Here is a 57036-nt window from a genome sequence, read left to right on the forward strand (position 1 = left end):
ATCGCTTACGTGGTGGAGGCGCGTTTAAAACAGCCTGGCCGACAGATGATCCCGGGACGAGCCGGGCAGAGCGGCGGGAAATCCAGCAAGCCTTGGCTAAAAGAGGCTACGACATCGGTGAGATCGATGGTCTGATCGGCGCGAAAAGTCGAGAGGCAATTAGCGATTTTCAAGCTAAGAACGGCATGACAGTGACGGGCCGTGCAGGACAACAAGTCCTCAAAGCCCTGCGATAAAGAGGAATCGATGTTAGTCACGCTTGTCGGACTTGCCTTTCTTTTTGGATTGTTGCTCAGGCGGGTAGGTTTGCCGCCGATGGTGGGCTTTTTGCTGGCGGGTTTTGTTTTCAACCTGTCGGGTTTCGAGGCGCCGGAAGGCTTGAGCATGATTTCCCAGCTCGGTGTCACCCTGCTGTTGTTTTCGATTGGCTTAAAACTCGATTTTAAAAGTCTGGCGAATAATGAAATCTGGGGAGTATCGCTTGCCCATATCGCGTTTTCGACTTTGTTTTACGCCGTAGTATTGTGGCTGGGCAAGACCCTATTTCCCTCGCCCATCTTCGACATTTCTCCGCTGGTCATCTGGCTGCTGGCTTTTGCATTCTCGTTCTCAAGCACGGTGTATGCGGTCAAGGTCCTTGAGGACCGGGATGATATGCGGGCTTTTTACGGCAAGGTCGCGATCGGTATATTGGTAATGCAAGACATTTTCGCCGTCATTTTTTTAACGGTGAGCGAAGCAAAATATCCCTCGATTTGGGCGCTGTCCTTATTGTTGCTGCCCGTGATCAGAAAGATTTTGTTCAAGTTGCTGGATGCGGCCGGACACGGTGAGTTGCTGGTGCTCAGTGGCTTGTTTTTCGCCCTTGGAGCGGGTTTTGAGTATTTCGTCTCCATCGGAATTAAAGGGGATTTGGGCGCCCTCGTGTTTGGCGCCTTGTTGGCCAATCATCCCAAAGCCAGTGATTTATCGAAATCGCTCTTCAGCTTCAAAGAGCTGATGTTGGTGGGCTTTTTCCTGTCGATCGGCATGCAAGGTTTGCCCACTCCGGCCATCATGTTTGTCTCACTTCTGTTGTGCGGAGTCCTACTTTTTAAAACGTTTCTTTATTATGTGATTCTCGAGTGGTTTGGTCTGCGAGCGAGAACCTCTTTATTCGTTTCACTGAATCTGGGAACCTATTCGGAGTTTGCGCTGATCGTCGCTGCCCTGAGTGTTGCGAAAGGGTGGCTCCCGGTCGACTGGCTCATCATCATGGCAATTTGTGTCAGTTTCAGTTTTGCGCTTGCCTCCCCGTTTTCCTTGAGTTCCGAGCAAATCTACAAGCGTTATAAGAATTTCTGGAATTCCTTTCAAAAATCTGTACATCATCCCCGTGATCAGCTCATTCAGACGGGGGAGGCGAGAGTGTTGGTGATCGGAATGGGGCGAGTTGGATGTGGCGCCTATGACAAGCTGGGTTCACATTTCGATCACAAAATCATAGGAATCGAACACAATACCCAGCGAGTCAAGCAGCAGCGTGAAGAAGGTCGAAATGTGGTGTACGGGGATGCTACCGATACTGATTTCTGGAGCAAACTGAAGGCCGGGAGTACCCTCGAGCTGATTGTTTTAGCGATGCCCAATCACCGAAGCAATATTTATGCGGCACAACAAATTGCCAGTAGTGGACTGGTCAGCAAAGTCGTGGCAATCGCCAAATTTCCCAACGAGGTCGATGAATTGGCGGCCCTCGGCGTCCCGTCTTTCAATATCTATTCAGAGGCAGGTTCCAGTCTTGCGCGGCATGCACTGGATGCTCTGGAGGATTGATCCTGCTTTTTGGAGTTAAATGTAGTCCTATTGCGTATTTTTAAAACGCATCATTCGTCACCATTCTTTCTGCTGCATACATGACTTCACCTGTTCAATCTCAACCCAAGTCACTGGGCGAACTTTTCAATACTTTCAGCATGCTTGCGATCCAGGGTTTTGGAGGGGTCCTCGCATTTATCGAACGCGAACTAGTCGAAAAAAAGAAATGGATGACGCGGGCTGAGTTTGTTGAGGAGTGGGCAATTGCCCGAACGATGCCCGGACCTCCGGCGCTGAACCTTTGCATCATGGTGGGTGCCAAATATTTTGGCTGGCGGGGTGCGCTGGTTTCTCTCGCTGGAATGTTCATGTTTCCAACGATGATCATTTTGACGCTTGCGATCGCTTATGCGCACTTTGGAAACCAGCCTCAAGTCGTCGATGCGTTGCGCGGCATGGGTGCTGTCGCGGCCGGAATGATTGGTGCGACGGGTCTGAAGTTGTTATCCGCACTCAAGACCAACCCGTTGGGCGTGAAAATTTGTGGCGTACTCGTGATCCTGAGTTTTGTGGGTATCGCGATTTTGCAATGGCGTTTGTTATATGTGTTGATTGTGCTGGGCGGGATTGGTTATGTACTTGCTTTCCTCAAGCTTAAGGATCAAGCATGAACGAAACCTTGACGCTCGCCATGCTTTGGACCGACTGGTTCAATTTATTCAAGCATTTTGCTTCGATTTCGATCGCCTCTGTGGGTGGACCTTTGGTGCTGTTGCCAGAGATTCATCACTTCCTCGTGGAGCAGAAAAGCTGGCTGACAGACGCGCAGTTTAGTGCTTCGGTCGTGATCGCTCAGGCCTCACCCGGACCAAACGTGATGTTTGTCGCGTTGATGGGGTGGAACATCGGTTTGAATGCGGGTGGTTTTGGCTGGGCGGGTTTTTCCGCGGTGATCTGTATGTTGGGTATCTTGATGCCCAGTTCCATCCTGATTTTCGTCACCGCGCGTTGGGTGCAAAAACATCAACATTTGCGTGCTGTACGGGCTTTTAAACTGGGTCTAAGCCCTGTCGTCATCTCGATGATGGTTGCTGCTGGATGGTTGCTGGCTACAGCCAATACAGATGGGGTGCGGGACTGGCCGTTATGGCTGGTCGCGGCGATGAGTGCGGTGATCGTCTACCGCACCAAGGTGCACATGCTGTTGTTGCTTGCAATAGGTGCAGTGCTTGGCGCGAGTGGTTTGTTGGTAGTGGGTTAGTTTTAATTGACTTCGAGCAACTCGACATCAAAAACCAATGTGGCATTGGGTGGAATCACGCCACCTGCGCCGCGTGCGCCATAACCCATTTCGGGCGGGATGACCAAGGTGCGCTTGCCGCCGATTTTCATGCCTGCCACGCCTTCGTCCCAGCCGCGGATCACATGACCGGCACCAAGTGGAAAGTCGAACGGATCACCGCGATCGCGTGAACTGTCAAATTTCGCACCTTTATTTTCCGGTGCAGAGGCATCGTGCAGCCAACCGGTGTAATGCACAGTGACGTGCGCGCCTTTGGTGGCTTCGGTGCCGCTACCGACGGCGACTTCAATTTTCTCAAGTGTGCTCATATGATTCCTGTGAGGAGTTGATCAGGCCGTGCTTGGCAAGACCGGGGGTTTGGGTGTTTTGACACGCAAGCGATGCCAAAGCAATACGACAGTAAAAAGGGCAAACAGGCTATGCACGAGCCAGACGCCGATGCTGAAGGGCAGCTTACCCTTGATAATCCAGCCTTGCGAGATATTGATCAGATTCAGGTAAAGCATGGCGATCAAGCCGGCAATCAGCAGGTCTCCGGAGCGACCCATGCGTGGGTTGACGGCGCCGAGCGGAATGGCCATCAGGGCGAGATTCAAGGCAGCGAGCGGAACAGAAAGTCTCCACATGAGCTGACCGAGTGAACTGGGAACATTGTCTTTGACGAGAAGTTCGGTGGGCCGCGCGCGTCTGCTGGCGAGCGTTTGTTCTCGCGCATTTTCCAATGATTTTTCGCCGTCTTTACTTTCGATTCGAGCGCCGAAGCCGTCGAATTTGGAGAGACGCATCTCAGGCGAGCCTGGTTTGATGTCGTAGCGTTGACCAGGACCCAGGACAAGGAACTTGTCACCGTTGGGTTCGAAGACCGTCTCGGCCGATGAGGCCGTAATCAGCGTCAACCAGTCTGGATCCAGGATACGCATAAATACTTGACCGAGAGGACCATCTGGCTGACTCGATCCTTCGACGAAAAAGACGCGGGCGCCACCTTCTGTTTCCAGAAACTGACCGGGCGTGATCTTGGACAGATCGGAGCGCAATTCGAATCTTGCGCGATATTCGCCGATCTGGCGGTTGGCCCAGGGCGTACCAAAAAGTGTGAGCGATGCAATCAGAATGGCGACAGGTACGGCGACACGCAGAACCGGATTCATCCAGTTCAACAGTGAGAGTCCGCTTGAAAACCACACAACCATTTCAGACTCTCTGAAGTTGCGGGTGACTGTTGTCAGGACGCCGATAAAGATGGAGACGGCCAATATGATCGGCAGGGCAGCGATCGTGGTGAAGGCGGCTAACCCAATGACGACATCCGCACCGATACGACCTGCCGCAGCTTCGCCAAGCAAGCGCACCAGCACGACGCTGAGCCATACAACGATCAGCGTCGAGAGGACGACGCTGAAGTGGTTGGTGATTTCGGAGACGACTGAACGTTTGAATAGGGACATTGTGCGTGATGCCTCGGGGCATCGATGAAATGGTGCGGCGCAAACAACGCCATCACCATGAATTTAGCACAATGAGAATAGTCGAGCGTTAGGCGTTGGGCAGGCTGTTAATGAGTTGGATCATTCTTTTGCGCATTGCAGCATCAGGCAGTCGGCCCACGCCTCCCGCCATATTGTCCACCATATTAGACACGCGGCTGGTTGCAGGTGTAATGCAGGTCACTGCCGGGTGGCTCGCGACAAATTTCAAGAAAAATTGTGCCCAGGTCGTGGCATCAAACTCTTTGGCCCATTCTGGGACTGTCTGGCCTTTGACGCGGCTCCACAAGCGGGTGCGACCAAAAGGCGCATAGACCAGAACGCCGATGCCGCGTTCCTGTGCCAGGGGCAGAATGGTTTGTTCGGCGAACAGGTCATCGATGGCGTAGTTTGTGCCGATGAAATCCAATTTTTGGGTACGCATGGTGTCGATCATGCTTGCGTATTGATCACTAAAGGTGGTGGTGATGCCAAGGTAGCGAATCCTGCCTTTTTCCTTTGCCTCTCGCAAAATAGGAAGCTGAGTTTGAATGTCACCCATGTTGTGGATCTGGATGAGATCGATCACAGGTTTGCCAATACGTTTGAAGGAGGTTTCTAACTGCGCGCGTGCGGCTGCGGCGTCTGCAGCACCGCCACCTCTTGGCGCCACGTTGAGTTTTGTGGCCCAGAAAAGTTTTTGCGCGATACCAAGATTTTGTGCGATCTGACCTGCTACTTCTTCGGAGGCACCATAACTTGGGGCGGTATCAAAGACGGTTCCGCCGAGTTCAACCATTTTTGCCATCACATTTTTCAGGGCCTCGCGGTCTTCTGTGCGCGCGACTTGCGCGAAGGTTGCCGAGCTACCAAGGCCGATGATGGGCAGGCGCTGGCCACTTGAGGGGATGGCTCTCGTGAGGATGGGGCCGCTGTTGGCAAGCGCCTGCGCCCAAACGTTTGGCAACGCAGTGGTGGTGACGCCCGCAAGAGCGGTTTGAAGCCAGGTGCGACGGTTCATCATTCGAGTCTCCTGCATTGTGAGTTTTTAAAGTGAAGGTGTAGCGTTGGGATCCGTGCGTTTTGCCTGCGTGTAGCCTAGCCATAATCCCAGGCTCATCCAGATCACCGCCAGAGGCACGGCAAACCATGCCAGTCCAGCGAGTCCCATTCCCAGACGACCCAGCATGCCCTCGGTCTGAGAGCCGAGGGCGTCGCCTGTCCGGTATACAAAGGTATCGATAAACGCTTTTGCTTTGTAGCGTTCGGCGCGGGGGACGGTTGTGAAAAGGGTTTCGCGGGCGGGGCGCATGATGCCTCTCTGCACCGCGCGAAAAGATGCTTCAAAGGCAATCAGCGCTGCAAGTGAGCCCAGCAAAGCGAGACCGATGAAGCCAAAAGCGACGGTCAGTGGCAAGAGCGCCAGAGTGAAAGCGATGCCGAAGCGCTTGATCAAGTGGCTGGTTAGAAATGCCTGCAGTACAAAGGTCGCAGCTTGCGTGTAGAGGTCGATTTGGGCAAATGCCTGCGTGCGCGTATCTGTGTCCAGCGCCAGGGCCGCGACCATTTGTAGTCGTGTGAAATACAAGAGGGTGGCAACAATCGCCAAAATCAGTACGTAAACGGAAATGCCGAGCAAGTAGGGCGAGCGTATCACCGCGGAAAAACCTTCCCATGCGCTTCCACCAATGATGGCATGGTCTGCGTCCGGCTCTTCATTGTTGCGCTGTGGGTTTTCGTTTTTGATGTGTGTGAGCCACCATGCGCTGGCCACCGCACACATCAGAAATCCTGCCGCGATGAGAAGCAGCAGTGGTGTCCCATAAGGTTTGGCTAAAACACTTGCAAGCCAGGGTCCGAACATCGCTCCAAGTGTTCCGCCTAGGGAAATCGCGGCAAATAATCGCTGACTTTGCTCTTTTGAAAACCTGTCGCTCATCAAGGCCCAGAAGAGCATGGTGGCGAAAAGATTAAAAACACTGAACCAGACATAAAAGACTTGTCCGCTGACTGCGCCGATATGTGCAGGTGTCAGTGTCAGGAGTCCATAGAAAAAAAGCAGGCCAAGTGAAAAGAAGGAGTAGGTCGCCGTGATGAATACCAGTCTTCTGAAACGGCTGACGAGCAAACTAAAAAGCGGATTGACGAGTAACGTGACAAGCAAAGTCGCCATGAACAACCAGCGGATGGCTTCGATCCCACGCTGCATGCCAAGAGCCTCTCGGGCGGGTCGAACAACCATGAGTGCGCTGAGGATAAAGAAAAAAAACAGTCCCGCCACAAAAGTGGCGAGCAGTTCCTGACGCTTGATATTGGTGAAAGTTTGCAGCAAAGAGGTCATTGAACGCGGTCCCGAAGCCCGCATCCATCTTAACGACTTATGCGCAGTTTTGGGGTGTTTGAGGTGAGCGAGTCAATCAAGGATGAAAAACCGTAGACTAAAAATAGTTTGATCTCGAATGTGTTTCCATGGGAAAGATAAAATGACGTTCTATTGAAAGTTCATGTTCCTGTTTGACCAGTTTTTGAGAGAATCACAGTGCCTTTGCTCCCCACCGTTGACCGCGAAGAGGTCCACCAGCGTCAGATCGTCATGAAAGCCTATCGAAGGTCGGATGGTTTGTATGACATCGAGGGGCGGGTGGTCGACACAAAGACTGCGCCTTTCCTCTCACCACTTGCCCAGGCCGAACGTCAGCCTGGCGAGCCTGTCCACGACATCTGGGTGCGCTTGGTGATCGATGAATGGTTCGAAATCAAAGATGTGGCGGCAAGCTCTGACTCGACGCCTTTTGTGGTCTGTACCCAGGCGCCTCCCTCTTTGAAGGCGTTGATCGGCGCAAAGATTGGTGCAGGCTGGTCCAAAATCGTGAGGGAAAAACTCAAAGGAGCAGCGGGCTGTACCCACATGATGGAATTGCTGGGACCAATGGCGACCACCGCCTATCAGGCTTTGTGGCCGGTCACGAGCAAGCGTCCTCAGCCTGTTGATGTCAACGGTCGCCCCACCAAGATTGACAGTTGCTTTGCCTATGCAAGCCATACTGAAATCGTGGCACAGCTCTGGCCCGAACACTACACAGGACCAAAGATCACAAAGGAGTGATTCGAACCTGTTGGTAAAGTCTTTGCAGGTCTTTCGGCTCGCACAGATTGGTATGCGCGTTCATCACGGCTGCCGCCGCACTGGCCATGCCATATCCAAACGCGTGCTCTAGCGTGTCACCTTTGGCGAGTGCCCATAAAATCCCGGCCACAAAGTTATCGCCGGCGCCGACTGTGCTGACCACTTTGACTGGAATGGCAGGTGCCCGAAAGCTTTGTTCCGAAGTGACCAGCATGGCACCATCTTCTCCAAGGGACAGCGCCACGATCCGAGCCTGGCCGCGGCCGACGATTTCGCGGGCCGCCTGAAGCTGCTGACTTTCGGTTGTCAGTGACTGACCTAGGAGCTCTTCAAGTTCGCGCAGGCTGGGTTTAAACAGGTAGACGCCCACCGCGAGCGCGGCTTTGAGTGGGGCACCTGAGGTGTCAAGTACAAAATCTTGATTGTTCGCACTGGCGCGCAACGCGAGTTGGGCATAAAAGTCTTCTTTTACCCCCGGCGGCAAACTTCCGCTGGCCACGAGAAAGCGTGCCGTGGTGCCCAGTTCGACCATCGCATCGAGGCAAGCCTGTTGTTCCGATGGACTGAGAGTCGGTCCGGGCAATAAAAAACGAAAGTCTTGATTGCTTGTGGTCTCATGAACCGTAAAGCATTCGCGTGTCTCTTGTGCAATCGGAATCGCGTGTGAGACGACGCCTTCGTCTTGCAGCAGGTGCGTCAGAATCTGTCCAGTGTAGCCACCCGAAGGGTAGATCGCCGTTGTCGGCATTTCAAGTCGTCTGACGACTCTGGAAATATTGATCCCACCTCCACCCGCCTGAGTTTTCTCCTCGCTGCATCGCAGTTTGTGGGTGGCGACGACTTTGTCGACCGAGGTCGAAATGTCGAGGGCGGGATTCATGGTGAGGGTCACGATTTGCGTCATGGGAGCGGGCTCGTTTGCGGGATTCCCTTCGAATTATCGCTGAATCCCGTCACGCTATACTCGAAGGAGAAAATTAAAGGCATCCCGGGGTGCCTCGACTCGATGACGGAGATGAGTAATGCGTTCTTTGCTGTTTGTGCCCGCTGATAGCCCACGCAAGCTGGAAAAATCCTTGCAAAGCGGGTCGGATGTGCTGATTTTTGATTTGGAGGATGCAGTTTCTCCCTCCCGTAAACATGAGGGCCGCGAGGAGTTAGTCAAATTTTTGACTGAAGTCAAACGTTCAGGGCTCAAAACCCCCGAGCTCTATGTGCGTATCAATGCGCTGACAACCGGCATGACGCTCGCAGACTTGGCAGCCGTGATGCCCTGTCGCCCTGCCGGCGTGGTGCTGCCAAAGTCAACCGGTGCACGCGACCTCGCGCTCTTGTCCGCCTATCTCGAGGCTTTTGAACACTTGTATCCAGTGGAGTCTTCAGAGGCGCGCGGTTCAACCACATCGTCATCCGTTGCTTCGCAAACTTCAATCATTGCGATCGTGACCGAGACAGCTGATTCACTTGCCGGGCTCAATGAATATCGGGGCGCAACGCCCAGGCTCGCCGGCATGATGTGGGGGGCGGAGGATCTCTCCGGAGACATTGGCGCCTTGACCAACAAAGAAGAAGGCACGTCAGAATGGACATCGCCCTTCAATCTGGTGCGTTCACTTTGTCTGTTCGCGGCCTCTGCTGCAGGTGTCCCTGCGATCGACACGGTGCCTACGGATATTCACAACATCGAGGCGTTAAGGCGTGAGACACGTTTGGCCTATCGTGATGGTTTCTCGGCCAAGGCCGCGATTCATCCTGGTCAAGTGCCAGTGATCAATGAGGCAATGACACCTGATGCGGCGACGCAAGAATGGGCGACGCGTGTGATCGCAGCTTTTGCTGCCAGCGCAAGTGTCGGCGTGGCGACACTCGACGGAAAAATGCTGGATACGCCTCATCTGCGTCTCGCTAAAAAAATTATCGCGGCGGCTAAGCTCGCCTGAAGCATTAAGGAGCAAAACGAACATGGCTGGTCCGCTGGATGGTATTCGCGTCGTTGATATGACCTCGATTTTGATGGGGCCTTATGCCGCTCAGTTAATGGGTGACATGGGCGCCGACGTCATCAAGGTTGAATCTCCGCAGGGTGATATGGTGCGTGATGTCGGACCGATGTTGCATCCTCGTATGGGTTCGCTGTATTTGCATGTCAATCGCAGCAAGCGTGGCATGGTGTTGGATGTTAAAAAGCCCGAAGGCTTGGAAGCGATCAAAAAGCTGATCGCCACTGCGGATATTTTGCTCTACAACGTTCGGCCTCAAGCGATGGCGCGCCTGGGTCTGAGTTATGAAGTGGTGAGTGAAATCAATCCCCGTATTTTGTACGCCGGGACATTCGGATTTGGCCAAGATGGACCCTATGCCCACAAACCCGCTTTCGATGATTTGATTCAAGGCGCGATCGGTTTACCCTCGCTGATCAAGCAGGCGGGCGCGGATGTGCCGCGTTATGTGCCCTCGAATCTGGTGGATCGCACGGTTGGCTTGTATGCCACATCTTCCATTTGTGCCGCGCTCTACCATCGCGAGAAAACCGGTCGGGGTCAGCGGATAGATATCCCCATGTTCGAAACGATGATCAGTCATTTGTTGAGTGATCATATCGGCGGTAAAACTTTTGATCCACAATTTGGTCCACCCGGCTATCCACGTTTATTGGCCTCTGAGCGACGTCCTTACAAGACCTCAGACGGTTACGTGTGCGCTGTGATTTACAACGACAAACAATGGGCTTCCTTCTTCAGTGCCATCGGACGCTCTGAAATTTTTGAAAATGATCCGCGCTTCATCAGCTTGAGTGTCCGCACGCAGCACATCAATGATCTGCAAGGTTTGGTGGCCAAGATTTTTCTGGAACGCACCACGCAAGAGTGGCTCGATTTGCTGGAAAAGGCGGATATTCCCAGTATGCCTTTGCATGATCTCGAAACGATTTTCGAAGATCCACATCTCGAGGCGATCAAATTTTTTCAATGGGAAGAACATCCTTCCGAGGGCCGCATTCGACGTGTGGATGTGCCGACGACCTGGACCGACAGTCAGCCTCTGCCTGGCCGCCCCGCACCGATGCTGGGACAGCACAGCGAAGAAATTCTGCGTGAGTTAGGTTACAGCGATGAGTCCATCGCATCTTTCATCCGACAGGGTGTGACTCAAACGGCGGTGATGCCCAAGGTCGCATCATGACGGTAGATCGGGACGCCGCATGGCAACCCCTCAAAGGCGTGCGTATTGTTGATTTTTCCGTGCTGTTGCCCGGTCCTCTTTCGACAGTCTTGTTGGCGGATCTTGGCGCTGAAGTTGTCAAAATCGAAGCGCCGACTGGCGATCCGGCAAGACATCTTTTACCGGGCGTTTTCAACACGCTGAATCGAAATAAGCGTGGCGTCATGCTGGATCTGAAAGATCCTGCGAATATGCCGCGGGTCGCTGAACTGATGTGCTGGGCCGATGTAGTGGTCGAATCTTTTCGTCCGGGTGTCGCGCAACGCATTGGAATTGGTGTTGAAGTAGCGCGCAGCCATAATCCTCGAATCATTTACTGCTCAATGTCCGGTTTTGGTCAAGACGGCCCTTGGCGCGCCAAACCGGGGCATGATCTGACATACAGTGCGGCGGCGGGTGCAATGTCCCACCCGGGAAGCTGGGGTCAGCATCCTGCTCGCTCAAGTCTACCCGTCGGAGATCTGGTCGCAGGCATGATGGCTTCAAACGCGATACTGGCTGCTTTGCGCGAGAGAGATCTCACCGGACAGTCTGCGCATCTGGATCTCAGTATTTTCGAAGCGATGTTTTTTTGCGCAGCGACACGTCATGGGTTGGATCAAGAGGTGGATCTGACGAGTCACCTGTTTCCGGGTAATGACCTCTATCAGACTGCAGATGACAAAACACTTGCCCTGGGTTTGATGGAAGACCACTACTGGCAAGTGTTTTGCGATCGAGCCGCGGTCGTAGATGACAAGATGTTAGCTGTACGAGGTCTTGATGAGCATGCCCGGCGTGCTCGAGGCGATGCGCTCACAGCGACACTCAAGACATTGATTCGAGCTCGGACGCTTGAGCAGTGGTACGCGTTGCTGCGGGACAGTGACATCCCGTTTGAAGCATGTCTGACGCCCGCTCAAGCGGCCAGCTCGACGCATCTGCACGCGCGAGGGCGAGTCGTACAGCAAGCGGGTCAACAGTTTGTGCCCTTTCCAGTCACGGTCGATGGCCACCGCCGTCCCGCAGTGTCTCGCACCTGTCCGCATCTTGGGCAGGATACTGAGGCTTTTTTCAGTCAGATTCAAAGCGCCCAGCAATGCGCTGATTTAAAAGTATGAAGGAGTGACAATGGATTTTTCATTTTCGGAAGAGCAACAAACGATTCGCGAAGCGATCAGTAAGATTTGCGAACAATTCGATGATCAGTATTGGCTGGAAAAGGACCGCAATGGCGGCTTTCCAGTGGAATTGCATCAGGCGCTCGCGAAAGACGGTTGGTTGGGAATTTGTATCCCTGAGCAATACGGCGGCTCGGGTCTCGGGATCACCGAAGCCACCATCATGATGCAGGCGATCAGCGAATCGGGTGCGGGGATGACCGGTGCCTCGTCTGTGCATATGAATATTTTTGGTTTGAATCCTGTTGTGCAGTTTGCGACAGAGGAACAAAAAATGCGGATGTTGCCACCTCTGATCGAGGGACGCGAGCGTGCGTGTTTTGCGGTCACTGAGCCCAACACAGGACTCAATACGACGCAGCTGAAAGTCAAAGCGGAGCGTCAAGGTGACCATTATGTGCTGAGCGGAACCAAAGTGTGGATTTCGACGGCCCAGGTTGCCGAGAAAATGCTGATTTTGGCGCGGACGACGCCGCTTGAGGATTGTAAAAAGCACACGGATGGATTGAGCCTTTTTTATACGGACCTGGATCGTCGCTTCGTACGTGTCCATGAGATCGAAAAAATGGGCCGTAAAGCCGTCGATTCGAACGAATTGTTTATCGATGGACTCAAGGTGCCGGTAGAAGATCGAATCGGTGAAGAGGGCAAAGGTTTTCACTACATCATGCATGGCATGAATGCCGAACGCATTTTGATTGCCGCCGAAGGGATTGGTCTGGGGCGCGTCGCGCTCAAGCGTGCGACCGAGTATGCCAAAGAACGGATTGTATTTGATCGTCCGATCGGGATGAATCAAGGTATCCAGCATCCTCTTGCCGCATGCTGGATGGAGCTTGAAGCTGCTAATTTGATGGTGTTTAACGCGGCCACGTTGTTTGACAAGGGTGAGTCGTGCGGTGCGCAGGCCAATGCGGCGAAATACCTTGCGGGCGAAGCAGGATTCAACGCTTGCCAGCAAGCGGTCATGACGCATGGCGGGTTTGGTTATGCCAAGGAATACCATGTCGAGCGCTATTTGCGCGAGGTCTTGATCACACGTATTGCGCCGGTCAGTCCTCAGCTGGTGCTGTGCTTTATCGCCGAGCGAGTGCTTGGTTTGCCCAAATCATATTAGGAGATTGTGATGGCTGGTTTGTATTACGAAGAGTTCGAGATCGGGCAGATTTTTAAACACTCGATGACGCGCACGGTCACTGAAATGGACAACGTGCTGTTCTCGACCTTGACGATGAATCCGCAGCCTTTGCATCTGGATGCCGAATTTGCATCTAAGACGGAGTTTGGTCGGATTTTGGTCAACAGCTTGTTCACGCTGGGTTTAGTGATCGGGATTTCGGTTGGCGAAACCACGCTTGGTACCACAATCGCGAATCTCGGTATGACGGATACGCGTTTTCCAAGCCCTGTTTTTTATGGGGATACGATTCGTGTTGAAACGACCATTGTCTCCAAGCGCTTGAGCAAGTCGCGCACGGATGCCGGCATTGTTGAGTTTGAGCATCGCGGCATTAATCAACGGGGAGAGATCGTCTGTATCTGCCGCCGTTCTGGTTTCATGAAGTGCAAACCGGTTTGATGCAGTTCTGCACACAATTATGATGTTGCAAGCAGGACCCAAGCGGTATCTGCCTGACACCCAGATGGCGTTGGTGGTGTTGGTGATTTGTTTTGTCTTTAATATGCTGGGACGTGGCGTGGGAGATACCTATGTCACATTTCTGCTGCCATTGGAGACGGAGTTTGGGTGGAGTCGTTCCGAGCTCTCGAGCGTCTACAGTATTTACATGGTCGCCAACGGTTTGTCGGCGCCCTTTGTCGGTGTGCTCTTTGATCGCTGGGGACCGCGTCTGGTCTATTTGCTTGGCGTGGGCTGTTTAGGACTCGGTTATTTTTTTGCGGGTAGTCTCACACAATTGTGGCAATTTCACTTGTGTATTGGCATCGCGGGTGGAATCGGTATTTCAGCGATTGGAATGGTCCCTTCCGCGAGTTTGATCAGCAGATGGTTTCCCACGAGTACCAGCACGGCCATTGGCATTGCCTATGCGGGCTTTGGAGCCGGTACGCTGGTGTTGGTCCCCTTTGCCCAGTATTTGAATCAGGCGCTCGGTTGGCGCGACGCTTATCATGTGATTGGCGGCAGTCTGCTGATCGCTCTGCCGATCGTCATGTTGTTGCCCTGGCGAGTGATACGGGCGGGTGTTGCGACTGCGACAAACACCACACACGCATCTAACGCCTCAAACACTACACACACTACAAAAAAATCGTCCTTACCGAAATCTTCGCCGTTGCGGGCGGCTTTGCGTCATTCGGGTTTTTGGGGGCTCGCACAGGCTTTTTTCTTTACCTCAGTCGTGGTCTACACCGTACTGGTGCAGATGATCGCTTATCTTGTATCAACGGGTTTCACGCCGATCGAAGCCGCAAGCGCTTTTGGTTTTGCAGGTATTTTGTCTGTGCTGGGTGTAGGCTCGGCGGGTCGCCTGGCTGATGTTCTTGGTCCAAGACGGACCGCCACGTTAACCTTCATATGCACAACGCTTGGTCTGGCGAGTTTGTTGGCCCTGAGTTATTTTCCCTCGCACTGGTTTTTGATGACTTTTGTCGCGTTTTTCGGGATTGCTCAGGGCGCGCGTGGACCGATTATTTCCGGGTTGTGTTCAAAACTCTTTCCTGGTCCCGGTCTTGCGACGATTTATGGTGTCACCTACGCTTGTATGTCAGTGGGTGCCGCCTCGGGCGCCATGATGTCCGGACTTTTATACGACTGGACCGGGGGATATCAGGCCAGCATTATTTTTTCGATGTTAAATGTCATCTTGGCGGTGTCCCCATTCTGGGTCTATCGTGAACTCAGAAAATTTGGCTGAGTCATGAACATGATGAGAACAAGATGAAATCATTCCGGATTTTTTTTCTGATGGTGTGGGCGATGTTATGCGCATCGCCGGCCCTCAGCGCAAGCTGGGTCGATAGCCTGAGAGAGGGTCCGTATGTGCTGATGATTCGGCACGCTGACGCGCCTGGCTTTAGTGATCCGCCAGGATTCAAGATCGGAGATTGTTCGACACAGAGAAACTTGGGCGAGCGTGGTCGTCAGCAAGCACGGGATTTAGGCCTTTGGCTCAAGCAGCAGGGCATCGATTCCGCGCAAGTGTTGAGCAGCGCCTGGTGTCGCTGTGTCGATACAGCAACGCTACTGGCAAAGGGTCCTGTGACGATTGAGCCCTCGCTTGGTTCTTTTTTTCAAAACGTCAGTGAATCAGGTCCGCAGACGGCGGCGCTTCGCGTTTTGCTTGCTGACCGACTCAAGGGGTCTGTACCTCGCAAACCGCTGATCCTTGTCACGCATCAGGTCAATATTTCCGCCTACACCGGTGAGTCTGTTGGGCAAGGGGATGTGATGTTGGTCAAGGTTGGGCCCCGGGGCGAATACCTTTCGCATCGGTCTATTTCTGTTTCCCAAGCAAACTAAGCTCAACTCAGCCTAAATGCGGCGATAATGGCGACACTTTTGAGCGCGTGTTGAGGGAAATGATCGGTATGACCGAGCAAACGATATATTTGTGGAAGGCATTTTTTTTAGGGATCGTCGAGGGCATCACTGAGTTTTTGCCGATCTCCAGTACAGGGCACCTGATACTTTTTGGTGACTGGATCAATTTCGAATCCAACGAAGCCAAGGTCTTTGAGGTAGTGATCCAGCTGGGGTCGATTCTGGCGGTGGTGTGGATCTTTCGCCAACGTCTGTTTCAAATGATCAGAGGCACGCTTCGGCTGGAGCCCGTCGAGGTGGCTTTTACCCGAAATCTCTTGATTGCTTTTTTGCCATCGGCGATCGTGGGGCTCTTGTTCATCAAGGCCATCAAAGCCTTGTTTTTCCATCCAGGTGTCGTGGTGGTGACACTGGTGCTGGGGGGGCTGATTATGTTGTGGGTCGAGCGCCGCCGTCCAGCCAACAGCGCGCTGGACAATGCCAATCAAGTCCAAACACTTGAAAAAATAACCTGGAAGCAGGCGCTGGTTGTGGGTTGCGCGCAATGTCTGGCGATGATCCCAGGGACCTCGCGTTCAGGCGCAACCATCATTGCTGGCATGTTGTCTGGTATCCAGCGAAAAACAGCGACTGAGTTTTCCTTCTTTTTGGCGATGCCAACCATGCTGGCTGCCGCTGTCTATGATTTTTATAAGCATGCGCATTTGCTCACTCAGCAAGATACGCTTGCGATCGCTGTGGGGTTTGTCAGTGCGTTTGTCTGCGCGCTGCTAGTTGTGCGCGCCATTCTGGTATTTGTCTCGCGGCACACCTATCGTGCGTTCGCCTGGTATCGCATCGCACTGGGCTTGGTGGTGGGTGCCTGGCTGTGGCTCTAAGCCTATAGGTTTTAGTTTTAACAAATAATAAAGGAGAGAGAGGATGAGGTTATTCAGCTATCTGGACAAGAACAATCAAAAACGCGTGGGCGTGCTCAAGGCTGCGGGTTCGCAGGAGTTCGTGGATCTGGCCGCCACCGATGCGACACTTCCCAAGAGCTTGCTGGAGTTGATCGCGACGCCTGGCGCCATGGAGCGCGCAAAAAAGGTTTCTCAAAGCGCCACGGCAGTGACTCAGTCACTCAAAGATGTCCGCTTCATTCCACTGATTGATCGCCCCAGCAAAATTGTCTGCCTGGGTTTGAATTATGCCGATCACGCAGCCGAAGGCGGTCACGCACGTCCCGAGTACCCCAGCTTCTTTATGCGTGGACCGAGCTCGATGGTCGGACATCTGGAGCCCATGATTCGTCCAAAAGCATCTGATAAATTTGATTTTGAAGCAGAGTTGGCGTTTGTGGTCGGCAAGGCCGGACGCCATTTAACAGCTGAAAATGCGCTGGATCATATTGCTGGTTACAGCGTGTTCAATGATGGCAGCTTGCGCGATTATCAACGCAAATCTACCCAGTGGACGATCGGTAAAAACTTTGATGCGACCGGTGCCTTTGGTCCCTGGTTGGTGACCCCTGACGAGTTGCCTCCCGGTGCGGATGGCCTGCGTATCCAGTCGCGTTTGAATGGCCAGGTGATGCAGGATGCCAATACCAAGAGCTTTTTATGGGGTGTTGTCGAAACGCTGGTACTGATCACCGAGTGCATGACGCTCGAGCCTGGCGATGTTGTCATTACCGGTACACCGGCAGGTGTAGGCTACGCCAGAAAGCCGCCCGTGTTCATGAAGCAAGGCGATACGATCGAAGTTGAAATCGAAGGCGTGGGACTGTTGAGTAACCCTGTCGTGGACGAGAAATAAATTATTCGCTCCACAAAAAAGGGGACACTATGGTGTCCCCTTTTGCGTTGCGCCACAGGAGGTGACGAATCAGACTACGCCCTGTTCCTGGAACTTGGCGATTTCCTCGGCTGAGTAACCGACTTCTGCCAGGACCTCTTGCGTGTGCTCACCCCATTGAGGCGCTGTCGTCACGACATCCGCAGGAGTCCGGCTCAGGACAGCAGGTTGCGTAATGAACCCCTTTTCCTTGCCTGCCTTGTCTTTGACCATTTTCGCGATGTTGGCTTGCTTGACGTGTTTGTCAGCGAACATTTGCGGAACGTTGTAGACCGGACCAGCAGGCACGCCGGCATTGTTGAGGGCTTCGACCCAATATTCGACAGGTTTAGTTTTGAATACCTCGCTCAGGAGCTTGTTGCAACGGGCGCGGTTGGCTGTACGTGTTTTTTCATTCGCAAAGTCCGGATCGGCAATCCACTCGGGATGTCCGACGAGTTCGCATAAGCGTACCCAGTTACCCTGACCTGAGGCGCCGAGGTTGAAGGAGCCATCGCTCGCTTCAAATAAGCCCATGGGCGTAGACGTGGGGTGATCATTGCCGGCTTGCCCTGCAACATCTCCCTCGTTGAGGTAACGCGCAGCCTGGAAATCCATCATGGCGATTTGGGCATGCAGCAGCGAGGCGTGCACCCATTGTCCCTTGCCTGAACGCTCACGCTCCAGCAGAGCCGTCAGGATGCCGATGCCGGCATACAGACCCGCACTCATATCTGCAACAGCAAGACCTGCACGCACTGGACCTTGGCCCGGAATACCGGTGACAGACATCAGCCCGCCCATGCCTTGCATGATCTGGTCAAAGCCTGGACGAGAAGCATACGGACCCTCTTGGCCAAAACCTGAAATACTCGCCAGAATGATGCGTGGATTGACCTTGGCCAGAGACTCGTAATCGATACCGAGTTTCTTCTTAATGTCAGGACGCCAGTTTTCCACGACGACGTCGGCTGTTTTGACCAGACGCATCATGATGTCGAGTGCGCCGGGTTTTTTAAGATTGAGCGTCATTGCCCGCTTGTTGCGGTTGAGGTTTTGAAAATCACCCCCTTCGCGATTGCCTGCGAACATCCCTTCATTGGGATCAACGCCTTTGGGAGGCTCGATGCGGATCACATCCGCGCCGAAGTCAGCGAGCAGTCGCACGCAGTTTGGACCCGCGCGCACGCGCGACATGTCAAGAACACGAAGGTTGGAGAGAGCGGATGAAGCCTGAATTTTAGACATGGTTTTTTTATAGGTGTTGAATAAAGGACTGCCTGTTTTATATGTTGCTTTGAGAATTATTGCAAGAGATACTAGGGGCCTTAAAAATATAAAGACAATGGTTACTTAAAGGGACTTTCATGGCCGAGTTATTGATCACTAAAAAAGCAGCGGTTGGAACGATTACGATCTCCAATCCCAACAAAATGAATGCGATGTCCGTGCAGATGTGGATGGATTTACCCAAAGCGATTCGCGCTTTTGACGCCGATCCAGAGGTTCGGGTCATCGTGATCACCGGGCAGGGAGAAAAGGCTTTTGTGTCGGGTGCCGATATTTCCCAGTTCGATACTTTGCGCAGCTCGCCACAAACACAAAAGGACTATGAAGACGCCGTGGCCGACTCGATGATCGCGCCGCTCGAGTGTTCAAAGCCGGTCATCGCCAAGATTCGAGGCTTTTGTTTTGGTGGCGGATTGGGTTTGGCGGCAGCTTGTGATATCAGGATTTGTTCTGACAATTCGACTTTTAGAATGCCGGCTGCGCGCCTGGGTCTGGGCTATGGCCATACCGGGATCAAACGCTTCACTGATGTGATTGGTCTAGCCAACGCAACGGATATTTTCGTGACGGCACGCCGTTTCGATGCGGCAGACGCCTTGCGCATGGGGTTTGTTTCGCGTGTGTGTTCAGCCGAAGAAATTGATAGCGTCGTGGATCAATATACTCAGGCTATTTCAGAAAACGCCCCGCTGACGGTGGCGGCGAGTAAGTTTATTGTGCGTCAGGTGTGCGCGCATCCTGCCGAGCAGGATCTTGCACGCGCCGAGGAAATGGTCAAAATCTGTTTCGCCAGCGAGGATTTCAAAGAAGGACGAGCCGCTTTCATGGAAAAGCGGCCCGCACAATTTAAAGGTCGTTGATGAGGGGAAAACGCTGATCAGGCGTTTTCCCTTTTAGGAAATTGCATCAGCAAGATCGCCACACCCTCTGCACTCGATTCGATGGCGGGTGCGGCTTCATCCGGAGCGACAAAGACCAGCGAGCGTTCGCTCGCCTGTTCTCCGTTGATTTGGCATTGGCCGCGCATCACGAGCCAATATTGGCCTCGACCGGTGTTGGGAGAGGGGCCGGTGATCGGCGTTTTGCCTGTCGTCTGATATAGCGTGCACAGCAGCCCATCTTCCTCGGCAGGGACGATGATCTGAGTCAGGACACCTTCGATGTGCTTGGGACCCTCGGCATCGCCAATCAGCGCGGGAATCGCACCCAGACCATGCCGGTATGATTTCGTGCGGCCCTTGAGGGCCTCACGGTGTTCAGGCATCCAGCGTGCGCCAGGATCCCAACCATTTCGTAACGTGTAGTACTCGACACCAGTGTGGTCTGCGTGAATTGGTGCATAGGGTGTGAACGCCATGGCATAGTGCACGGTCAGACCTTCAATAGGTTTGATGCCGAACTTGCCTTCACCTGACATGAAAACTTGAAACTGGTCGGCTTGATGGTAGTGACCAGGAATCATGCTGTTCGCACCTTGCTCAACCAGAAATGCGATTGGTTCGAGTGGTGGGGGAAAGGCCTCGGGTGTTCTGGGAGGCAGGCCTTTTGCGCGGCGTTCAACAGAATTGATGCCTACATAGGATGAAATCCAGGTGTCAGTCCCATTCGGTAAGCGATAGTGATGGCGTTCATTGCGCGCTTGCTCTTTTGTGACAACGTTCGTCATGAATGAAAGATCTCCAGTTTTATTTAGAAGGTCTGCGCCGCCAGGCGGAAACTTTCCGGAACGGCAACGGGGCGCTGGGAGGCACGATTCACGCAGACATGCACGAACTGGCCTTGTGCGGCGGCCTCATCTGATTCGTCATTGAATACGGCGACTTCATAAGCGATCGAGCTGCGACCTAGGCGTCCGATTCGAACACCGACTTGAATCACGCCGGGCGAAGAGACCTGACGAAAATATCGACATTCGGAAGCGACGACCAGTGTTTGATATTCGCCAGCCAGGACTGTTCGCATCGAATGATGCATTAAAAAGCCATCGACAGCCGTATCGAAAAAGGAATAGTAGTGCGCGTTATTGATATGGCCGTAGGAGTCGTTGTCCGCCCAGCGTAGCGTAATGGTTTCAAAGTAATTGAAATCACGTCGCAAGAGTGGTGACGCACGTTTGGTGTCTGCAGTCTGATCATTCATCGCAAAATTCAGTCTTGGTGTGAGTGTTAAAAATTTTAATCAGGCTGGTCTGTATTTTGTGGAAATCAGGCAAAGCGCAACAAATACGCTCAGACCTAGCCCCCAGGATAACCAAAGCACATTCGAGCCCCAGTCGGTGAGCGCCAGTCCGAATAAGAAGGGTGCGGCGGCTTGCGCAAATTTAGAGGGCATCATCAGCCACCCCTGCCTTTGTCCATAACCCTTTGTACCAAAAATCGCGAGGGGCAAGGTGCCGCGGGCAATAATCAGGATGCCGTTTCCGATACCGTGCAGGATCACAAACGCCATCGCGAAGGGCGCGCCAAAGGCCAGCAACAATGCACCGCCCACAGGATGCGTGAGCGCCGCCAGGCGAGTGCTGATCAGAGGGTGCCACCTGCGCATAAAAAAGAAATCGATCAAACGCCCCAAAACCTGGGAGGGACCGACCAGCGAGCCGATGGTAAAGGCCAGGGCAAGAGGTACGCCCATGCCTTCGAGCATGCGTGGCATGTGGATCATCAGGCCCATGCCAACGAAGGAGTTGGCGGCGAACACAAAGGCCAGCAAAAAAGCTGTGACCTTGCTGGGAATCGGCGCGGGGTCGGCTGGATTTGGCGGGGGCGATGCTGCGGTGGTCGCTGCGGTTACAGATGCGGTTACAGATGCGGTTACAGATGCGGTGGCAGATGCAGTGACGGTTGCAGAGGGGTTTTTGGAGTTGTCCTGAGCCGAATCTTTCTGGAGCGCGAGTTCCGCGCTCGGAGTCAAAGGACTCGGCAGTAACGCATTGAGAGGTAAACCGACCAATATGTGGACGCAGGCCCAAAACCAACATACGCCACTCCAGCCGAGCTTGGACTCGACGTAGACAGAGACCGTCCACGCAACAAAACTCGCGAAACCGGCGATCAGAGTGACGCCGGTGATGGGATTGCGCGAGCTTTTGCCAAACAACCGCACAATTGCCGAAAAAGCGACCTCGAAAAGCCCTGTGGCCATCCCCAGACCCAGTATGGCATAGGCGAAAAGCACGGACCACATGCCTTGAGCAAAGCCCAGACTCGTGAGTCCGAGTGCGAAGATCACATTGGACAGCATCAGCACGGGGCGTCCGCCAAAGCGATCCACGAGTTTGCCAGAGATGGGCCCCGCTAAAGCCGAAACACCCAGCGCTACGGAAAAACCGGCAAACAAAATGGCCGGGGACAGCGAAAGCTCCTGGCTCGCGGGCAGCGCGATGACGGCGGGAAGATAGTGCGCGCCGGCGCTAGCAATGACTTGGGCCGCGCCGGTGACGCTGACAGCGCGATAGATACGGGAGGACATCGGATTGTTTAGACTGTCTCGGGGTTATTTTTTCCTTATTATCCACTTTAAATGACTTAAAAAAACCTCGCGCGGGCGAGGTTGTGCGATTGAGTGCCAAGCTTTAAGCTTGGGATGTCCTTTTTCTAGTGAGCCCCCCATGAGCCGTCAGCAAGCCATTGATTTAGCCACCGCCTATTTTGATCAAGGTCAGTTTCAGGCCACCCTTGAACGCAGGGTCGCGATTCCGACGGAGAGTCAGGAGCCGGGCAAGATTCCGGTGCTCACTTCTTATCTCACCGATGAGCTCACGCCTTTGCTGACCAAGCTGGGCTTTGACTGCAAAATCGTACCGAATCCGATCGAAGGAGGGGCGCCTTTTCTGGTTGCGCGCCGGACCGAGCCGGAGGCAAATTTCACCGTATTGACTTATGGGCATGGCGATGTGGTCCGCGGATATGCTCCACAGTGGCACGAGGGACTCGCACCCTGGACCTTGAGCATTCGTGGCGACCGTTGGTATGGGCGTGGCACAGCGGATAACAAAGGTCAACACACGATCAACCTCGCAGCACTCGAGCAGGTCATCACGGCGCGCCAGGGCAAGCTGGGCTACAACGTGACGTTGCTGATCGAGATGGGCGAAGAAATGGGCTCGCCCGGTTTGCGTGAAATGTGCACCCTGCACGGAGATCTGCTCAAGGCTGATCTCTTTCTCGCGTCCGATGGTCCTCGGGTGTCTGCATCGCGTCCAACACTGTTTCTGGGCTCGCGCGGAGCCTTTAATTTTGAATTGCGTTTGAATGTTCGCGATGGCGGTCATCACTCGGGTAACTGGGGTGGTTTGCTTAAAAATCCAGGTATCCGTCTTGCGCATGCGATTGCCTCCATGGTGGATGCGAAGGGACGCATACTCGTACCGAAATTGTTGCCCAGTTCGCTGCCTGACAATGTGCGTCGTGCATTGGCAAACATTCAAGTGGGCGGCGGTCCCAATGATCCTGAAATCGATCCAGACTGGGCCGAACCGGGACTCACGCCAACCGAGCGAGTCTTTGCCTGGAATACGTTTGAAACGCTTGCGTTTAAAACGGGCAATCCCGATGCACCCGTCAATGCGATTCCTGGTTATGCGATTGCCTTCTGCCAGCTGCGGTACGTCGTGGGCAGTGATAATGAAAATTTCCTCAAGCATATCCGTGAGCACCTGGATGCGCATGGTTTTACAGATGTTGAGGCTTTGCCAAGCCGAGGAGAGGCGGCAGAGGCCACGCGCTTGGACCCTGACAATGCCTGGGTAAAAATGGCCGCAGCTTCCATCACTCAGACGACAGGCAAAGACGTGGACGTCTTGCCAAACCTCGGCGGCACGCTGCCCAATGATGCGTTTTCAAAAATCCTGGCGCTGCCAACTGTCTGGGTGCCGCACTCTTATGCAGCGTGTTCGCAGCATGCTCCGAACGAACATATGCTGGGCTCGGTTGCGCGCGAATCCTTGCAACTGATGGCGGGTTTGTTTTGGGATCTTGGCGACAAGGGCGCAAAGATCGCGGCATGAGACGCGAGCGAAGTTGCACTACCAATCGCAGCCTGAATTTCAATTTATCTGGAGTCGGAAGAGATGAGCACACAATTTGATTTGCTGATTAAAAATGCTACGGTGATCGATGGCACAGGAGCGGATCGTTTCAAAGGCGATATTGGAATCAATGGCGACCGCATCGCGAAAATTGGCGATCTCTCAGGCTGTTCGGGAAAAAAAGAAATCGATTTGAAGGGCCAGGTCGCCGCGCCAGGCTTCATCGATGCGCATACGCATGATGACCGCATGATGCTGTCCAGTCCCGAGATGACCCCAAAGGTCAGTCAGGGCGTGACGACCATTATCGGCGGGAACTGCGGCGTGTCGCTCGCACCGATGCCGCGCCCGATTCCGGATCCTGTGACGCCACCTTTGAATTTGCTTGATGATGTGGGTCACTGGTTTAAATATCGCAGCTTCGCGGAGTACCTGGATGCATTGCGCGCTGAACCCTCGACCACCAATCGTGCCATGCTGGTGGGTCATACGACCTTGCGAGTCGCGACGATGGACGATCTGGAGAAGCCCGCCACACCTGCTCAGATCGAGCAGATGCGTGAGCTCGTGGTCGAAGCCATGCAGGCAGGCGCGATTGGCGTGTCGACAGGCTTGTTTTATGAGCCTGCCGTGGCGGCACCCACTGAGGAAGTCATCGAGATTTGTCGCCCTCTCAAAGAATACAACGGTCTGTATTGCACACATATGCGCGATGAGGCGGATGGTGTGATGGACTCGCTCGAAGAGACATTCCGCATTGGTCGCGAGGTGGGTGTGCCGGTGGTGATTTCGCACCACAAGGTGATTGGCGCCAAAAATTATGGGCGTTCGGATGAGACGCTCGAATTCATCCGCAAGAGCATGGCCAAGCAGCCGATCTGTCTGGACTGTTACCCCTATACGGCGGGTTCAACTGTCTTGTCGATGAGCCGAGCGGTGACTTCCGCGCGCGTGATTGTCACATGGTCGAAAACCTTGCCCCAGTATGCGGGTCAGGATCTGGACAAGATCGCTGAAAAAATGGGTGTGACACAAGAAGAGGCCGTCGAGCGTTTGTTACCTGCCGGAGCGATTTACTTTCGCATGGACGAGGGCGATGTCCAGAAAATCATGCAGTTCGGTCCCACTATGATTGGATCCGATGGTTTGCCGCATGACGCTTCTCCGCACCCACGTTTGTGGTCGACCTTTCCGCGCGTGCTGGGACACTACCGCCGTGGTCTGGGACTTTTCTCGCTGGAGACGGCGGTACATAAAATGACGGGACTGACGGCAGTCAATTTCGGATTGACGGACCGTGGTGTATTGAAAGAGGGGGCATATGCCGATCTGACATTGTTCAACGAAGAAACGATCGACGAAGTGGCGACATACGAAAATCCAATCGCCATGGCGCGCGGCATCAACACTGTGATCGTGAACGGCGCCGTGGTCTGGGATCAGGGCAAGGCCACCGGCGCACGACCCGGCCGTGTCCTGTCCCGTCCCGCTGCGGCAAACTGAAAGAGCTTTGAGGATCACGCATGACAACATCTTTACCCACCCTTGACCAGACTCAGCTCTCCAGAGCGATCAGCCTGCTCGACGAGGAGTGGCTGCAGCACGACCCAGACCTCGGTCCGGTCATGCCTCTTGTGCTGGGACGAGGTGTGGGTCAAGACTGGCACAAGGCAGGAACATTTCGTCATCACCTGATTGGTGTGGCGCGCACGCTGACGCTATGGCAACAGCCCAAACATGTTCGTCAGTTGGGGCTGTTGCACAGCGTGTATGGAAATGCGCATGTGGATTTGATGAAGTTTGATCCTAAAAGTGAACGCGGCCGTTTGCAAGAGGCGGTTGGTGAGGACGCTGAACGCTTGATCCATTTGTTTTGCGTGATGTCGCGGATCGAGTTTTTGGGCGAATTGTTCAAGGGAAACCTGAAAAATGACGGAAGCTTAATCATTACGCTTCAGGGCGCGCCTTTTGAGTTGTCCGCCCGCGATGTCGCAGCCTTCATTGTCGTGAGCATGGCTGACATTTGCGAGCAATGGTATAGCTGGCAAGATGACATCTATATGGGCTATCCGGATTACAAAGCCCAGCCCGCCCAGCAGCATTGGGCGGCGGCGCTTTGGCCCGGGCCCATGCGACCCACGACTTATCGCTGGGGTCAGATTTCGCGTTTAGGTCATTTTTTGCAACATCCTGCCCTGAAAAATCAATTGCCTCAGCCGCCCGTGTTTGATCACGGACGTCAGGTGATGGCGCCCGGTGATGAGGCTGCTGCTGCGGCTCTGTACTGGTCGGTTATGCAGCAAAGCCAGCCGTTGATGTCATCGGCCGCGACTGCGGCGGTGCTGGAACAAGCCATCAAGCTCAACCCTTGGGTCGCCGAGCCTTACATGGTGTTGTCGCAGCTACATATGACCGAGCGCAATTTTGATTTGGGTCGACAGTATGCCGAGGCTGGCGTGCAAACTGCGGCTTGCTGGGGAAATTCCTGGGATAAACGTATCGGTTGGGATGGCTGGATGTCCTGGGGTCGCGTGCTGCTGCAGTCGGCGCAGAAACGTCAGTGGCCTGAAACACTGAATAAGCTCAACAACGTGGCATTGACGCCCGAGCACTGATCGCGATCCACGAGTTGTTCAATCAGGGCAGTTTCAGGTTCAAAGCTCGACTATTTCCGCAGAACCGCTCATGATCGGTTTGCATAATATTTTGTAGCCATCACTGTCAAAGCTGGGCGCTGTCAGATGCAGCGTCCGTGCTTCTTCGAGCGTCGCGACACTACCCAGATAAAACCAGTTGTTGACGACATGGATTTGTGTCTCGTCATCCAAACGCTCGATCAAGCCGATCGCACCCGGGTAGGGCCAGCAGATCACGCGTGTGTGCGACAAACTTTCAAGCAGTCGCGATCGGTGCGCAGCGCGAGATTCCTGACCATGACAGGCGCCGGCACATCGATTGAGCATCGCGCGAAAGCAAGGTCGATCCCCCGTGAGTTTTTCCAGACCGAGCACACTGAAACATAGCCGTTGTTCATCCGCAATATTCTTTAAAGCTTCGATCGCAGAATGTCGACTGGCATACAGACCATACAAGTCTGGAGTGCTGGAAAAATCGATTTGATTGGAATAAACAATTTCGGGTTGATCGCCATCGAGTCGTACTGAACAGATATGACGACTACGTCGCAACTTGTGATTAAAAAGGGGTTGTTGTTCTTTGATCAGTCTGGCTTCGAGCAAGAGCGCACCGATCTCTCCGGTCGTACGGATAAAGGAGATACTGTGTGTCTGCCGCAACATGCGGGCTTCATCTGCAGTGCGCAGATGAGACATGACGCGCGACCGTATATTGACGCTTTTGCCAATATAGAGCGGCAGATCGCCAGATTCGCCGTGAAAAATATAGACTCCGGGCGTCGTGGGCAGATCGGCGATACGGTCTCGCAAGTGCGTCGGATATTCGTAGCCGAGCGTGGCGTCAAAATCCGGACGTCGCGAATTTCGTTTCATGAGAGGGGTCAGACCTAAGCGGACACGTAGCTGAGCGCGAGCGCCTCTGCGACTCGGATTCCGTCGACACCCGCGGACAAAATGCCCCCGGCATAACCTGCGCCTTCACCTGCCGGGTAGAGACCTTTGACATTCAGACTCTGAAAGTCCGCACCGCGCGTCATGCGCAGGGGTGACGAGGTTCGAGTCTCTACGCCAGTCAACACCGCATCATGCATGGAAAAGCCTTTGATTTGTTTTTCAAAGGCGGGTAGGGCCTCCCGGATCGCTTCGATGGCATAGGCGGGTAAACTGGTGGCCAAATCTGTCAGGTGCACACCCGGTTTGTAAGAGGGGATCACACTGCCGAGCTTTGTCGAAGCGCGTCCCACCAGAAAGTCACCTACGAGTTGTCCGGGGGCTTCGTAGGTGCTGCCACCCAACACATAGGCGTGGGATTCGATTTGACGCTGAAAGTCGATGCCTGCAAGCGGTCCGCCAGGATAATCCTCTGGCGTGATCCCGACGACAATTCCTGCGTTGGCATTGCGTTCGTTGCGTGAATACTGGCTCATGCCGTTTGTCACAACGCGGTGAGGCTCTGACGTTGCCGCAACAACGGTACCACCCGGGCACATACAAAAACTGTAGACGGCTCGCCCGTTACTGGCATGATGCACGAGCTTGTAGTCTGCGGCGCCAATGAGTTTGTTGCCTGCATTCGGTCCGAGCCGCGCACGGTCGATCAGGGATTGAGGATGTTCGATTCGGAAACCGACTGAAAAAGGTTTGGCTTCCATGTAGACGCCCGCATCGTGCAGAACCTTGAACGTGTCGCGCGCGCTATGTCCAAGCGCGACGATGACATGGTCTGCTGCAAGCGTTTCGCCGCTTTCGAGTTGGACAGCGCGGATTTGCTGATTTTGAATATCAAAGCCGACAACTTTTTGTGAAAAGCGAATTTCACCACCTAAAGCGATAATTTCTTCGCGCATTTTTTCAACAACGCCAACGAGGCGAAAGGTCCCGATGTGCGGCTTGGCCACATACAGAATTTCCTCGGGAGCGCCCGCTTTGACAAACTCCCGGATCACTTTGCGTCCGTAAAATTTAGGATCTTTGATCTGGCTATAGAGCTTGCCGTCAGAAAAGGTACCGGCTCCACCTTCACCGAACTGCACGTTTGATTCCGGGTTGAGAATATTTTTCCGCCAAAGTTTCCAGGTGTCCTGAGTGCGTTCGCGAACGGCTTTACCGCGCTCCAGAATAATCGGTTTTAAACCCATCTGCGCCAGAAGCAGCGCGGCAAAGATCCCGCATGGACCAAAGCCGATGACGATCGGGCGTGGACGCGATGTTTGACTTGGCTGTGCGGCGGGTACGACAAATTTATATTCTGTATCAGGTGTCGGCCGAATATGAGGATCGCCCCTGAACTTTTTTAATAACAGCTCAGGTTCTGTCACCTTGACATCAATGGTGTAAATGAAAGTCAGGGCGGTTTTTTTGCGCGCATCGTAGCTGCGTTTGAAAATTTCAAACGACAATAATTGCGCGGGAGTGATACCAAGCCGCTCGATCACAGCTGAGCGCAAGTCAGCTTCAGTGTGTTCGAGTGGCAGGCGTAGTTCAGTAATATGAATCATAGTTAAAGCTGGATTGAGACTGAGCCAATGCCGTCAAACTGGGCGACAACCAAATCGCCCGCCTGGGCTGCAGGGACGCCTGACCAGCTGCCTGTCGTGACGATCGAACCAGCTGGGAGCGTTTGGCCCTTGGCCGTCGCATGTTGCACCCAGGAGGGAATCACCCATCGCGGGTCTTGCATGGAGTGTGTGCCGATAAATTCTAATGGAGCCTGATCACCGATTTTGACGGTACAGCGTTGCTTGGACCAGTCGCGTCGCGCTTCTTGCTCGCCATAGGGTTGCCATTGTCCGACCACCAGGGCACCGTGCGATTGCATGTCCGCGAGCTTGAGCAACGCCTCGGTGTCATTGCCTTGTTGCCAGCGTGAGTCGACAATTTCGATCGTGACAGTAAAGGCCTCGATCAGGGCGTGACCTTGTTCTTGCGTCATGTTCAGTGCTTGTGCCGGGGTGACGGCATGTTTTGTTTTAAAACCAATTTCGATTTCGATCAGCCGCAGATTAAAGTGATGATGACCGGCCTGTGCGGGATTTTTCCAGATTCCGCTATCGAGCAATGCCGTGTTCAAGATCTCGGCCGTCCTGGAGGGGCCGCCTGATTTCCAGTGACGCGAAATCGGAGCCTGTTGCAGTGCCAGCGCTGCAAGGACAATGTCCTGCACGGCCAGGGCCTCGGCGACGCTCTTGAGTTGCCCCATAAAAGGGGTGGCATCAGCCGGCGTCTGCGTGCGTCGTGCGGTCAGCAGTGTTTGAGCAATGGCGTCAATCTGTGGGTTTGTCATGAAAATTCACTTAAGTGTGGGTTATGAAGGATAATCCAGAATTTCCCGTTACTTCTGTTTCGACGCTCTGGCGTCAGACTGTACTTTAAGACGACTCATGGCCCTGCGCGCGACAATCTACAAAGCTGAACTCAATGTGGCGGACTCTGATCGCCACTACTACGAAAGTCACGCCTTGACGCTGGCACGTCATCCTTCCGAAACTGACGAAAGAATGATGGTACGCCTTTTGGCCTTTGCCTTGAATGCACACGAGGACCTTGTCTTTACAAAAGGCATCAGCGATGCGGATGAACCCGATCTCTGGCGCAAGGATCTGACTGGCGCGATCGATCTCTGGATCGAGGTCGGCCAGCCTGACGAACGTCGTATTTTAAAAGCTTGCGGCCGTGCCACCGAGGTTGTGATTTATTGCTATGGCGGACACACCAGCAAGATCTGGTGGGATTCCGTTCAAAACAAACTCGCCCGAACGCGAAATCTCAAGGTGGTTTGCTTGCCCTCCGAGCAAACAAAAGTCCTTGCGACCTGGGCTGCGCGCACAATGACTGTGCACGTCAATATTCAGGATAGCGAGATCTTTGTATCTTGCGATCAAGGCCAGATGTCACTTGAGCAGCAGATCTGGCGCTAACGGCTGGCTGATCCCAGACTCTTAGCCCCAAGATCTACTAACTTAAAAGCTTATCTTTAAACGCCCATCTGGGTCGCTAGGTCACGAATATCCCGGGCGACGATGTCCCAGTCGTGCGCCGCAACCAGATTGGTGGTCTGTCCCGGACCGTGTTCGGTCGGACGCGGCCAAAAAGCGGTTTTGAGTCCCACGTTGCGGGCCGCAAGCAGATCGTCATTGTGGGCGGCGCACATCATCACTTCGCCGGGCTCGAGTTGTAAAGCTGCGCAGACGCCCAGATAGGACTGTGGCTGGGGTTTGTAACAGCGAAACACCTCGGTCGAGAGATTTAGGTCCCAGGGCAACCCGGTGTACTTGGCGATGTCGGTCAGCAAGGAAATATTGCCGTTTGAAAGTGGGGCGATGATGTATTTGCTTTTGAGGCGGGTCAAGCCACCCACCGCATCGGGCCAACCGTCAAGCCGATGCCAGACTTTATTGACATGAACGCGCTGGGCCTCGGTCATCGCTTCGAGCCCAAATTCCTTGATCAGGACCTCGAGTGATTCGCGATGCAGGACATCGAGAATGGTGAAAGGGCGCTTGCCGCTGCGGACCGCCTCCATGGAGGGCTGGTACATGCTTCGCCATTTGACAGCAAATGCCGTCCAGTCGGCTTCGAAACCATTTTCCTGACCCCAGCGAGTCAGGTCGCGTGTGATGCTGCCGCGCCAGTCGACCACGGAGCCGAACGTATCGAACACCATGGCTTTAACAGTTGTCGTGAGAGAGGACATCAGACGTCTCCGTATTTACATGACTGCGGATAAGCCGCCGTCCAGGTTGACGCTGCTGCCAGTGACGTAGCTGCCACCCTCGGATGCCAGGAAGGTCACGACATTGGCCACTTCCTCAGCCCGGCCGACACGCCCCAGGGGAATTGTCTTGCCCATGGTTTCATACATTTGCTCGACGGGGATACCCGCTTTTTCTGCTTTGCGTTCATGTTGGCCGGCACGAATCAAACCAATGCAAACACTGTTGACCAAAATGTTATTGGGTGCGAATTCTTTCGACAAGGCTTTTGTCATCGCGAGTCCCGCTGCGCGCGTCACCGTGGTGGGCATGGATTTTTCTTTGGGTTGCTTGGCGCCAATGTTGGTCACATTAATGATGCGACCCCAATTGTTTTTTTTCATTTCCGGAATCGCCAGTCGGGTCAGACGAATCGCCGCGAACAGTTTCAAATCAAAATCAGCTTGCCATTTGTCGTCGGTTACCGATTCGAACTCACCTGTCGCGGATGTCCCCGCGTTATTGATCAAAATATCCAGACGTCCATGCGCTTTCAAGACTTCTTGCACAAGTCGTGTGCATTCCTCGTCTTTGGACACATCAGCCGCGATGGCGGTGACTTTGCCACCCGCCGCGCGAATCTGTGCAGCGACCTCATCGAGCAAGGCTTGGCCACGCGCTGCGATGACGACGGTGGCGCCTTCCTCGGCAAATTTCATGGCAACGGCCTTACCGATGCCTTGAGAGCCGCCTGTGACCAATGCGACACGATTTTTAAGTTGTAAGTCCATGTGATGTCTCCGTACTGAAATACTCGAAATCTAAATGATCGAGCTGTTGTTAAATAAAATGGTGGTTTCAATTACAAAATCAAGCGTTTTGGGCACTTTCAGCGGCAATTTGGCGAAGTGCTTGTTCAAAGGCTTCAGGTGGCTGAGCACCCTGGAGCAGATACTGATCGTTGATGATGATCGAGGGAACCGAGTGGATGCCCATACTGGTGTATTTCTGCTCTTGGGCAAGTACCTCTGCTTTGAATTCCTCACTCTCCAGAATGCTTTTTGCGCGAGCGGTGTCAAGACCGGCGCGCTCCACCGCGGCAATCAGGTTGCTTTTGTCGTCGAGATCGACAGCGAGTGTAAAGTAGGTAATCAGCAGTTCGCGTTTCAGGCGATGCTGTGCGGCAGGGTCATGCTCCAGACCGGCCCAGTAAAGTAACCGATGCGCATTAAAGGTGTTGTAGACGTGTTTGCGACCCTCGGGGTGAAAAGGGTACCCCACCGCCGCTGCGCGAGCTTTGATGTTTTCCTGCGTTGCACGGACTTCAGCGACTGTTTTTCCGTATTTTTGTGTCAGGTGTTCAAACACTTCTTGTCCGCCAGGCGGCATGTGTGGATTGAGTTCAAACGGTTGAAAATGAATTTCAACAGGGATCTCATCGCCGATATTTTTTAAAGCGATCTCCAGACCACCCAGTCCGACGGCACACCAGGGGCATGCGATATCCGAGACGTAATCGATCTTGATGGTCATGACTGTTCCTGTTGAAAACGGTTCTGAAAATAATTGTCGTGAAGATAAGCACACAAGCCCAGCGCTCAAGCTCAGCGCTGAAGAGACGCGCCCAAGAGAATCACTGACGCCAGAACATTGTAAACATATACTACGACTGCAAATTAGAAAGAGACCCAAGTTCAAATGGATTGGGTCCATACCATTCATAGAGGAGGCTGGATCGAGATGGCCAAGTACCAGATTGCGACGATTGAAGGTGACGGTATTGGACCAGAGGTGTGCGGCGCGACCGTGCATGTGCTCAAGGAGGCGCTGGGGTCGGGCATCATGGATTTCAATCAATTTCCGGGCGGGGCTTCGCATTACGTCAAGTCTGGCTTTGTTTTGCCAGAGGAAACCTTTGCCGCCTGTCAACACTCGCATGCCATGCTCCATGGCGCGGCTGGTTTACCGGATGTGACCTATCCTGATGGGACCGAAGTGGGTAACGATTTGCATTTGCAGCTGCGTTTCAAGCTGGATCTGTACGCCAATGTACGACCCATTCGCCTCTATCAAGGGGATTTTTCGCCTCTCAAAAATCGTCAGGCGGGTGATATTGACTATGTCATCGTGCGCGAGAATACAGAGGGTCTGTACGCCAGCCGCGGTGCGGGTGTCTTGTTGCGGGGAGAGGTTGCTACCGATACGCTGGTCGTGACCCGAAAGGGCGTTGAGCGCATTGCCAAATTTGCTTTCGAATTGTCTCGCAAGCGCAGCGGCGCGCCCTCAGATCACAAACGCCGGATGACTGTCTGCGACAAGGCCAATATCTTGCGCAGCTACGCTTTTTTTAGAGCGATTTGCGATGAGGTTGCCCAGAGTTACCCGGATGTGGCGATTGACTACTCTTACGTAGATGCGATGACGGTGCATTTAGTCAAACGGCCCGAGTTTTACGATGTCATCGTCGCTGAAAACATGTTTGGAGACATTATTTCCGATCTGGGGGCGGCGACGGTAGGCGGGATGGGGATTGCCCCCTCAGGCGAGCTCGGTGACCATCACGGTTTATTTCAGGGAGCGCATGGATCAGCCCCCGACATCGCAGGACTCAACGTCGCAAGTCCATTGGCCACTATTCTGTCAGGGTCTTTCATGTTGCGTTGGCTAGGAGACCGCCACCAGGATCAGCAGCTGACCGAAGCTGCGGAGCGCATTGAGCGCGCCGTCGAGCTGACCCTCTCTCAAGGCAAGGTGATCCCGCGGGATTTGGGAGGTCAAGCATCTTGCACGGATGTGACACAGGCCATTTGTCGAAATTTAGACTGAATCGATCGAGTCCTCGAGCGCATTCTGGGCCAGTTTCTTGCGGGAATCTGGCCATTTTTCCGAGATATTTGGGTTTACCCGTATAGAATCATGGAATTGGATGAATGTTCAGGAATCCCAGATGATCGGTGCAGTGCTCATATCAGTACCCAACTACTTCAAAATCAATTCGCAAGTTCCGCTCAGAGGAAGTATTGCCAAGATCGCACTGGGTCTAACTGCATTATGCCTGGTCTGGGGGGCACCGTTGCGGGCTCAACCTGCGGGTCCTCAGGGGCCCTTGCCGGTTTCGGTCATAGAGGCAAAATCCACTAATCTCCCAAATGTACTTGAGGTGACCGCCCAAGCCGAAGGGGCAAAAGAAACCGAAGTGCGCGCGCGCGTCAACGGAATCTTGCTCAAGCGTTTGTACGAGGAGGGTAGTCCTGTCGAGGCTGGCCAGCCCCTGTTTCAAATCGATCCTCAACCCTTCAAAATCACTCTAGAAGAAGCCCAGGCGCGAGCCAAACAGACTGCCCGCGAGGCCGCGCGTTTGAAGTTGCTCTACAGCAAACAGGCAGTCAGCCGCAAAGAATTCGATGATGCGACCTCGGTCAACGAAATTGCCCAGGCGACTTTAAAAACTGCTCAGCTGAATCTCGACTGGACCACTGTGAGAGCCCCGGTCAGTGGAATCACTGGCCGCTCGCTGCGCTCGGAGGGCAATTTGATTTCAAGCACGGGTGATGCGGGTCTACTGACCTCCATCTATCAGATCAATCCCATCTGGGTAAGATTTGGTTTGTCGAGCAGCGACACCGCGCAATTGCCAGGAGGTCGCCTCGATCCCAAGCAAGAAACGGGCGTTGAGTTGTTGTTGCCGAATGGTCAGGTTTACGACCAAAAAGGAAAACTGAACTTCCAGTCGACCTTCATCGATCCAAAGCTCGGTACGCAACAAATGCGCGCGGAGTTTCCCAACCCTAAAAGTGAAATCCTCCCGGGGCAGTTTTTGCGGATACGCGTGACGACGGGCATGCAGGAAAATGTATTTTTGGTTCCGCAAGCCTCAGTGATTCAAAGTGAGCGTGGCTTTATGGTCTGGACGGTCGGTCCGGAAAACAAGGTGGTACCGACCCCGATCAAGGTTGGAAAATGGCTGGGAAAAAACTGGATTGTCTTGTCGGGTCTGAAGCCCGGTGACCGTGTGATCACCGATCAAATCATCAAGATCCGTCCCGGTACGGTCGTCAAACCTAACGTGGTGGCGCTTGACGAGGCCTCGCCAGGCACAGCCAAGGACGGTCGATGAGTTTATCCAGCTTCTTTATCGGCCGGCCGATTTTTTCGGCGGTGATTTCCATCACAATCGTGATTGCGGGTTTGATGGCTGCGCGTGGCTTGCCTGTGGCGCAATATCCCCAAATTGCTCCGCCAACTGTCATCATCACAGCCAACTATCCAGGCGCCTCGACTGAAACGCTCACCCGTACAGTTGCAGGGCCCATCGAAGAGCAGCTCTCAGGCGTTGAAAATCTTTTGTATTTCAATTCAAGCGCACAATCGAACGGCGCGCTTTCCATCACGGCGACGTTTGAAGTGGGTACGAACATCGACACCGCGACCGTCAACGTGAATAACCGGGTCAAGATCGCCGAGCCCAGACTTCCCGATATCGTGCGCCAGTTTGGTGTGACAGTTCAAAAGCGTTCAAATGATATTTTGCTCGTGACGGCGATCACCTCTCCATCCGAAGAACATTCGAATCTGTACCTCTCTAATTACGCACTCGTCAACATCGTGGATGAGCTCAAGCGCCTGCCGGGTGTGGGCGATGCGCAGATTTTGGGTGCCAAGGACTACTCCATGCGGATCTGGCTCAAGCCCGATCGTATGGCTCAGCTCGGCATCACCGCACCTGATGTAGCTGCGGCGATCGCAGCTCAAAATAAACAGAACGTTGCTGGAAAAATCGGTCAAGAGCCTGCCCCTCAGGGACAGCAACTTGTGTACACAGTGACTGCGAAAGGCCGACTCGTGACGCCTGAGCAATTTGGCGATATCGTCATCAGATCTGATGGTGCCAGTGGCGCCCTCAAGCTCAAGGATATCGCGCGCATCGAGCTCGGTGCGGCAGATTACGACGCCAACACCAAGCTTGTCGGTAAGCCCGTGGCCCTGGTCGCAACGTATCTACAATCTGGCGGTAACGCGTTGGCTGTGGCGGAAAGCGTGCGCGCCAAAATGCAAGAACTGTCAAAAAAGTTTCCGCCGGGTATCGATTATGTGATTCCGTTTGACACCACAAAGTTCGTGACCGCTTCGATCAACGAGGTCATCAAAACCTTGTTCGAGGCGATGATTCTGGTAGCCATTGTGGTGTTCGTCTTTTTGCAAAACTGGCGGGCGACACTGATCCCTTTGATCGCGGTGCCGGTCTCCTTGATTGGTACCTTCGCAGGTTTGTGGGCGTTTGGCTTTTCAATCAATACGCTCACGCTGTTTGCGATGGTGCTATCGATCGGGATCGTGGTGGATGATGCGATTGTCGTGCTTGAAAACGTCGAGCGCTTGATGGCGGAGCGCAATCTTTCGCCTAAAGACGCCGCATACGAAGCGATGCGCGAGGTTTCCGGGGCGGTCGTGGCAATCGTGTTGGTGCTGTCCGCGGTATTTATTCCTGTTGCTTTTCTTGGCGGTATTGCCGGCACGCTTTATCAGCAGTTCGCCGTGACTGTCGCCCTGGCTGTCGTGTTGTCAGGCATTGTGGCGTTGACTTTGACGCCCGCCCTGTGTGCCGTCTTGCTCAAACCCGGCATGCATGCGCCCAAAGGGTTTGGTTGGTTCAATCGCAGCTTTGCCGCGCTCACTGCTCAGTACACCAAGCTTGTCGATAAAACTTTGCATCATCGCGTGATTGGTACGACAGTATTCGGCGCGATTCTGGTGGGTTGTTTTGTGATGTTTCGCCTGGTGCCAGGCGGTTTTGTCCCGGCCGAGGATCAAGGCTATCTAATCAGTGCGCTCGTGTTGCCGGATGGTGCGAGTTTGCAGCGTACCGAACAGACTGGCGACACTTTTCAAAAGCGTGTTCTTCAAGATCCGGGCGTGGCCAGGGTTTTTGTGATTGCCGGTCGGGATATTATCGGGGGTGGCAATAAAGCCAATGCCGGTACGATTTTCATTCCCCTCAAGGATTGGGATGAACGCTCCTCGTCGTCCGAGCAACTGGCCAAGAAATTCACGGGTGTCGGAATGAGTTTGCCAGATGGTATGGCGCTGGTTTTCAATCCACCACCCATTCGAGGCTTGGGCTCGGCAGGTGGTTTTGAGTTTTATGTGCAGTCCAAGGGGGAGCCTTCGGTGCCCGAGTTGGCAAGTGTCGTCAATAACTTTACCGAAGAACTTAAAAAGCAGCCCAAACTGACGGGTATCAATACGTTTTTCAGACCCACGGCGCCCCAGCTGTATGTCGAGGTGGACGAGGCCAAAGCACTGTCGCTCGGTATTCCTGTCGCCGATGTGTATCTCAGCCTGCAAGCGACGATGGGGGCGCTCTATGTCAATGATTTCAACCTGAATGGCCGGACCTATCGGGTACAGATGCAGGCGGACTCACAGTACAGAACCGAGCCCACTGATTTGGGTCAGATTTATGTGCGCGCGAATAATGGCAGCATGGTACCGGTATCCGCACTGATTTCCGTCAAGCAAATTGTCGGACCCGAGCAGTTGGAACGCTTTAACGGCTTTCTCGCCGCCAAAGTTTTGGGCAGTGCGGTCCAAGGCGTGAGCTCTGGCGATGCAATCAAAATCGTGGAAGAGACCGCGCGCGCCTCATTGCCCCCCGGTTACGAGCTTGCGTGGGCGGGACAGGCATATCAGCAGATTCGAACAGGAGATGCGTCCGGTCTGGCGTTTATGTTTGGCATCGTGATGGTCTTTCTGATTTTGGCCGCACAGTATGAACGATGGTCTCTGCCGATCGCAGTGTTGCTCGCGGTGCCTTTTGCGTTGTTCGGTGCACTGCTGGCAGTGTTGTTGCGGGGCATGCCTAATGATATTTATTTTCAGATCGGTTTGCTGGTGTTGATTGGCCTGTCCGCAAAAAACGCTATTTTGGTGGTTGAGTTCGCGGCTCAAAAGCGGGCCCAAGGCATGAGTACGATGGATGCGGCACTGACTGCGGCGCGGCTTCGTTTCAGACCGATTGTGATGACGTCGCTGGCTTTCATTCTCGGGGTGTTCCCCCTGGTGATTTCTTCAGGGGCGGGCGCTGCGGCCCGGCAATCCATGGGTACGGGCGTGTTCGGCGGGATGCTGGCATCGACTTTTATCGCGACTATTTTTGTGCCCATGTTCTTTACTTGGCTCTCGCGTAAAAAAAATAAATCCACTGCACAAACCGAGACAAAACTCCCAGCAGGGGCCTCTGAAAGCCAGTCGTTGACGGGGAGGAACCATGACGCTTCGTAAACTGAACGGGCTGCGTTCCTTGAGACGACTCGGGGTGGTGTTCGGCTCTGTCGCAGTGTTGAGTGGCTGTTTGCTGGGACCTGATTATGAGCGGCCTCAGGTTGAGTTACCCGAGAACTACAGGACACCGTCAACCTTGTCGGCGACTGCCGGGACTCCATCCTCGAATCCAGGTGCAGGTCCTTTTGTTCCGGCCAACGTCTCGCTGACGGCGTGGTGGACTTTATTCAACGATCCAGTCCTGAATCAGCTGGTCGAGAGCGCACAAAAGAATAATGCGGATGTTCAGATCGCAGTGGCCCGATTGGCGCAAGCGCAGGCTCTGGCCCGTCAAGCAGGCGCTTCACTCTATCCCACGTTGAATATGACCGCATCAGGCACGCGCGCCTCCTCGGGAACGTCTGTGTCTGTCTCGGGTGTCGGTTTTCAAGCCAATACATCCCAGGTTGGATTGGTCACCTCATATGAGATCGATGTGTGGGGTCGTGTGCGCAGAAACATCGAGTCAGCAACTGCGCTGGCGACTGCCAGCCAGTACGAGCAGGATAGTGTGCGCCTGACGCTATCGGCGCTTGTCACCAATACGTATTTACGTTTGCGCGCACTGGATGCACAGACCGATGTGCTGACGAACTCCGTCAAGACTCGTGAAAACTCCCTGCGCGTTGCACAGGCCAAACTAGACGGAGGCCTGGTGTCTCCGATCGACGTCAGTCAGGCGCGAGCGGCCAAGGCTGCTTCCGAGGCCAGTCTGTCAGAGGTCACCCGTCAGCGCGCGATTGTCCAAAATCAGCTGGGGATATTGACCGGACAGCTTCAACTCACCCTCGCGCCGGTGGATTTGAGGGGTCTGCCCATCCCGCCGATCCCGCCTGCCGGCTTGCCCTCGACTTTGCTGGAAAGCCGGCCTGACGTCAACCGCGTCGAGCAAGAGCTGACGGCTGCGAATGCCCGCATCGGCGTGGCGACCGCGAACTTTTTTCCCACGCTTTCACTCACCGGTGTGTTTGGTGCGCAGAGTGTGGATTTCAGCGCTTTTCTCTCCGGTCAGAGCGCCGTATGGTCTGCCGGCCTCGGTTTGCTGCAACCTATATTCACGGGTGGTTCTCTGAGTGCCCGCTTGGATTTTGCCAAGGCCCAACAACAAGAAGTTTTGGGTAATTACGTTAAAGTTGTGAGAAATGCCTTTGGTGAAGTGGGTGACGCACTGGTTTCAGTGCACCAGACGCTACAGACGGAGCTGCATCTGACTGAACAAGTGGCTGCGGCGACCAAGGCTCAGGAGCTGGCGACTGTGCGCTACGAGGCGGGCTATGTTGATTATTTAAACGTACTGGAAGCGCAGCGGGTGCAAAACGAGGCCAATCTTGCGTTTGTGCTGAACCGTTCGTTGCGCCTGCAGGCGGGCGTGGATTTATTCAAGGCGCTGGGTGGCGGCTGGAGCAAGACTACACCCTAGCCGAAGTATTAAAAATCAAATATAAAACGGAACTGACAAACAGGAATATCCGATGAACGAAGCGATCGAAAAACAATACAACCCCCGTACGACGGTGACACCGGAACAGCTGGCGCATTTCAGTGAACTTGGCGCGCGTCTTAGTGAGGAGGCGCGTCAAAAATACGTCGGTCGTTACGATTTGCGCTTTGGAGACGGGCCACTTGAAAATGCGGATTTCTTTTATTGCGGCAAACCTAACCGTCCTGTCATGGTGTTTTTCCATGGTGGCTATTGGCGTGCCCGGGATAAAAAGGATTACAGCTTTGTGGTGAACGGCATACTGCCACTCGATTGTTCAGTCGTCGTGATGAATTACGATTTGTGTCCTGCGGTGACGGTGCAGCAGATCGTGGGGCAAACCAAGCGTGGTCTGGAGTGGGTTGAAAAGCAGGCTGCCGCTTGGCAAATTGATCCTGCTCAAATCTATGTTTCAGGACATTCCGCCGGTGCCCACATCATCGCTGCGACGCTGGCACAAACAGGCGCCGAATTTCAGCTTAAGCATCACAACATCAAAAAAGCGTATCTGATCAGTGGTGTATTCGATGTAGAGCCCGTTTTGCAAATTTCAGTGAATGAAGAGATCAGACTCAAGCCCAGCGATGTGCAGGTGCTCAGTCCGATTCGCCATCCGTTTGCCGCGAATGTCGGCTACGAGGTGATCGTTGGTGGCGCCGAACCCACTGACTGGGTGGGTGAGTCGCAACGCATGGCTGCGCATTTAAAGGGGCAGGGTTGTCAGGTTGGATTGCATGTCCTGCCAGGCTTGAATCATTACACCGTCTTGCATGAAATGGATCGTCCTGACGGCTACGTTTCCAAGCTGTTCGCGCGCGATATTGGATAACACATGGAAAATCTCGATCAGCAGAATGCTGGACAGGCTGCATCGGTGACGGCACTGCGCGTGCAGTTGGGCGAGTTGCTTTTGCGCGAGCGGTTAAACCAGCAAAAAGACGAAGTCGATGTGGCGCGTCGCCTGATGCTCTCCAAGCTCCAGCTTCTCGCGATCGAAGCGGGTGAGTCCGAGAGTTTTCATCACGAACGCCGTTATATACAGGGCATTAAAAGTTACGTTTTTTACCTGGGCCTCCAAAGTCGTACGGATGTTAATGAGCTCGTGAATCAAATAGAGGGTTTCTCCGCCCAAGGTTTGAAAGCGTCTCCTGCGGCAGGTGTCGCGCAGTTGCATCTGTCTGCGGCTACGCCTGCTCAGACCAAATCCTATGCTTCGCGAGGAGCTTCCCGTTATGTTTATTATGGATTGGCTGTTTTAGTCGCGGGTGCTGTGGCCTTGGCAATTTCAGAGGGCTGGCCATTCAAAGGGACTCAGCCACAAACCGCCGAACAAGTCTCCTCACAAGCCAGTTCAAATACTGAAACGAGTGACGCAAAATCTGAAAGTGTGGGTGCGACGGGAGCAGCGTCGACAGCCGTCGTCACCGCGAATGCCAGTGCATCATCCCAGCCGGCCACCGCGGTGACGAACCAGAGCTCTGCCCAGTCTCAGGCGCCCGTGCAGGTTTCACAATCGCCTTCCGCATTGCAGATTCAGCCTCCGCCGCGCGAAGTTGAGCCAGAAAAGAATGACTCGGCTTCCAAGGTCCCACCTGCTGCGGCACAGAATGCGCGGGGCATGATGCGGATTGATTTCAAAGGCGAATGTTGGGTGTCTTTGCAAACGACCGAGGGCAAGAGAGAGGAGCGTATCTACAAACAAGGTGAAAGCCTGTCTGTGCCGATTTCAAGCGTGGCTGGACTCATCTTGGGCAATGCGCCTGCTGCCACAGTCTATTTGTCTGGTAATCAAGTCGATGTCTTGGCCAAGGGCTTGACCACCGGCAACGTTTCCAGACTTGATCAAAAAAGTCTTCAGCTCCTTCAGAAAAACTGATTATGACTTTGATTTGGTCATCAGTTTTTCACTGGGCTGGGTGAAGATGCAGGATCGGGTGCGGTTGCAGGTTTGGCAAATCCTTCCCAGCCCCCTCCCAACGCTTTGACCAACGCCACACTCGCGATAAATTGTCCACCGTGCATCTGCCATTTGATGCGCTGGGCAGTCAGTTGGTTTTGTTGAATCAAAGCAAGTGTCTGCGCGGTGTCCAGGCCTTCTCTATAACGAATGGCGCTGATTTGATAGGCGCGATTGAGGTTGTTCACAGCCTCGTCTTGTTTAGCGCGTGCAAGATCAAGTTGTTGGAGTGTGCTCATCGCATCCTGTGTTTCTTGGATGGCAACCATGACGGATTGACGGTAGTTCGCAAGAGTGACCCTGTAGCCAGCCTGCGCAAAGCGGTAGTTGGCGCTGATGCGACCACCATCGAATAATGTTTGCGTGGCCGTTAAACCGATTGACCAGATCAGGGACGGGGCATTAAAGATGGTGCTCAAAATTGAGCTTTCACCCCCAATAAAAGCAGGCGCTAGCGTCAGAGTCGGGAAAAATGCGGCTTTGGCGACACCGATTTGAGCGTTGGCTGCGGCCATGGCACGCTCAGCTGCCGAAACATCCGGGCGCCTCTCCAGAAGCGTTGAGGGCAGGCCGACAGGAAATGCTGGCAAGGTTGCGGGCAGTTTGCCTGGTGGCAGACTAAAAGCCGAGGCAGGCGTCCCGGTCAGTGTCGCAAGAAGATTTTCCTGGATGTTGCGCTGAGACTTGAGGAGCTCGAGTTGGGCGCCACTGGACTGCGTCAGCGCAGTTTGTTGGGAAAGCTCCGTACGGCCGGCCGCACCCATGTCATAGCGTTTCTTGATGAGGGCCAGCAGCTTGTCCTGAATCTGGGTAATCCCGGTCAGCACGCGGATTTCTTCATCGTACTGCCTCAACAGGAAATAACTGTTCGCCAGTTGCGCAGTCAGCAGCAGTTTGACGTTTTCAGTGTCTGCCGCGGCTTGCTCAGCGGTACTGCGTGAAGCTTCGACTTCCCGGCGCACTTTACCCAGCCAGTCGATCTCGTAAGTCATCACCGCGACCGGCCGGAAATTATTTTGAGTGGTCGACTGGTTCACCGTACTGTAGTTCGTCCCGGGGCGATTGGCGGAGGTTTCAGTGCGCGCACCAGTCGCGCCAATAGAGACTGATGGTAGAAGCGCAGCGCCACGCGCTTCACTTTGCGCGATCGCTTGATCGAGTCTGGCGAGTGATGCCTGCAGTGTGTTGTTATTGGACAGACAGGTCTCGATCAGCTGATCGAGTATAGGATCGCCAAAAGCCTTCCACCACTGAGTTTTGGGCGCGCCATCGGCGGGTTCTGCCGGTTTCCAAAGCGCGGGATTGGCGCCAGGCAAGGCTTTCCAGTTTTCTGGAAAGTCCACGACGGGACGCTCATAGTCCGGTCCGATCGGCGAGCATCCAACGCAAGCGACCGCTATTAAGCAAAGGGCTAGACCTGATTTCATCATTCGCTTGAGGCGCCGCGTCTGGACGAATTCGCGCGAGGCTTGGGTGATTGCGGCACAACAGATTGTCCGTTTACCAGCGAGTCCATCGGATTCAGGATCATGAGGTCGTCAGGCGAAAGTCCGCTGCGGATTTCAACTTGGTTACCAAAGTCTATACCCAGCGTGACTTTCTTCTTTTCAGCGCGATTGTCCTTGACGACGGCGATATATGGACCGCCAGCACCAAAAATCAATGTGTTAGTGGGGACAATCAGACTGTCTCCCAGCGCGACTTGCATCGCCACTTCGACATATGCGCCTGGCAACAATGCATTGTTCTCATTAGGAATCTCGACATCGACTTGAAGCGTCCTCGTGTTGATATCGATAGCGCCAGCGGTGCGTGCGATGCGACCTTTGATGATTTTTTCAGGTGCATTGGTTTGATAAACCGAAACTTCGTCACCGACTTTTACCTGTGAGGTTCGATCCTGAGGCAAGTATACGTAAACGCTCAGTCGATCCGTACGCGCCATGCTGAACATGGCCTGGGCGCTGCCGACGTTACCCGCGTTGACGAGATCGCCGAGATTCACGTTGCGCCTTGTAATACGTCCTTCAAAAGGCGCGACGACTGTACCGAAACTTTGCAGTTGTTTGAGGCGGTTCAGGACCGCCTCGCTTTGGCGATACAGTCCGGTTTTTTCGTCCATTTCCTGCTGCGAAACCGCATCCTCGGCGCGTAAACGTCTCCAGCGCTCATAGACAGTCTTGGCCAGTTTAAAGTTCGCGGTAGCCTCTTCGACTTGACGGTTGATTTCCGGTATGTCGATCAAGGCAAGTGTCTCGCCTTGTTTGGCTGTATCACCTAGGTCTTTGAACCATTCCTTGACGTAGCCGGTGACGCGGGAATGGATCTGTGCTTCGTTGATCCCGCGCAGCGTGCCGGGCAGCACGAGTTTCATATTAGGATTGTTTTTGTCAGGCGCGGTCGGTTTGACAACCAGCACATGCATGACGCCGTTTTCCTCCGCGCGTTTCGCCAAAACCTCGGCGAAGGACCAGCGTTCAAGCAGCGCAGTCGCCAGACCAATCAGCATCAACACAAGCACGACGAGCGCGATTAATTTCACTGAGCGTAGTGTTTTTTTCAATTTGATTTGCGACTCGGGGTTGTCTGGATGTCCGAGTGGCAAACCATGAGAATCGTGGAGCGTATCCTTCATTCTGTTGCTTCCTTGGAGGACCGACGCTGGTCGAGCCAGCCGTGCAGACTTGCGAAGAGGACGGGTACAAATAATACGGTGGAAACGGTCGCGAGTAACAAGCCGCCGATCACAGTGCGTCCGAGCGGTGCGTTTTGCTCTGAGCCTTGACCCAGTCCAATGGCCATGGGAATCATGCCGATAATCATGGCGAGTGCCGTCATCAGGACAGGTCTGATCCGTGTCGCGCCCGCCTCGAGAGCGGCGGCAAGCGGTGAAAGTCCATCTTTGAGTCGTTCTCTCGCAAACGAAATCACCAACACGCTATTCGCAGTGGCGACACCCATCGTCATAATGGCACCGGTCAAGGCAGGCACACTAAGATTGGTGCGCGTGATCACCAGCATCCAAGCAATTCCTGCGAGCGCTGAAATCAGTGCGGCGATGATGATGAAAGGATCCAGCCACGACTGAAAATTCACCACAATCAGCAAATAAACGAGCAACACCGCACCGAGCAATCCGATGCCCAGACCAATATAAGACTGTTTCATGGTCTCTACTTGGCCTCGCATTGTCATGCTGCTGCCGCGAGGCAGTTCCGATTTTGCTTCATCGAGGATCACTTGAATATCCATCGCGACCGCAGCCAGGTCGCGTCCACGCACGTTCGCATAAATATTGATTGAAGGGCGGATGTTGTATCGCGTCAGCACCGCAAATTCAGTGGTGGGCGTCGAGGAAACGAGATTGCCGATGAGTTGCGTGCCACGATTGGCGGCTGCGTTCGCGCTGGCTGCGCTTGCCGAGGCGGCCGCATTGCTCGGACCAACCGGCAGCCTGAGCAGGTCATCAAGCGAGTCGATATTGTATTGAGGCGTTTGTGCCTGAATCTGGTAGCTGATGTTGTTGACCGGGTTGAGCCAGAACGAAGAGGTTGTCTGCGCGCTTCCGGATAAGGGTAACAATACGTTTTGGGCGAGATCCTGGGGCGTGAGTCCCATGCCCTGCATCCGCGTGCGATCCATTTTCAGGGCGATGGAGGGCTGATCCAGGCGCTGGTGGATATGCACGTCAGACGCGCCCGGCACGGCAGAGATTTTGCTGATCAGTTTTGCGGCGAGTTGGTGATTGGCCGCATAATTATTTCCGACGATTTGGACATCGATCGATGCAGGTGTTCCGAAATTCAAGATTTGCGTCACGATGTCTGCAGGCTGATAAAAGAATTCAATACCCGGGAACCGTTCTCGTAAAACCGGTATGAGTTTATCCATGTATTCAAGGCTGGGTCGATGACCAGCCTTGAGCGAGATCATGATGTCCGCATCAAACGAACCGATGGTGCCCGAACTGCTGTAAGAGAGGTTGATCCCGCTGTTTGGTAGGCCAACGTTATCGAGGATGCCTTCAAGATCTTTCTCGGGGATGACTTCGCGAATTACTTTTTGCACTTCGTCAGCCAGGATCGCAGTGCGTTCTACCCGCGTGCCGGTGGGCGCGCGCATATGAAGTTTGATCTGACTCGTATCGACAAAAGGAAAGAGATCGCGACCGAGGATAAAGAAGATACCGCAGGACAGCAGACAAAAGGTCAGAAAGCCCGCGATAAATTTTTTCCTGTTGCTCAACAAATGCCCGAGCAGCAATACGTAGCTTGCGCGAAAGACTTCAAAGCGAGCATTGAATTTCAAATGCACATCATGAATCCAGCGACCAATCGGTCCAGGCTTTCCGGCATCCTTGAGCATCAGATAGGCGAGTGTGGGGACCAGCGTGCGCGAGAGCACGTAGGACGCCAGCATGGCGAAGCTGACGGCCTCGGCAAGGGGAACAAACAGATAGCGTGCGACACCGCCCAGAAAGAACATCGGTACAAACACAATACAGATGGAAAGCGTTGCGACGAACGTCGGAATCGCAATTTCACCGGCGCCATCCAGGACGGCCTGATACAGGTCTTTGCCCATGTGGATATGGCGTTCAATGTTTTCGATTGTGACGGTCGCGTCGTCCACCAGAATACCGACTGCGAGCGCGAGTCCGCCCAGAGTCATGATATTGATTGTTTCGCCTAGCAAGTGCAGCGCGATCAGGGAAGAAAAAATCGATAAAGGGATGGAAATCGCGATAATGGAGGTCGTTCGCCAGTTGCCCAGAAACAGCAGCAGCATGAGTGCTGTCAAACCACCTGCGATCAGGATTTCATGGATGACCCCGGCGAGCGCTTTTTCAACAAAAATTGATTGATCGCCCAGCAGTCTGACATCGATGCCCTCAGGTAACAACGGCAAGATGGAAGGGATCTTTTCTTTGACTTCACGGACAATGTCCAGCGTGGATGCTCCACCATTTTTGAGCGCCGTGAGAATGAGCCCCCGTTCGCCGTTTTGCCGAACGATATTGATTTGAGGCGAAAACCCATCACGGACATGCGCGACTTCCCGCATGAAGGTTGTCGCGCCATTCACAGTCCGGATCGGTATGTTGTTGAGTTCGGCGATGGTGTTGGGGGAGGAGTTCAAAGTGATGTTGTATTCCACATCATCGATTTTGGCTGAACCTGAAGGCAGTGTCAGGTTTTGCGCGGTAATCGCGTTGATCACATCCGACGAGGTCATGCCTTTTGCGCGCAGGGCTTCGGGATCAATGTCGACCGAAACGGCGCGAACCTTTCCGCCATAAGGAAAAGGTACGGCGATACCCGGAATGGTCACGAGCTGGGGTCGCATGATGTTGAGCGCGGCATCAAAGAGCTCCTTCTCGGAGAGCGTCTTGCTCGACATGCCGACCTGAATCACCGGGATGGAGGAGGCCGTGTATTTGATCACCAGTGGAGGCGCAACGCCCGGAGGCATCTGCCTGAGCGCGGATTGCGATACTGCGACGACTTGAGAGATCGCTGTCTGAATATTCGCTTGTGGTTGGAAATAAATTTTGATGATCGTGATGCCACCCAGCGAACGCGACTCGATGTGTTCGATGTCGTTGACAGTCGTCGTGATGGAGCGTTCGTGGTTTTGCGCGATGCGGTTGCCCATCTGCTCGGCAGATAGGCCACGATAATTCCAGATGACGCTGATGACCGGGATGTCGATTTCTGGCAGCACATCGACGGGCGTACGTTTAATGGCCAGCGGTGCGGCAAGCATGATGAGAATAGCCATCACGATAAACGTGTATGGCTTATCAAGTGCTATCCGTACGATCCACATCCTGAATTACCTGCGTTAAGCGCCTTCGTTCTGCAAGCCAACATGGCTGTACTCGTCAGATCAGCACGCAGGAAGTATAGAGAAACAGGACTGGACCGGATAGATGTATTTCAATTTGGAGACCTGTCAAGTTGCAGATATGCCCACGTTTAAGGGTTTTCCCGCACTGCGGAGCTTTGCAGGTATTCCTGTTCTAAGAGTTCCATTAGGCGCTGAGTACTCATCGGCCTGGCCTGGGCGTAGGCGCGACCTGCCCAAAGGCTCTGATGTTCTCCGTCGTTATGTTGCACCGCGATTTTTCTCAGTGGACCCGTCAGGGTGTTTTGAAGCGGAAAGGGCAGGTGCGGCTGACCCTGCATGGCATCGATGAACTCATTTCTAAGGCCTTGTGCGCGTCTGCCTGAAAATGCATGGGTAAAGATCGTGCCGCGTGTGGGTTTGGTGAGCAGGAAATGCTTGTGCGCAGGCGTCGCGCCCGATTCGTCGCAAACCAGGAAAGCCGTCCCGAGTTGTGCAGCTGTCGCACCCGCTGCCCGGGCCCGCGCGATATCTCCGCCAGTCATGATGCCTCCTGCTGCGACGACGGGGATTTTTAATGCGCCAGAAAGTTGTTTGACAAGGTCTAGGGTCGGCAAGTCATCGTCCAGAATATCTGGCTCAAAAGTACCTCGGTGTCCGCCGGCCTCGATGCCTTGCGCGATGACAAAGTCAGCGCCGGCTTGTTCGATCGCTTGTCCTTCAGCCAGACATGTCGCGCTGATACCAACGGCAATGCCTAAAATGCGCGCGCGCTCGAGCACCTCAGGTTTGGGAAGGCCAAAGTGAAAAGTGAGCACCGCAGGTTTATGTAGCCAGACGGGTTCCAGCATTGCGTTCAAATCGGGAAAGTAGGGTGGCTCGGGGCACACCATTCGCAGGTCTTGCGCGCAGGGCAGGCGCTTGAGCGCGGCAATCGCCTGGTGTTGCAGCTCGATGCTGGGAGTGGGCACTTCGTGAAAGACAAAAAAGTTGGCATTCAATGGACCTGAGGTGAGTCTTTTGGCTGCGCTCAGATCATCGCTGATGTGTTGAGGTGAACTGTAGGCAAATCCAAAACTGCCCAGCCCCCCGGCATTGGCGACCGCTGCGACTTGCGCTGGGGTATTGGGCCCACCCGCCATGGGTGCTTGAATAATCGGAACACGTAATTTGTTCAGAGCAAAAGCCATGGTCGAGTCCACCGTTTAAAAGGAATGTTGGCTCATTCTATCCCCGGAATGCCGTTTATCATTACTTCATTGAAGTAAAAAATTTAATTCACGAGACTGCGCCATGAAAAACGAAAGACTACTGACTTTTGTGCAAGGGATGAGCCGACTCCTGCAAAGTGATCCACATGAGCCACTAATCCTGGAGCAGGGGGGTATGTTGTTGGCGGATTTGGTCAAATACGATGACTGGTTACCCGAGGCGTTTGCGCGACCTCATCCTCAGTTTTACCAACAATACCTGCTGTATGCCGATCCGCTGGATCGTTTTTCAATGGTGAGTTTCGTGTGGGGACCGGGACAGAAAACACCTGTGCATGATCACATGACCTGGGGCTTGATCGGCATGTTGCGCGGTCAGGAAGTTGATACCCATTATTTCAAGAAACCCGAGGGTGGGTATCGACGCGGGGAGAGCGTGATTCTGTTACCCGGTCAGGTCGGTTCCGTATCTCCGTCCACGCATGATGTGCATGAAGTTGCCAATTTTTATTCGGATCGCCCTTCGATCAGCATTCATGTTTACGGTGGAAATATCGGCCGTATTCAGCGACATGTCTTTGATCCGGATTCGGGTCAGGAAAAAAATTTCGTCTCGGGTTACAGCAATGATGTGATCCCTAATCTTTGGAATTAAGTCAGATGCAAAGCAACAAGAACGTCAGCATCAGTGTTTGTGATGACCAGTCTGTGCGCCTCGCGCTCTTGGAAAAGCGTGAGATCGCTTTTTTGGATGTGCGGGAAGAAGATCCGCACGCGCAGTCTCATCCGCTATTCGCCGCGAACTTTCCCTTGTCGCGCGTCGAGCTCGACGCCTACAGCAAATTACCCAGGCGTGATGTTTGGATTGTGACATTGGATGAGGGAGATGTTTCGCTTGCCGATTCCGATGCGATGCGCGCGGCTAATCGACTGGTAGCGCTCGGCTATACGAATGTCAGTGTGTTTGGTGGCGGTGTTCGAGCGTGGGCCGATGCGGGCGGAGAGTTATTCAAGGACGTGAATGTTCCCAGCAAATCTTTTGGTGAATTAGTCGAGGCGCATAAACACACACCTTCCCTGTCGGCTCAGGAAGTCAAAGCCTTGATTGATGAGCAAGCTGATGTTGTGATTGTGGATGCCCGTCGGTTCGATGAGTACAACACCATGAGTATCCCGACCGCGGTGAGCTGTCCCGGTGCTGAATTGGTATTGCGTATCGCCGAGTTGGCGCCCCGTCCAGAGACCCGCGTCATTGTCAATTGCGCAGGCCGCACACGCAGCATTATTGGTACTCAGTCTTTGATCAACGCAGGTATTCCCAATCAAGTGTCGGCGTTGCGCAATGGCACGATTGGCTGGACGCTTGCTGATCAAACCCTCGACAAAGGTCAAACCAGAAAGTTTCCTGAAGTTTCTTCGACCACAACGCAAAGCGCGGCCAAGCGTGCCCGGGATGTCGCGGACCGTGCGGGTGTGAAGCGGGCGTCCAAAAAGAATGTGGAGACATGGCGGTCGCAGTCGACACGCACGACCTATTTTTTTGATACACGCAATCCTGAGGAGTATGTTGCGGGCCATCTGTCAGGTTTTCGTTCGACACCCGGCGGGCAATTGGTTCAAGAAACCGAGATGGTCGCCCCCGTTCGTGGCGCAAGATTGGTGCTGGTCGATACGGATGGCGTGCGTGCCAATATGACGGCTTCATGGCTCGCGCAGATGGCGTGGGATGTGTATGTGCTGGATGGCGTACAAGCTGAGGAATTTAATGTGACAGGTGTCTGGCAGGCGGAATTGCCGACTCTTCCCGCTACTGCGCTCACAGACTGCGCGAGCTTGGCGCAATATTTGAAACAGACAGACCCTCGCGAACAAACCATCGTCGTCGATTTTGGGCGTCATGCCCAATACGTCCAAGGACATATTCCTTGCGCGCGTTACGTCTTGCGTTCGCAGCTCAAACAGGCTCTCAAGCAATTGCCGGTAGCGGCGCGTTATGTGCTGACCTGTCCGGATGGTGTCATGGCCCGTTTTGCATTTGAGGAGTTTTCACAAACACTTGGCCAGAATGGAATTAGTGCTCAAGTTTTCGTTTTGGACGGTGGAACACAGGCCTGGCGAGAGGCGGGACTGGCGATTGAAAAAGGTCCTACCCACCTTGTGTCACCACCTCTGGATCGCTATAAGCGACCGTACGAGGGAACTGACAATGCCCGTGAAGCGATGCAGGGCTATCTCGACTGGGAGTTTGGTTTAGTTGAACAACTCGGTCGGGATGGGACGCATCACTTCTGGGTCTTGTAAACGTTTGGACAAGTCTCTAGTTGGACAATGGTTAATCGCGCAGAACTTTGCTGGCTTTAGCCTGTTCGATCAGAGCGGCGGCATCGACCGGCAATAGAAAACCCTCCTTGGTCGCCCGCTCACTCGCCTTGATCACGGCAGCGACGTAGCCGGCATGATTGCCATATCGTTCCTCGAGAGACAGGCGAGGATCCTGGTTCGCTTTACGCTCTGCCGCTGTCCGCGCAAAAGGAATCATGCCCCCGACATAATTACAGATCTGACCTTTGTGGAAAGGTTTATCTCCGTCCGCAGTGATATTCCATCCCAGATAGGTGCCAAGAGGCGCATCCAGTAACACGACTGGCACCCCACCAAGTTCGTTGCCATCTTGATCGACTTTGGGTGCGTACATCTTCAAGACCTGCTTGATCGGTGGCGGCGCGTTGGTCGGAATGCCTGACACATCCAGGGCATTGAACTGAGGACCCCAGTCATAATCCAGCACACTCATGATGAAATCAGACTCGGGCACCGTGGGGCGCAGACCCGGCAAGGTCGGAAAGCCGATGTCTTTTTTGTTAGCCAACGCGAGTGTGCCACTTTGTTCGCCTGGCTTGGGTGCGAGCGTGGGGTAGCGGCTTGGAGGCGGCTCAGTCCCTTTCATCACCCAATCGCGGAAATGAACGCGAATCGCATTGACCGTTTCTGTGTGCGGAACCGGATTGGCTGGCAATATCCCCACTCCAAAGTTATTTCCGGGACATACTGCGGGTGTTTTGGGTAAGCCGACTCCGGGCAGGCTGGTGTCAAAACCACCCGCTCCACCACCATGATGGCTGCTGGCGATGTAATAGCGTCTGACCGTGTCGGGTAGAGGCAGGTCTTGTTTGCCATCCGTACCGACCCATTCCGGTGTGAGCTTGAGCGCCCAGACCTCTGCGGAGCCAAAATGCTCGACAATTTTCGGACAGGTCTTGGTTGCCGTGCATCGATCCAGGATCCCCGCAGCGGGTAAGCCTCGGACAGGGTCAGGATGCGGGAGCCACCATTGTGGCCCTTCGCTGCCCGCTTGGTAAAGCTCCAGTACACCATCGGCTTGCGCCCAGCGGAAATTCAACGCGATACGACGTCCCGCAATGATCGGCCACATACCGTCATGCACCATTCCTCCATGCTCAGCCTGATTGAAACCGAGATGCAGCCAGCCGCGCAAGAAATTGCCTGATTGTGAAACGCCTCGGCCAATGCTGTGCTTGGGAATGCCGGCAATTGGGTTGGCTGTGCCCAGATCATCCTTGGCGATGTTTTTGAAAAAATCACCGACATCGCGCCAGGCAGCGAAACCGATTCCTAACACATACGGATCGGCAGCCGTAAAGACAACCTGATACAGGCGTTTGGGATCAAAGCCTTCTTTCAGGCAAATCTGTGTAGGGTCGGGCGTACCTGGAAACGGCGTTTTCTCATCGCACTTTCCCCAGGCCCAATCAGAGTCCGGGATACGCACTTCATCAATGACTTGACCATGCATGCCTTCGCCGCCTCTGGAGGTCAGTTTTGATTTTGAGGTATCGAGTGAAACGGGTTTATAAGGCAGCGGATTGCTCTGGACAATCAAAGGTTGCGAAGCTTTTCCCGAGCGATTGACGATACGTCCGAATACCTCGCCTGTAATGGGATCACCATTCGGTTGACGCGCAACCGGCACCTCAAGAAACTGACCTGTTTTAGCTGAATTGACGGGTCGCACACGTGTGTTGCCGCTGTTATCACCCTGCCATGCGCTTGCAAGAAAAATATCACCGAGCTCCTGTTCCCTCGGTGAAAAAGGATAGACACGTCCACGGTTGGGGACATCGTGCCACATCAACCCACTTGCATTTTTCAGGTCGACAGGTTTGTGTATGACAAAGGATGCGACATAGCGAACTTTGCCGTCCTGATCTTTCGCAAGCTCGATATCCTGGATCAACGCATTTTGTGGCAGCTTTGGATCAAGTTCGCCAAAGGCGCGGCCTGCGATGGTTTCATACGCGATGGCAACTGGCTTTTCATTCGCGGCTTTTGCCATGGGTGTCACTTCGTCGATCACGATCTTCGTGACGCGTGCCTCGGTCGTTTGGATGCCAGCCAATCCGATTACGCCCGTCAGCATCGCAGCGTGAAATCGTTGTTTTTTACTTTTGGTTTTCATTTTGTCTCCCTCGTATTTTTTATTTAAGGTCCTGTTGCAACATCGACAGCTTTTCTAAAAAGAGTGTTTCACCGTGATTCACTTTATTGTGCCAGTCCTGGCCGGAATCTTCATTGGTAAAGTCGGTGACGTACTTGTAAGAGAGCCAGGGTAGACCGTGCGTGTGTGCCACTGCGGCGATTGCGAAAAGCTCCATGTCGACGACATGAATGCCTTGTTCCTGGAGCCAGGGGTCTTTGGACGTCACAAAACTGTCGCCTGTCCCGCAAGTATGTGTGCCCTGAGCCGAGAAATATTCGTGCGGACGTTCGCAAAAAGGGACGCGACCCCGCGGTGAGAGCGGTTCGGCGATCATGTCGCGCTGCACGACGCGTCCGATTTCGAGAAGCCCCGACGCCTCGGGGCAGACTGCGCCCACCGTGCCGAAGTTCACGATGATCGAGGGGCGGGCGTGCTCGATGGCCTGGATCGTTGTGATCGTGGCGTTGATTTTCCCTATTCCGGTATAAAAAACCTGAATGCCATCAGGTAGTTTGTGCGCATCCAGTTCTGGACGCAGTGCTGTCAGGACAATCAGGTTTGTGCGCATGGGGTAGGATTTTTTTAGTCCTTAGGGGTTTTAGTCCTTTTTAGGCCAAAGCACCATTTGTGTACAGCGAAAGATCGCGATTTTCTTGTCCGTTGCAGCATCGGTGACGATGGCATCCCAAACCTGGGTGTTACCACCGAGATGTTGCGCTGTTGCAGTGCAGCGGATGATGGCGCCTTCGCCACGCACGGTTCCCAAGTGATTGCTCTTGAGTTCAATCGTGGTAAACGAGACAGCGCCTTCGGGCAAATGGGCAATCGTCGCATAGCCGCAGGTTGTATCGGCCAGCGCAATCACACTGGCAGCGTGAAGGTATGTGTTGGGGGCGAAATGGACTTTGCGCAGTTTCATCTGGCTCTTGAGCGTGCCCTCGGAGAGTTCCAGCATTTCCACACCCATCAGGCCGGGCAAGTTTTCACCGCTACGCTGATTGAGTTCTTCGACGGTGACGGTGGGGCGAAGCTTGGGCATACAAGATATTCCTACAAGGTGACGGATTGAATTAACGTAAGATTATGCCGTAACCAATTCGAGTGGAAAGCCATGACAACGACGCCTGTTTCAATTTCACGCCCTGGTCCCGAGTACGAGGCACATGTCCGCCAAGGGTTTTCGCAGCCCAGACTGGAACGTTTGGGTGCCTCTCTGGAGGAGCAGATCGCCAAGGGGATTTTCCCTGGTGCGGTGACCATGATCATGCGTCATGACGAGTGCGTCCATTTTGAAGCCTACGGTTTTCAGGACGCTGCTGGCAAGATTCCGATGGCACGCGACTCGATTTTTCGTCTCGCGTCCATGACCAAACCACTGGTCACAGTCGCTGCGATGATGCTGGTCGAGCGCGGTCGTTTCAATCTTTACGATCCCATCACAAACTGGTTGCCCGAACTCAAAGACCTCAAGGTCGAGGCTCCCGAGGGGGACGTCCCCTTGATTCGTCCAATCACGATTCAGGATTTGATGCGACACACTGCAGGTTTCGTGCATGGCGATCGCGCGAAGTCACCGCGCATCAGAAAGCTCTACGACGAGCTGCATATCGAGGCCAGGGAGCATGATATTTTGGGTGATCAGATGCTCAAAAATCTCGGCACTATCCCGTTGGCGCATCAGCCCGGGACGTTCTGGGAATATTCGATCGCGGTCGATGTGTTGGGATTGCTGCTTGAGCGTGTCGAGAACAAGACGCTTGAGGAGATTCTGAATGTGTTGTTGATCAAACCGCTGGGCATGAAAGATACGACATGGTGGGTGGAGCCCGAGCGCCTGGGACGTCTCGCAGAAGCGCCCGATAGCGACCCTCTCAAGGCAGAGATGCTCAAAGCCTATCGGCAGACGACCAATCCTGTTGGCAGAACTTATTTGCGCGGTGGGGCAGGCTTGTTGGGCACTGCCGCCGACTACATGCGGTTTTTGCACATGATGCTGCGCGGCGGCGAGCTCGATGGACGCCGTTATTTGTCACGTCGTACCGTCGAGTTCATGTGCTCGGAACACACCGCTGGCATGGGCGGCACCACACAGGCCAATACAGGTCCCGGCTATGGTTTTGGCCTGGGCTTTGCTGTCAGACTGAGCCAGGGGATGTGCTGGGTGCCAGGCTCTCCCGGCGAGTCGCTGTGGTCTGGAGTATGGGGGACGAGCTTTTGGCTGGACTTTAAGGAGAACCTCACTGCGCTGATTTTGACGCAGGGACCCACACACAAAATCCAGAGTCGCATGTTGTACAAGACTCTGGTGTATTCAGCCTTGGTCAAATAATCCAGTCGTCGACATGAATCTGTCCGAAAAAGATTTCAAACTGAATCAACCTGTTGATCCCGCAAGCCTGCAAGCCTTGGCGGCGGCGGTCTACCGCAGTATCGGTGTCCCTGAGCAAGAGGCGTGGTTGGCCGCCGACACGCTGGTCCAGGCCGATTTATGGGGACATCAGTCGCATGGTCTGTTGCGGTTGGGTTGGTACTACGCGCGGCTGGAGTCTGGCGCGATGAAGGCGCATACGCTCACAACGCTCGAAGTCGATGCGGGTGCTGTCGCGGTCATGGATGGGCACGATGGTGTTGGTCAGGTGATTACGCGTCGCGCCGTTGATGAAGCGATCTCGCGGGCCGGCAAGCATGGTGTCGGAATCGTTTCGATCCGCAACTCCAACCATTTTGGTACATGCATGTACTACACGCGTCTGGCCGCAGAGCAGGGTTGCATCATGATGCTGATGAGCAACGCCGGACCGAATATGGCACCCTGGGGTGGATTGAAAAAGAAAATTGGCACAAACCCCTGGTCCATTGCTGTGCCGGGCGGAGCGTACGGACCGGTGGTCATGGATATGGCTAATTCGGGTGTGGCGCGAGGCAAGATTTATCTTGCCAACAAACGGCGAGAGTCGATTCCTGACCACTGGGCTGTCGATGCGCGCGGCCGTCCCACCACGGATCCCAAGGCGGCTCTGGAGGGCTTCATTCTTCCGATGGCGGGTCACAAAGGCTACGTGATGGGCGTGATGGTGGATATTTTGTCAGGTGTATTGTCCGGAAGCCAGTTTCTCGATACTGTTCATGGACCGTATGACCCGATCCACCGCAGCGGGGCCGGTCACTTTATGGTGGCGATGAATGTCGCGGCCTTTCAACCCTTGAGCGAATTTGAACAGCGAATAGATGCGTACATTCGGTCTTTGAAAGACGTTCCCGTGGCAGAAGGGCACGAACAGGTTTATTACCCAGGTGAAATGGAGAAATTGGCGGATCTGAAAAATCGGCAACAAGGTTTGTTGCTACCAGAGGATACGCTCTCAGATGTGCTTCGCGTGGCCAGGCACGCGGGTGTATTGTAGAAAAATCAACTTCAACTCAACAGTCACGAACAGGCGGAGCTCATGGAATTCAGTATTCAGCATGCCAAAGACAAGCCCTTCACGCATGATGGTTTGCGTGAGTATTTTGATTATCGTGATCTCGGTATTTTCGAGGCGACCAAGGGTGCAGCGGTGATGCATGTGATTCGCGCGAGCAAGGGCAGCAACGCGACGGGCGAGTGGCATCGCCACGAACTGGATTTTCAATTCGTCTATGTGCTCAAGGGTTGGGCTATTTTTGAGTACGAAGGGCATGGCGAGCATAA

52 protein-coding genes (2 of these 52 running past the window's edge) are annotated in these 57036 nt (G+C 54.0%); 30 read left to right on the plus strand and 22 right to left on the minus strand.

What is annotated here, in order from left to right; all coding sequences use genetic code 11:
- The 4 genes from QWY30_RS13160 to QWY30_RS13175 form a co-directional block, all read left to right on the plus strand.
- Window positions 1-236, plus strand: partial view of a lytic murein transglycosylase gene (locus QWY30_RS13160; RefSeq protein WP_290241717.1) — the 3' end only. The gene continues 955 nt to the left of window position 1, outside the view; the window shows 236 of its 1191 coding nt (coding positions 956-1191); its start codon lies off the left edge, out of view; its stop codon occupies window positions 234-236.
- Between the two features lie 10 nt (window positions 237-246).
- Window positions 247-1815: a cation:proton antiporter family protein gene (locus tag QWY30_RS13165; RefSeq protein WP_290241718.1), complete on the plus strand. Its 1569-nt coding sequence runs from the start codon at window positions 247-249 to the stop codon at window positions 1813-1815.
- Between the two features lie 80 nt (window positions 1816-1895).
- Window positions 1896-2468, plus strand: coding sequence for a chromate transporter (locus QWY30_RS13170; RefSeq protein ID WP_290241719.1), 573 nt, complete (start codon window positions 1896-1898; stop codon window positions 2466-2468).
- The gene (locus tag QWY30_RS13175) at window positions 2465-3058 is read left to right on the plus strand and encodes a chromate transporter (protein WP_290241721.1); all 594 of its coding nucleotides are present in this window, start codon (window positions 2465-2467) and stop codon (window positions 3056-3058) included. Before QWY30_RS13170 ends, QWY30_RS13175 begins: the two co-directional genes overlap by 4 nt.
- Window positions 3059-3060: 2 nt before the next feature.
- On the opposite strand, the gene QWY30_RS13180 is transcribed toward QWY30_RS13175, so the two are convergent.
- The 4 genes from QWY30_RS13180 to QWY30_RS13195 all read right to left on the minus strand — a co-directional run bounded on the left by QWY30_RS13180 (window position 3061) and on the right by QWY30_RS13195 (window position 6907).
- Window positions 3061-3408 carry an FKBP-type peptidyl-prolyl cis-trans isomerase gene (locus tag QWY30_RS13180; protein ID WP_290241722.1) on the minus strand — a complete coding sequence of 116 codons (348 nt, stop codon included), beginning with the start codon at window positions 3406-3408 and terminating at the stop codon, window positions 3061-3063.
- A gap of 21 nt (window positions 3409-3429) precedes the next feature.
- Window positions 3430-4548, minus strand: a complete 1119-nt coding sequence (gene lptF / locus QWY30_RS13185) for an LPS export ABC transporter permease LptF (protein ID WP_290241724.1) — start codon at window positions 4546-4548, stop codon at window positions 3430-3432.
- An 88-nt stretch (window positions 4549-4636) separates the two neighbouring features.
- Window positions 4637-5590, minus strand: a complete 954-nt coding sequence (locus QWY30_RS13190) for an aldo/keto reductase (RefSeq protein ID WP_290241725.1) — start codon at window positions 5588-5590, stop codon at window positions 4637-4639.
- A 24-nt stretch (window positions 5591-5614) separates the two neighbouring features.
- A complete protein-coding gene (locus QWY30_RS13195; RefSeq protein ID WP_290241726.1) occupies window positions 5615-6907 on the minus strand; it encodes an NTP/NDP exchange transporter in 1293 nt (430 codons plus the stop codon).
- A 198-nt stretch (window positions 6908-7105) separates the two neighbouring features.
- Here QWY30_RS13195 and QWY30_RS13200 point away from each other — a divergent pair, with 198 nt between their 5' ends.
- Window positions 7106-7672, plus strand: coding sequence for a DUF2889 domain-containing protein (locus tag QWY30_RS13200; RefSeq protein ID WP_290241729.1), 567 nt, complete (start codon window positions 7106-7108; stop codon window positions 7670-7672).
- Here QWY30_RS13200 and QWY30_RS13205 read toward each other — a convergent pair.
- Entirely contained in the window at window positions 7659-8597 is a 939-nt protein-coding gene (locus QWY30_RS13205; RefSeq protein ID WP_290241731.1) for a 1-phosphofructokinase family hexose kinase, read from the minus strand. The two genes, QWY30_RS13200 and QWY30_RS13205, sit on opposite strands and share 14 nt — an antisense overlap.
- A gap of 118 nt (window positions 8598-8715) precedes the next feature.
- On the opposite strand from QWY30_RS13205, the gene QWY30_RS13210 reads away from it, so the two are divergent.
- The 9 genes from QWY30_RS13210 to QWY30_RS13250 all read left to right on the plus strand — a co-directional run bounded on the left by QWY30_RS13210 (window position 8716) and on the right by QWY30_RS13250 (window position 17371).
- Window positions 8716-9633: an HpcH/HpaI aldolase/citrate lyase family protein gene (locus tag QWY30_RS13210; RefSeq protein WP_290241733.1), complete on the plus strand. Its 918-nt coding sequence runs from the start codon at window positions 8716-8718 to the stop codon at window positions 9631-9633.
- Window positions 9634-9655: 22 nt separating this feature from the next.
- On the plus strand, window positions 9656-10876 hold the full coding sequence (locus QWY30_RS13215; protein WP_290241735.1) for a CaiB/BaiF CoA transferase family protein: 1221 nt from the start codon (window positions 9656-9658) through the stop codon (window positions 10874-10876).
- On the plus strand, window positions 10873-12015 hold the full coding sequence (locus QWY30_RS13220) for a CaiB/BaiF CoA transferase family protein (protein ID WP_290241738.1): 1143 nt from the start codon (window positions 10873-10875) through the stop codon (window positions 12013-12015). The genes QWY30_RS13215 and QWY30_RS13220 overlap by 4 nt, the downstream gene beginning before the upstream one ends.
- Window positions 12016-12025: 10 nt before the next feature.
- Window positions 12026-13192 carry an acyl-CoA dehydrogenase family protein gene (locus QWY30_RS13225; RefSeq protein ID WP_290241739.1) on the plus strand — a complete coding sequence of 389 codons (1167 nt, stop codon included), beginning with the start codon at window positions 12026-12028 and terminating at the stop codon, window positions 13190-13192.
- Window positions 13193-13201: 9 nt separating this feature from the next.
- The gene (locus tag QWY30_RS13230; protein ID WP_290241740.1) at window positions 13202-13654 is read left to right on the plus strand and encodes a MaoC family dehydratase; all 453 of its coding nucleotides are present in this window, start codon (window positions 13202-13204) and stop codon (window positions 13652-13654) included.
- A gap of 19 nt (window positions 13655-13673) precedes the next feature.
- Window positions 13674-14951 carry an MFS transporter gene (locus tag QWY30_RS13235; protein ID WP_290241741.1) on the plus strand — a complete coding sequence of 426 codons (1278 nt, stop codon included), beginning with the start codon at window positions 13674-13676 and terminating at the stop codon, window positions 14949-14951.
- Window positions 14952-14974: 23 nt separating this feature from the next.
- Window positions 14975-15556 (plus strand): histidine phosphatase family protein, encoded by a 582-nt coding sequence (locus tag QWY30_RS13240; RefSeq protein WP_290241742.1) that lies wholly within the window; start codon window positions 14975-14977, stop codon window positions 15554-15556.
- A 68-nt stretch (window positions 15557-15624) separates the two neighbouring features.
- Window positions 15625-16455: an undecaprenyl-diphosphate phosphatase gene (locus tag QWY30_RS13245; protein ID WP_290241743.1), complete on the plus strand. Its 831-nt coding sequence runs from the start codon at window positions 15625-15627 to the stop codon at window positions 16453-16455.
- 43 nt (window positions 16456-16498) lie between these two features.
- The gene (locus QWY30_RS13250; RefSeq protein ID WP_290241745.1) at window positions 16499-17371 is read left to right on the plus strand and encodes a fumarylacetoacetate hydrolase family protein; all 873 of its coding nucleotides are present in this window, start codon (window positions 16499-16501) and stop codon (window positions 17369-17371) included.
- Between the two features lie 69 nt (window positions 17372-17440).
- On the opposite strand, the gene QWY30_RS13255 is transcribed toward QWY30_RS13250, so the two are convergent.
- Complete coding sequence (locus QWY30_RS13255) at window positions 17441-18637, minus strand: CaiB/BaiF CoA transferase family protein (protein ID WP_290241747.1); 1197 nt, start codon at window positions 18635-18637, stop codon at window positions 17441-17443.
- Between the two features lie 119 nt (window positions 18638-18756).
- Here QWY30_RS13255 and QWY30_RS13260 point away from each other — a divergent pair, with 119 nt between their 5' ends.
- A complete protein-coding gene (locus QWY30_RS13260) occupies window positions 18757-19539 on the plus strand; it encodes an enoyl-CoA hydratase (protein ID WP_290241749.1) in 783 nt (260 codons plus the stop codon).
- Between the two features lie 17 nt (window positions 19540-19556).
- On the opposite strand, the gene QWY30_RS13265 is transcribed toward QWY30_RS13260, so the two are convergent.
- Genes QWY30_RS13265 through QWY30_RS13275 form a run of 3 tightly spaced genes read right to left on the minus strand, consistent with a single transcriptional unit; the run spans window position 19557 to window position 22147 of the window.
- Window positions 19557-20345: a hypothetical protein gene (locus tag QWY30_RS13265; RefSeq protein ID WP_290241751.1), complete on the minus strand. Its 789-nt coding sequence runs from the start codon at window positions 20343-20345 to the stop codon at window positions 19557-19559.
- Window positions 20346-20368: 23 nt separating this feature from the next.
- Window positions 20369-20818 (minus strand): acyl-CoA thioesterase, encoded by a 450-nt coding sequence (locus QWY30_RS13270; protein ID WP_290241753.1) that lies wholly within the window; start codon window positions 20816-20818, stop codon window positions 20369-20371.
- A gap of 39 nt (window positions 20819-20857) precedes the next feature.
- Entirely contained in the window at window positions 20858-22147 is a 1290-nt protein-coding gene (locus tag QWY30_RS13275; RefSeq protein ID WP_290241756.1) for an MFS transporter, read from the minus strand.
- Between the two features lie 139 nt (window positions 22148-22286).
- On the opposite strand from QWY30_RS13275, the gene QWY30_RS13280 reads away from it, so the two are divergent.
- The 3 genes from QWY30_RS13280 (at window position 22287) to QWY30_RS13290 (ending at window position 26320) form a co-directional block, all read left to right on the plus strand.
- Entirely contained in the window at window positions 22287-23684 is a 1398-nt protein-coding gene (locus QWY30_RS13280; RefSeq protein ID WP_290241758.1) for a M20 family metallopeptidase, read from the plus strand.
- A 63-nt stretch (window positions 23685-23747) separates the two neighbouring features.
- The gene (locus QWY30_RS13285; RefSeq protein ID WP_290241760.1) at window positions 23748-25208 is read left to right on the plus strand and encodes an N-acyl-D-amino-acid deacylase family protein; all 1461 of its coding nucleotides are present in this window, start codon (window positions 23748-23750) and stop codon (window positions 25206-25208) included.
- A 20-nt stretch (window positions 25209-25228) separates the two neighbouring features.
- The gene (locus QWY30_RS13290; RefSeq protein WP_290241762.1) at window positions 25229-26320 is read left to right on the plus strand and encodes a DUF6817 domain-containing protein; all 1092 of its coding nucleotides are present in this window, start codon (window positions 25229-25231) and stop codon (window positions 26318-26320) included.
- Between the two features lie 39 nt (window positions 26321-26359).
- Here the strand turns inward: QWY30_RS13290 and cho are convergent, their stop codons facing one another.
- From cho to QWY30_RS13305, 3 genes are read right to left on the minus strand one after another with little or no spacing between them, the layout of a single operon-like run.
- A complete protein-coding gene (cho, locus tag QWY30_RS13295; protein WP_290241764.1) occupies window positions 26360-27214 on the minus strand; it encodes an excinuclease Cho in 855 nt (284 codons plus the stop codon).
- 14 nt (window positions 27215-27228) lie between these two features.
- The gene (locus QWY30_RS13300) at window positions 27229-28839 is read right to left on the minus strand and encodes an NAD(P)/FAD-dependent oxidoreductase (RefSeq protein ID WP_290241766.1); all 1611 of its coding nucleotides are present in this window, start codon (window positions 28837-28839) and stop codon (window positions 27229-27231) included.
- A 2-nt stretch (window positions 28840-28841) separates the two neighbouring features.
- Window positions 28842-29624 (minus strand): fumarylacetoacetate hydrolase family protein, encoded by a 783-nt coding sequence (locus tag QWY30_RS13305; protein ID WP_290241767.1) that lies wholly within the window; start codon window positions 29622-29624, stop codon window positions 28842-28844.
- A 97-nt stretch (window positions 29625-29721) separates the two neighbouring features.
- Between QWY30_RS13305 and QWY30_RS13310 the strand changes: the two genes are divergently transcribed.
- Window positions 29722-30258 (plus strand): YaeQ family protein, encoded by a 537-nt coding sequence (locus QWY30_RS13310; protein WP_290241769.1) that lies wholly within the window; start codon window positions 29722-29724, stop codon window positions 30256-30258.
- 56 nt (window positions 30259-30314) lie between these two features.
- Here QWY30_RS13310 and QWY30_RS13315 read toward each other — a convergent pair whose 3' ends face one another.
- The 3 genes from QWY30_RS13315 to QWY30_RS13325 form a co-directional block, all read right to left on the minus strand.
- Window positions 30315-31034: a haloacid dehalogenase type II gene (locus QWY30_RS13315; RefSeq protein ID WP_290241771.1), complete on the minus strand. Its 720-nt coding sequence runs from the start codon at window positions 31032-31034 to the stop codon at window positions 30315-30317.
- Between the two features lie 15 nt (window positions 31035-31049).
- Window positions 31050-31823 carry an SDR family NAD(P)-dependent oxidoreductase gene (locus QWY30_RS13320; protein ID WP_290241773.1) on the minus strand — a complete coding sequence of 258 codons (774 nt, stop codon included), beginning with the start codon at window positions 31821-31823 and terminating at the stop codon, window positions 31050-31052.
- Window positions 31824-31902: 79 nt separating this feature from the next.
- Entirely contained in the window at window positions 31903-32565 is a 663-nt protein-coding gene (locus QWY30_RS13325; protein WP_290241775.1) for a DsbA family oxidoreductase, read from the minus strand.
- 165 nt (window positions 32566-32730) lie between these two features.
- On the opposite strand from QWY30_RS13325, the gene QWY30_RS13330 reads away from it, so the two are divergent.
- The 6 genes from QWY30_RS13330 to QWY30_RS13355 all read left to right on the plus strand — a co-directional run bounded on the left by QWY30_RS13330 (window position 32731) and on the right by QWY30_RS13355 (window position 41708).
- Window positions 32731-33858 carry an isocitrate/isopropylmalate dehydrogenase family protein gene (locus tag QWY30_RS13330; protein WP_290241777.1) on the plus strand — a complete coding sequence of 376 codons (1128 nt, stop codon included), beginning with the start codon at window positions 32731-32733 and terminating at the stop codon, window positions 33856-33858.
- Window positions 33859-33958: 100 nt separating this feature from the next.
- Window positions 33959-35149 (plus strand): efflux RND transporter periplasmic adaptor subunit, encoded by a 1191-nt coding sequence (locus tag QWY30_RS13335; RefSeq protein WP_290241779.1) that lies wholly within the window; start codon window positions 33959-33961, stop codon window positions 35147-35149.
- Window positions 35146-38313 (plus strand): efflux RND transporter permease subunit, encoded by a 3168-nt coding sequence (locus QWY30_RS13340; RefSeq protein ID WP_290241781.1) that lies wholly within the window; start codon window positions 35146-35148, stop codon window positions 38311-38313. Before QWY30_RS13335 ends, QWY30_RS13340 begins: the two co-directional genes overlap by 4 nt.
- On the plus strand, window positions 38300-39772 hold the full coding sequence (locus QWY30_RS13345; protein ID WP_290241783.1) for an efflux transporter outer membrane subunit: 1473 nt from the start codon (window positions 38300-38302) through the stop codon (window positions 39770-39772). The genes QWY30_RS13340 and QWY30_RS13345 overlap by 14 nt, the downstream gene beginning before the upstream one ends.
- Before the next feature lie 52 nt (window positions 39773-39824).
- Window positions 39825-40661 (plus strand): alpha/beta hydrolase, encoded by an 837-nt coding sequence (locus tag QWY30_RS13350; RefSeq protein ID WP_290241785.1) that lies wholly within the window; start codon window positions 39825-39827, stop codon window positions 40659-40661.
- Window positions 40662-40664: 3 nt separating this feature from the next.
- Window positions 40665-41708, plus strand: coding sequence for a RodZ domain-containing protein (locus QWY30_RS13355; RefSeq protein ID WP_290241787.1), 1044 nt, complete (start codon window positions 40665-40667; stop codon window positions 41706-41708).
- A gap of 20 nt (window positions 41709-41728) precedes the next feature.
- On the opposite strand, the gene QWY30_RS13360 is transcribed toward QWY30_RS13355, so the two are convergent.
- From QWY30_RS13360 to QWY30_RS13375, 4 genes are all read right to left on the minus strand, one after another.
- The gene (locus QWY30_RS13360) at window positions 41729-43219 is read right to left on the minus strand and encodes an efflux transporter outer membrane subunit (RefSeq protein ID WP_290241789.1); all 1491 of its coding nucleotides are present in this window, start codon (window positions 43217-43219) and stop codon (window positions 41729-41731) included.
- Complete coding sequence (locus QWY30_RS13365; RefSeq protein WP_290241792.1) at window positions 43216-44424, minus strand: efflux RND transporter periplasmic adaptor subunit; 1209 nt, start codon at window positions 44422-44424, stop codon at window positions 43216-43218. The genes QWY30_RS13360 and QWY30_RS13365 overlap by 4 nt, the downstream gene beginning before the upstream one ends.
- Complete coding sequence (locus QWY30_RS13370; RefSeq protein ID WP_290241794.1) at window positions 44421-47618, minus strand: efflux RND transporter permease subunit; 3198 nt, start codon at window positions 47616-47618, stop codon at window positions 44421-44423. The genes QWY30_RS13365 and QWY30_RS13370 overlap by 4 nt, the downstream gene beginning before the upstream one ends.
- A gap of 149 nt (window positions 47619-47767) precedes the next feature.
- Window positions 47768-48826, minus strand: a complete 1059-nt coding sequence (locus tag QWY30_RS13375) for an NAD(P)H-dependent flavin oxidoreductase (protein WP_290241795.1) — start codon at window positions 48824-48826, stop codon at window positions 47768-47770.
- Between the two features lie 103 nt (window positions 48827-48929).
- Here QWY30_RS13375 and QWY30_RS13380 point away from each other — a divergent pair, with 103 nt between their 5' ends.
- Window positions 48930-49502, plus strand: a complete 573-nt coding sequence (locus QWY30_RS13380) for a cysteine dioxygenase family protein (protein ID WP_290241797.1) — start codon at window positions 48930-48932, stop codon at window positions 49500-49502.
- Between the two features lie 5 nt (window positions 49503-49507).
- Window positions 49508-51148 carry a rhodanese-related sulfurtransferase gene (locus QWY30_RS13385; RefSeq protein WP_290241799.1) on the plus strand — a complete coding sequence of 547 codons (1641 nt, stop codon included), beginning with the start codon at window positions 49508-49510 and terminating at the stop codon, window positions 51146-51148.
- Between the two features lie 31 nt (window positions 51149-51179).
- On the opposite strand, the gene QWY30_RS13390 is transcribed toward QWY30_RS13385, so the two are convergent.
- Genes QWY30_RS13390 through QWY30_RS13400 form a run of 3 tightly spaced genes read right to left on the minus strand, consistent with a single transcriptional unit; the run spans window position 51180 to window position 54384 of the window.
- Window positions 51180-53324: an alpha/beta hydrolase domain-containing protein gene (locus QWY30_RS13390; RefSeq protein ID WP_290241801.1), complete on the minus strand. Its 2145-nt coding sequence runs from the start codon at window positions 53322-53324 to the stop codon at window positions 51180-51182.
- Between the two features lie 19 nt (window positions 53325-53343).
- Window positions 53344-53913: a phosphorylase family protein gene (locus tag QWY30_RS13395; RefSeq protein WP_290241803.1), complete on the minus strand. Its 570-nt coding sequence runs from the start codon at window positions 53911-53913 to the stop codon at window positions 53344-53346.
- Window positions 53914-53943: 30 nt separating this feature from the next.
- Window positions 53944-54384 carry a PaaI family thioesterase gene (locus tag QWY30_RS13400; RefSeq protein WP_290241805.1) on the minus strand — a complete coding sequence of 147 codons (441 nt, stop codon included), beginning with the start codon at window positions 54382-54384 and terminating at the stop codon, window positions 53944-53946.
- A gap of 72 nt (window positions 54385-54456) precedes the next feature.
- Here QWY30_RS13400 and QWY30_RS13405 point away from each other — a divergent pair, with 72 nt between their 5' ends.
- The 3 genes in view from QWY30_RS13405 to QWY30_RS13415 are tightly spaced (at most 42 nt apart) and all read left to right on the plus strand, a layout consistent with a single transcriptional unit that may run on beyond the window.
- The gene (locus QWY30_RS13405; protein ID WP_290241807.1) at window positions 54457-55674 is read left to right on the plus strand and encodes a serine hydrolase domain-containing protein; all 1218 of its coding nucleotides are present in this window, start codon (window positions 54457-54459) and stop codon (window positions 55672-55674) included.
- Between the two features lie 13 nt (window positions 55675-55687).
- Window positions 55688-56749 (plus strand): Ldh family oxidoreductase, encoded by a 1062-nt coding sequence (locus tag QWY30_RS13410; RefSeq protein ID WP_290241809.1) that lies wholly within the window; start codon window positions 55688-55690, stop codon window positions 56747-56749.
- 42 nt (window positions 56750-56791) lie between these two features.
- Window positions 56792-57036: the 5' portion of a cupin domain-containing protein gene (locus QWY30_RS13415; protein ID WP_290241812.1), read on the plus strand. Its footprint extends 124 nt past the window's final position; the window shows 245 of its 369 coding nt (coding positions 1-245); it begins with the start codon at window positions 56792-56794; the stop codon falls past the right edge of the window.

It is taken from the genome of Zwartia panacis, assembly GCF_030410395.1.
Lineage (GTDB): Bacteria > Pseudomonadota > Gammaproteobacteria > Burkholderiales > Burkholderiaceae_B > Zwartia > Zwartia panacis.

Excerpts from the sequence above, each read along its gene's own strand:
- lptF (WP_290241724.1), bottom strand. The coding sequence starts at position 4,548 with ATGTCCCTATTCAAACGTTCAGTCGTCTCCGAAATCACCAACCACTTC.
- QWY30_RS13300 (WP_290241766.1), bottom strand. The coding sequence starts at position 28,839 with ATGATTCATATTACTGAACTACGCCTGCCACTCGAACACACTGAAGCT.
- QWY30_RS13195 (WP_290241726.1), bottom strand. The coding sequence starts at position 6,907 with ATGACCTCTTTGCTGCAAACTTTCACCAATATCAAGCGTCAGGAACTG.
- QWY30_RS13230 (WP_290241740.1), top strand. The coding sequence starts at position 13,202 with ATGGCTGGTTTGTATTACGAAGAGTTCGAGATCGGGCAGATTTTTAAA.
- QWY30_RS13395 (WP_290241803.1), bottom strand. The coding sequence starts at position 53,913 with ATGCGCACAAACCTGATTGTCCTGACAGCACTGCGTCCAGAACTGGAT.
- QWY30_RS13385 (WP_290241799.1), top strand. The coding sequence starts at position 49,508 with ATGCAAAGCAACAAGAACGTCAGCATCAGTGTTTGTGATGACCAGTCT.
- cho (WP_290241764.1), bottom strand. The coding sequence starts at position 27,214 with ATGAAACGAAATTCGCGACGTCCGGATTTTGACGCCACGCTCGGCTAC.
- QWY30_RS13330 (WP_290241777.1), top strand. The coding sequence starts at position 32,731 with ATGGATTGGGTCCATACCATTCATAGAGGAGGCTGGATCGAGATGGCC.
- QWY30_RS13410 (WP_290241809.1), top strand. The coding sequence starts at position 55,688 with ATGAATCTGTCCGAAAAAGATTTCAAACTGAATCAACCTGTTGATCCC.
- QWY30_RS13405 (WP_290241807.1), top strand. The coding sequence starts at position 54,457 with ATGACAACGACGCCTGTTTCAATTTCACGCCCTGGTCCCGAGTACGAG.
- QWY30_RS13380 (WP_290241797.1), top strand. The coding sequence starts at position 48,930 with ATGAAAAACGAAAGACTACTGACTTTTGTGCAAGGGATGAGCCGACTC.
- QWY30_RS13280 (WP_290241758.1), top strand. The coding sequence starts at position 22,287 with ATGAGCCGTCAGCAAGCCATTGATTTAGCCACCGCCTATTTTGATCAA.
- QWY30_RS13180 (WP_290241722.1), bottom strand. The coding sequence starts at position 3,408 with ATGAGCACACTTGAGAAAATTGAAGTCGCCGTCGGTAGCGGCACCGAA.
- QWY30_RS13275 (WP_290241756.1), bottom strand. The coding sequence starts at position 22,147 with ATGTCCTCCCGTATCTATCGCGCTGTCAGCGTCACCGGCGCGGCCCAA.
- QWY30_RS13315 (WP_290241771.1), bottom strand. The coding sequence starts at position 31,034 with ATGTCCTCTCTCACGACAACTGTTAAAGCCATGGTGTTCGATACGTTC.
- QWY30_RS13235 (WP_290241741.1), top strand. The coding sequence starts at position 13,674 with ATGATGTTGCAAGCAGGACCCAAGCGGTATCTGCCTGACACCCAGATG.
- QWY30_RS13225 (WP_290241739.1), top strand. The coding sequence starts at position 12,026 with ATGGATTTTTCATTTTCGGAAGAGCAACAAACGATTCGCGAAGCGATC.
- QWY30_RS13215 (WP_290241735.1), top strand. The coding sequence starts at position 9,656 with ATGGCTGGTCCGCTGGATGGTATTCGCGTCGTTGATATGACCTCGATT.
- QWY30_RS13190 (WP_290241725.1), bottom strand. The coding sequence starts at position 5,590 with ATGATGAACCGTCGCACCTGGCTTCAAACCGCTCTTGCGGGCGTCACC.
- QWY30_RS13390 (WP_290241801.1), bottom strand. The coding sequence starts at position 53,324 with ATGAAAACCAAAAGTAAAAAACAACGATTTCACGCTGCGATGCTGACG.
- QWY30_RS13175 (WP_290241721.1), top strand. The coding sequence starts at position 2,465 with ATGAACGAAACCTTGACGCTCGCCATGCTTTGGACCGACTGGTTCAAT.
- QWY30_RS13345 (WP_290241783.1), top strand. The coding sequence starts at position 38,300 with ATGACGCTTCGTAAACTGAACGGGCTGCGTTCCTTGAGACGACTCGGG.
- QWY30_RS13170 (WP_290241719.1), top strand. The coding sequence starts at position 1,896 with ATGACTTCACCTGTTCAATCTCAACCCAAGTCACTGGGCGAACTTTTC.
- QWY30_RS13260 (WP_290241749.1), top strand. The coding sequence starts at position 18,757 with ATGGCCGAGTTATTGATCACTAAAAAAGCAGCGGTTGGAACGATTACG.
- QWY30_RS13305 (WP_290241767.1), bottom strand. The coding sequence starts at position 29,624 with ATGACAAACCCACAGATTGACGCCATTGCTCAAACACTGCTGACCGCA.
- QWY30_RS13370 (WP_290241794.1), bottom strand. The coding sequence starts at position 47,618 with ATGTGGATCGTACGGATAGCACTTGATAAGCCATACACGTTTATCGTG.
- QWY30_RS13355 (WP_290241787.1), top strand. The coding sequence starts at position 40,665 with ATGGAAAATCTCGATCAGCAGAATGCTGGACAGGCTGCATCGGTGACG.
- QWY30_RS13270 (WP_290241753.1), bottom strand. The coding sequence starts at position 20,818 with ATGAATGATCAGACTGCAGACACCAAACGTGCGTCACCACTCTTGCGA.
- QWY30_RS13365 (WP_290241792.1), bottom strand. The coding sequence starts at position 44,424 with ATGAAGGATACGCTCCACGATTCTCATGGTTTGCCACTCGGACATCCA.
- QWY30_RS13250 (WP_290241745.1), top strand. The coding sequence starts at position 16,499 with ATGAGGTTATTCAGCTATCTGGACAAGAACAATCAAAAACGCGTGGGC.
- QWY30_RS13320 (WP_290241773.1), bottom strand. The coding sequence starts at position 31,823 with ATGGACTTACAACTTAAAAATCGTGTCGCATTGGTCACAGGCGGCTCT.
- QWY30_RS13325 (WP_290241775.1), bottom strand. The coding sequence starts at position 32,565 with ATGACCATCAAGATCGATTACGTCTCGGATATCGCATGCCCCTGGTGT.
- QWY30_RS13265 (WP_290241751.1), bottom strand. The coding sequence starts at position 20,345 with ATGACGAACGTTGTCACAAAAGAGCAAGCGCGCAATGAACGCCATCAC.
- QWY30_RS13350 (WP_290241785.1), top strand. The coding sequence starts at position 39,825 with ATGAACGAAGCGATCGAAAAACAATACAACCCCCGTACGACGGTGACA.
- QWY30_RS13360 (WP_290241789.1), bottom strand. The coding sequence starts at position 43,219 with ATGATGAAATCAGGTCTAGCCCTTTGCTTAATAGCGGTCGCTTGCGTT.
- QWY30_RS13290 (WP_290241762.1), top strand. The coding sequence starts at position 25,229 with ATGACAACATCTTTACCCACCCTTGACCAGACTCAGCTCTCCAGAGCG.
- QWY30_RS13165 (WP_290241718.1), top strand. The coding sequence starts at position 247 with ATGTTAGTCACGCTTGTCGGACTTGCCTTTCTTTTTGGATTGTTGCTC.
- QWY30_RS13255 (WP_290241747.1), bottom strand. The coding sequence starts at position 18,637 with ATGTCTAAAATTCAGGCTTCATCCGCTCTCTCCAACCTTCGTGTTCTT.
- QWY30_RS13205 (WP_290241731.1), bottom strand. The coding sequence starts at position 8,597 with ATGACGCAAATCGTGACCCTCACCATGAATCCCGCCCTCGACATTTCG.
- QWY30_RS13400 (WP_290241805.1), bottom strand. The coding sequence starts at position 54,384 with ATGCCCAAGCTTCGCCCCACCGTCACCGTCGAAGAACTCAATCAGCGT.
- QWY30_RS13220 (WP_290241738.1), top strand. The coding sequence starts at position 10,873 with ATGACGGTAGATCGGGACGCCGCATGGCAACCCCTCAAAGGCGTGCGT.
- QWY30_RS13210 (WP_290241733.1), top strand. The coding sequence starts at position 8,716 with ATGCGTTCTTTGCTGTTTGTGCCCGCTGATAGCCCACGCAAGCTGGAA.
- QWY30_RS13285 (WP_290241760.1), top strand. The coding sequence starts at position 23,748 with ATGAGCACACAATTTGATTTGCTGATTAAAAATGCTACGGTGATCGAT.
- QWY30_RS13310 (WP_290241769.1), top strand. The coding sequence starts at position 29,722 with ATGGCCCTGCGCGCGACAATCTACAAAGCTGAACTCAATGTGGCGGAC.
- QWY30_RS13335 (WP_290241779.1), top strand. The coding sequence starts at position 33,959 with ATGAATGTTCAGGAATCCCAGATGATCGGTGCAGTGCTCATATCAGTA.
- QWY30_RS13375 (WP_290241795.1), bottom strand. The coding sequence starts at position 48,826 with ATGGCTTTTGCTCTGAACAAATTACGTGTTCCGATTATTCAAGCACCC.
- QWY30_RS13340 (WP_290241781.1), top strand. The coding sequence starts at position 35,146 with ATGAGTTTATCCAGCTTCTTTATCGGCCGGCCGATTTTTTCGGCGGTG.
- QWY30_RS13245 (WP_290241743.1), top strand. The coding sequence starts at position 15,625 with ATGACCGAGCAAACGATATATTTGTGGAAGGCATTTTTTTTAGGGATC.
- QWY30_RS13240 (WP_290241742.1), top strand. The coding sequence starts at position 14,975 with ATGAAATCATTCCGGATTTTTTTTCTGATGGTGTGGGCGATGTTATGC.